This window comes from Anaerolineales bacterium, from assembly GCA_025808555.1.
Lineage (GTDB): Bacteria > Chloroflexota > Anaerolineae > Anaerolineales > UBA11579 > JAMCZK01.
In genome coordinates this window covers 54,986-110,637 of record CP075526.1, presented here as the reverse complement: position 1 = coordinate 110,637, position 55,652 = coordinate 54,986, and the positions used below count along the sequence as shown (strand labels likewise).

Here is a 55,652-nt window from a genome sequence, read left to right as displayed (position 1 = left end):
ATATGCAAGTGATCCATATCAGTGGCGAAGCCAACTGGGACGAAGTCAACGACGCCCAGGCGCAGTTGCCGCCCGCCCAGGCGGCCCGCTATCGTGCGTTCCCGTATTTGCACGAGGACATGGGCGCGGCCTTCGCCGCGGCGGACCTGGCCGTGTGCCGCGCCGGCGCCTCCACCTTTGGCGAGCTGCCGCTGTTCCAGCTGCCGGCTGTGCTCGTGCCGATCCCGTTCAAGCAGCACATCCAGCACGACAACGCCGCCTTGCTATCGCAACGCGGCGCAGCTATGGTGCTGCCCGATGAGCGCATGGGCGCCGAGCTGGCCGCCACTGTGCGCGGCCTGCTGGCCGACAAGCCGCGCCTGGCCGACATGCGCAGCGCCATGGCCGCCTTGGCCATGCCGGATGCGGCCGCCCGCCTGGCCGGCCTGCTGCGCCAGTTGGGCGCAGGGCGGGAGGCCCAGGCGTGATCTCGTTCAGTGCGCTGTTGTGGATGCTCGTCGTCATGTTTGCCATTGTGGGCGGCACGCGCGGCGTCAAGAAGGAAGTGCTGGTCACGATCTCGATCGTGGCGGCCGTATTTGCGATCGTGGTGATCGAACAATATTTCCCGTTCTCCGGCCCGGATGACCTGCAATTCCTGGTGCGCGGCGGCATTGTCACTTTCTGCGCCGTGATCGGTTATCAAGGCCAGCGCATTCAGCAGATCTCAGATGCGCTCATAAAAAGCCACTGGCGCAACAAGATCTTCGGTTTGGTGCTGGGCGCCGCCAACGGCTATTTCCTGGTAACGACCTTGCTCTTTTATCTGAACAAGTACAACTATCCGTTTCCGTTCGTCACCCCCGCCGGCCCCGAGCTGGCCCAGTGGCTCGAGTACAGCATCCCGGTTTGGCTGGTGGGGCAGTGGGCCTATGTGGCTGTGTTGATCGGTATTTTGCTGATCTTGTTGGTGTTCGTATGAGCCAGAGCACGCACTTCATCGGGATCGGCGGCACCGGCTTGTCTGCCATTGCGCGCGTGCTGCTTGAGCGTGGCGAGCACATCAGCGGCTCTGACCGCGAGGCTTCGCCGCTGGGTGAGCTGCTCAGCCAGGCGGGCGTCAAGGTCAGCATCGGCCACGCCGCCGCCAACATCAACGGCGCAACCCGCGTAGTGCGCTCTTCCGCCGTGGGCGAGGACAACGTCGAAGTGCAGGCCGCCCGTGCCAAAGGCATTCCCGTCTACAAGCGCTCCGAGTTCCTGGAGCATTTACTGGCTGATCAGCAGGTGATCGCCGTGGCGGGCTCGCACGGCAAGACCACCACCACCGCCATGCTGGCCTGGCTGCTCACCGCCCTCAATCAGCGGCCCGGCTACATCATCGGCAGCCTGGCCGCCAATCTCGGCGCCAATGCCGCCGCCGGCGGTGGGCGGCTGTTCGTGATCGAGGCCGATGAATACGACTACATGTTCCTCGGCCTGCGCCCGCGCTATGCGCTGGTGACCAATGTCGAGCACGACCATCCGGATATGTTTGCCACTCCTGCGGATTTCCAGGCCGCCTTTGAGCGCTTTGTTGACCGCCTGCAGCCCGACGGCGAGCTGATCGCCTGCGCCGACGATGCAGGCGCAGCTGCCTTGCTGGCCTACGCCGCCGAGCGCGGCCACAAAACCAGCCGCTATGCGCATAGCCACGAAAGGGCGGACTATCGTATGGAAATACTTTCCACCGATGGGGCTGGCTACAACTTTGCAGCCCTGCATGACGGGCAGGAGCTGGCCCGCGTGCAGATGCAGGTGCCTGGCCTGCACAACGCCCTCAACGCGCTCGGCGCGCTGGCCGTAGCCCACAAGCTCGGCCTCAACATGGGCGAGGCTGCCCTGGCCCTGGCTGATTTCCGCGGCACCAGCCGCCGCTTTGAAGTGCGCGGTGATGTGGCTGGCGTCACCGTCGTAGATGACTATGCCCACCATCCCAGCGAGATCCGCACCACGCTGGCCGCCGCCCGCGCCCGCTACGCTGGCCGCCGCATCCTGGCCGTGTGGCAGCCGCACACCTATAGCCGCACGCAGACCTTGGCTGCCGACTACGCCAGCGCCTTCGGCGACGCTGACCGCGTGCTGGTGCTTGACGTATACGCCGCCCGTGAGCAGCGCCCGGCCGATTTTTCGCTGGAGAAGCTCGTAGCACAAATCCCCCGCGCCGCGTTCACTCCCACGTTTGCGCAGACCCAGCAAGCCTTGCTGGCTGAGTTGACTGCCGGCGATGTGCTGGTGGTGATGAGCGCGGGTGACGCCATTCAACTGAGCGCCGATGTGTTCGCCGGCTTGCAAGACAAGGAGAGCAAACATGCTTGAGCAAAAACAGAAGAAGGTCATGCCGTTCATCGTGACCTACGGTGAAGAGTACGACCTGACGAAGCTAAAGGTGGCCCCTGCGCCCAAGCGTCCGGGCAGCCACGTCACCAAGGACGAAGCCACGCGCGAGGTGCTTAACCGCATCGTCACGCGCGTCAAGAAGATCTGATGCACGTGAGCGAGCGTACACTCCCCATTGCCGCACTCCAAGCGGCCTTTGGTGACCGTCTCCGGCTGGACCAGCCGGTGGGGCGGCTTACCTCTGCGCGTATCGGCGGCAACGCCGATGCGCTGGTGGACGTGCGCTCGGCTGACGAGTTGGCCCAAACCGCCCAGGCTCTCTGGCAGCTGGAGTTGCCCTTCGTGATCATGGGCGGCGGCTCCAACATGCTGGTCAGCGATGCGGGCATCCGCCAGGTGGTGGTGCTCAACCAGGCCAACAAGGTGGAGTTCCACGCCGAAGCCGTCTGGGCTGAATCCGGCGCAGGCCTCGGCTCGCTGGCCCGCCAGGCGGCCCGCAAGGGCCTGGGCGGACTGGAGTGGGCCGCCGGCGTGCCTGGCACGCTGGGCGGCGCAGTGGCCGGCAACGCCGGCGCCCACGGCGGCGACATGGCCGGCTGCTTGCAGCTGGCAACAATCTTGCATCGTGAGAAGGGCCGCCAGGACTGGACCCCGGCGGATTTGGGCTTTGCCTACCGCGAGAGTTGGCTGAAGCGCAATCCCGGCCAGGCTATCGTTCTCGGCGCCCAGCTGCGCCTGGTCCAGCGACCCGAAGCTGAAATTCGGGCCGAGATGGACACCTACCAGGCCTACCGCCGGCTGACCCAGCCGCCGGGCGCCAGCATGGGCTCCATGTTCAAGAACCCGCCGGGCGAAAGCGCCGGGCGGCTAATCGAGCAAGCCGGGTTGAAGGGCAAGCGCATTGGCAACGCCCAGATCAGCCCACTGCATGGCAACTTCTTCCTCAATCTGGGGGAGGCGCGTGCAGCCGATGTATACGCACTTATTCAGGAAGCACGCCAGACGGTTCTCAAGACCGCCGGCATCGAGTTGGAGTTGGAAGTGCAGTTAGTGGGCGAGTGGCCCACGCAGGACTGATGAAAAAGATGGCAGAGAACAAGACTCACGTTGCAGTTATTTTCGGCGGCCGCTCTGGCGAGCACGCCGTTTCGCTCATGTCAGCCAAGTTCGTGCTGCAGATGTTGAACCCTGCCCGCTACCAGGTCACCCAGGTCGGCATCACGCGTGACGGAAGTTGGTACGCCGGCGACGGCGTGCTGGCCGCGCTGGAAGCTGAGGACATCAGCGGCCTGAACGCCGCAACGCTGCTGGCTGACCCGACCCGCACGGGCATCAAGGCCATCACCGCTGCCCAGGGTGGTGAGCTACTCACGACGCTGGCGGATGTGGATGTGGTCTTCCCTGTGCTGCATGGCACCTATGGCGAAGACGGCACGCTGCAAGGTCTGCTGGAGATGGCCGGCGTCGCCTACGTTGGCGCCGGCGTGCTTGGCTCCTCCGTGGGTATGGACAAAGCCCTCTTCGCCGATGTGATGAAGGCCAACAACATCCCCGTCGCCGACAGTGTGCTGCTGCTGCGCAGCGAGATCCAGGATGACACCGAAGCCGCCATTGCCAAGGCTGAGGCGGTCAGCAAGTATCCCTTGTTCATCAAGCCGGCCAATCTCGGCTCTTCGGTGGGCGTCAGCAAAGCCAATAATCGCTCTGACCTGATGGAAGCGCTGATGTACGCCGCCCAGTATGACCGCCGCACTGTGGTACAGCGCGGCTACAACGCCCGCGAGATCGAGGTCAGCGTATTGGGCAACGACGCGCCCGAGGCTTCGGTATGCGGCGAGGTGGTGCCCGAGGCCGAGTTCTACAGCTACGAGGCCAAGTACCACGATGACCGCTCCAAGACCTATATCCCGGCTGATATTCCCGCCGTGACCAGTGCCCGCATCCGTGAGCTGGCCGTCAAGGCCTACCAGGCTTGCGATCTGGCGGGGTTGGCCCGCGTGGATTTCTTTCTCGACCGTGACACTGGTGAAGTTGTGCTGAACGAAGTCAATACTCTTCCGGGCTTCACCTCCATCAGCATGTATCCGCAATTGTGGAAGGCCAGCGGTATGGATGGGGAAGCCCTGGTGGACCGTTTGATCGAATTGGCGCTGGAGCGGCGCGCCGAGCGCGCCGCTACCGTGCACGAATACAGGAGAGGCGGCTAAATGGCCACTGGTGAAAGCAGTCTGACCCGCGCTGAGCAAGTGCGCGCCCGCCGTCTGGAGCGCCGCGAGGGCAAGCCCATCGTCAACCGCCTGGCCAGCAGCGCCAGCAAGGCGGCCCGCGCGACGCGCATGCCGCGCATGGTGGCCCGCAACGCCCAGACGGAGCGCCGCCTGCAGCAGTTGGCCGAGCGCAAAGAACGCCGCCCACGCTACATCAAGCTGGCCGAAGCCGGCGCCGAACTGCGCCTGCCGGCTCTGCCCAGCGTGCAGGTGGGTTGGCGCGTGGTCTCCGCCTCGCTGGTGGGTCTGTGCATTTTCATGCTCTACAGTATGTTCGCATCGGGCAGCTTCACCGTAGCGCGGGTCGCCTTGCAGGGCGCCCAGCGCGTGGATGGCAATGCCATCAACAGCGCCCTCGGCATCAGCGGCCAGAGCGTCTTCGCCGTTGAGCCTAAAAAACTCTATACGATCCTGCGTGACCAGTTCCCTGAGCTGGAGCGCGTCTCGATCAGCGTTAGCCTGCCGGGCCGCGTCACTGTCACGGTTAAGGAGCGCGAGCCGCTCATCGTGTGGGAGCAGGCCGGGCTGACCCTATGGCTGGATGCCGCTGGCGTGGCCTTCATTCCGCAGGGCGATGCCGCCGGGCTCATCCGCGTGACCGCCCTGGATGCACCGCCTGCCCTGGCCAGCAACAGCGCCACACAGAGCCACCAGCTCATCCGGCCCGAGATGGTCTTTGCCATCCAGGCCCTGGACCGCATTGCACCGGAAGACGCGCCGCTCATCTATAACCAGGAGCTGGGCTTCGGTTGGACTGACCCCGGCGGCTGGCAGGCCTATTTCGGCCAGGACGGCAAGGATATTGACCAGCGCCTGGCGGTATATCTCAAGATTTTGGACGAATTGCGGGCGCGCCGCCTGTCGCCCACGCTGATCAGCGTGGCCCAACTGCACGCCCCGTACTACAGGATGGACTACTAATGGCCGCACCAATTGTCGTAGGCATTGATATCGGCACCACCAAGATCTGCACCATCGTCGCCCGCGTGGAGCAAGACGGCCGCGTGCGCGTGCTGGGGGTAGGGGTGGAGCCTTCGCAGGGTGTGCGCAAGGGCACGGTGGTGGATATCAATGCCGCTACCCGCGCCATCGGCCACTCGATCGACAAGGCCGAGCGCAGCTCCGGGCTGGAGATCGCATCGGCCCTGGTCAGCCTGGCTGGCGCGCACGTCACTTCCACCAACAACATCGGTGCGGTCGGCATCGCCAACCGCGTCATCAGCCACGACGATGTGGCCCGCGCTCTGGAAGTAGCCCGCGCCGTTGCCATCCCGCACAACCGCGAGGTCATCCACGTCATCCAGCGCGGTTTCATCGTTGACGGGCAGGATGGCATTGCCATCCCGGTCGGCATGCACGGCTTCCGCCTCGAGGCCCAGGTGCACATCATCACCGCCGCCGCTTCGGTGGTGGACAACCTGCGCCAGTGCGTCGCCGAATCCAACGTTGGTGTGAGCCAGTTCGTGCTCAACCCGCTCGCCTCGGCCGAGGCGGTGCTCACCCCCACCGAGCGTGAGATGGGCGTGGTGGTGTGTGACATCGGCGGCGGTACGACCGACATGGCCATCTTCGTCGAAGGCGATGTGCAGCACACCAGCGTGCTGGGGGTTGGTGGCAACCACGTCACCTCTGACATTGCGCATGGCCTGCGTTTGCCCTTCTCGCAAGCCGAAGAGATCAAGCTGCGCTACGGCCACGCGCTGCCGGCCGAGATCGACCCGGCCGAGACCTTCGCGGTCAAGGCCGTCGGCGCAGCCGAAGCGATCGACATTAACCGCCATGAGATGAGCGAGATCATTGAAGCCCGCATGGAAGAGGTCTTCACCCTTTTGCAGGAAGAGATCGGCCGCACCGGTTATGGCGAACTGTTGCCCGCCGGCGTGGTGCTCACCGGTGGCAGCAGCGCCATCAAGGGCCTACCGGAGCTTGCCAGCCGCGTGCTGCGCATGCCCGTGCGCATCGGCCAGCCGGAGAAGCTGACCGGTATTGTAGACAAGCTGCAATCGCCCGCTTACGCCACCAGCGTAGGCTTGCTGAAGTGGGCAGTCTTGATGAATGAGGTCAGCCCTATCACGGCTTCACAGAATGGGCACGGCCCTGATAAGGGCGTTGACTGGAAGGATCTGATTCGCCGTTTCCTGCCTTGATTTACAGGCGAAAAAAAAGCGAACAGTCTATATTTGAATCTTAAGTGTCGCAGCACCGCGCTTGAGAGCAATCACTTAGCTTGGAGGAGCTAGATGGCAAACAACAACCACACTGAAGCACTGGCCCGCATCAAAGTTGTGGGCGTCGGCGGCGGCGGCTGCAATGCCGTCAACCGCATGATTGAGCAGGGCATGCCGGGCATTGAGTTCGTGGCGGTGAACACGGACGCGCAGGCCCTGCAATTCTCCAATGCGCCCACCAAGGTGCGCATTGGCAACAAGCTCACCAAGGGCATGGGCTCCGGCGGTGACCCTGACACCGGGCGCAAGTCCGGCGAAGAGTCTGCCGAAGAGCTGTATGAAGTATTGCGCGGCACCGATATGGTGTTCGTTACCGCCGGCATCGGTGGCGGCACTGGCACCGGCGCCGCGCCCATCGTGGCCCAGGTTGCGCGTGAAGTCGGCGCCCTCACCATTGGCGTGGTCACCAGCCCCTTTGAATTCGAAGGCAAGCGCCGCAAGCAGAACGCTGAAGCTGGCATTGCCCAGCTGAAAGAGCACGTAGACACCCTCATCGTCATCCCCAATGACCGCCTGCTCCAACTGGTGGACAAGCGCGCCGGGCTGAACGATGCCTTCCGCGTGGCCGACGACGTGCTGCGACAGGGTGTGCAAGGCATCTCTGAACTTATCACCGTGCCCGGTCTGATCAACCTTGACTTTGCCGATGTGCGCACTATCATGTCTGAGGGTGGGGCGGCGCTGATGGCCGTTGGCGAGGCCGAGGGCGAGAACCGCGCCCAACTGGCCGCCGAAGCCGCCATCAACAGCCAGCTGCTCGACATCACCATTGACGGGGCCCGTGGCATCCTGTTCAACATCACCGGCGGCCCCAACATGTCGCTGTTCGAGGTCAACACGGCCGCCGCCATCGTCAAGGAAACCGCCCACCCGGATGTGAACCTCATCTTCGGTGCGGTGATCGACGAGAACATGGGCGACAAGGTGCGCATCACCGTCATCGCCACCGGCTTTGACCGCAAGGGCATGCCGCGCCGCATGCTGCGCACGCAGCCCGGCCAGCCCGCCCAGAGCCACGAAGGCCACATCCAGGCTGCCCCTCGCCAGCAAGAGAGCGAAATGGCCGCCAACATCAACCCCAAAGACTTGGATATCCCCACCTTCCTGCGCAACCGCGTAGGTCGGTAGTTGATCTCTATCAGTTAGGTGTAACACCGGGCGTACGATCCGACCCTCCACGGAGCCCGAAAAGACCACGCTGCCTCACCGGGCAGCGTGGTCTTTTGTTAGCTCTATGTGGTTTATCATTTGCTCCACGGAGACGCTATGGTTCGCAAAGTTAAAGGCTACGTTGAACTCTACTGGGCTTGCCCAAGCTGTGGCAATCAGAATGCGGGGGTGCACGCCTACTGTATGTCGTGCGGCAGCCCGCAGCCGCCTCAGGTTGACTTCCACCAGGGTAGCCTCAGCCAGCTCCTTACCGATGCCGAAAAGATTCGCCGCGCCAAAGCCGGCGCGGACATCCATTGCGGGTTTTGCGGTACCCGCAATCCTTCCGGGGCCAAGAACTGTTCCCAGTGCCAGGCAGATCTTGCTGCCGGGGCCAAGCGTGGGTCTGGCAAGGTCCTGGGTGCCTTTAAGCCCACCGTCAAAGGCGCCTATACCCCGCAAGAGTGCCCAAGCTGCGGTGCGCACAATGCCGGCAATCGCCGCGCCTGTGGCAGCTGCGGCGGCAGCCTGGCGCCGGCTCCCCGGCCCGCCAAGGCGCCTACCAAGCCGCAGGCCGCTGGCAAGCTTGGGTCGCGAGCATTCGTCATCGGCGGGCTGGTGCTTCTGACGCTGTGCGCTATCGTGTACTTTCTCTTCCTGCGCACCAGTCAGATCGAAGCCACGGTTATCGGCGCCGAGTGGGAACGTTCAGTCGTGGTGGAGCAGTTCGGCCCGGTGGAGTTGGAAGCCTGGGCTGATGAAGTGCCTAGCGGCGCAACCAACCTGTCCTGTCGTGAGCAGGTCCGCAGCACACAGGCCCAGCCGCCCAACAACGCCACTTACCGTGAAGTGTGTGGCACCGAATACGTGGTGGATACAGGCAGCGGCTCTGGCGAGGTGGTGCAGGACTGCATGTACGAGGTGTATGCAGACTACTGCTCCTATACTGCCGAAGCCTGGGAAGCCTACGACACGGTTGAATTACGCGGCGTGGGCCTGAATCCGCAATGGCCGCAGCCCGCGCTCAACTTCGATCAGCGTCTGGGTGAGCAGGAGGAGACATACACCTGCATATTCCGTTCCGGTGGCGATACCTACAGCTACCAGGCCAATTCGTACAGCCAGTTCCAGCGTTGTGTGATCGGCAGTCACTGGCTGCTGGAGATCAACACCCTTGGGGGTGTTACGTCCATCAGTCCTGCCAATTGACTTCAAGTCAGCTATACGCTCCATCCACGCGTGTCTTAAAGTTTTCCCCAAACGCAGATTTCGTGCCAAAAATGCTTGCGTGCCTATAGGCCGCATGCTAGAATGGCGAACTTTTCCCCCGAAATATAGCGGTACTTTTGTACTGCTCCCCATATATGGGGGCGATACGCGCAGTTCAGTAGTAGAGAGAGGCAAGACCCGCAGCTATGTTGTGCCCGCATTGCAAAGACGCAAACCAGGAAGGCAGCAAGGTGATCGACACCACGCATGACGCGCGGGGTGGCATTCGCCGCCGGCGTGAGTGCAAGAACTGCGGCAAGCGCTACAGCACCTACGAGCGTCCCATTCTCGCTGCGCCGCTCATCATCAAGAGCGATGGCGGACGCGAAGAGTTTGACCGCGAGAAGCTGCTGCGCAGCGTGCAGCTTGCCTGCGTCAAGCTGCCCGTGGCCGCCGCCGAGATCGACCGCCTGGTGGGCGAGATCGAAACCAAGCTCATGCAGATGGAGAAGTCCGAAGTCTCGTCCCGCGTCGTCGGCGATATGGTCCTCGCCGGCTTGAAGGACCTCAGCGAAATTGCCTACATCCGCTTTGCGCTCGTGTATCTGGGCCTGAACGATCTTCAGGCCATCCGCAAAGAAGTAGACAGCCTGATCGCAGCAAGTTGACGCAGCACCACCCGCACCCAGCCGGGGGCGGAGTGTCGCTGCGTCTCCCCGCACTATGGAGGAAGCGATGTTGAAGGAAACAAAATCCACCACCGCCAAGCAGGAGACCCACGGCCTGCTGCCCACGCCGGCCATGCCCAAGGGGCTTGCCAAGGTTCACCTGGGCGATAATGCCATGCAGGTTTTCGAGCGTCGCTATATGCGCCGCGACAAAGAAGGCAAGCCCATCGAGAGCGCCGAGCAGACCTACTGGCGCGTGGCCTACCACGTTGGCAAGGTGGAAAAGGAATGGGGCGGTGATGAAATGCAAACCGCCCGCGCCTTCTACGGCTTATTGGCTGAACAGCGCTTCACTCCCAACTCGCCCACCTTCACCGGCGCTGGGACGCCCATTGGACAGCTGGCCGCCTGCTTCGTGCTGCCCATCAGCGACGACATGGGCCGCGCCTCCTCCGGCATCTTCCAGACCCTGCGTGACGCGGCCCTGATCCAGCAGACCGGCGGCGGCAACGGCTTCGCCTTCAGCCGCCTGCGCCCCAAGAACGCCCACGTCAAGACCTCCGCCGGCCGGGCCACCGGCCCGGTCGGCTTCCTGCGCGTGTATGACCAGGCCTTCGGCGAGATCGCTCAGGGCGGCACCCGCCGCGGCGCCAACATGGCCGTGCTGCGCGTAGACCATCCGGATGTCGAGGAGTTCATCACCAGCAAGACCAGCGAGAACGCCATCACCAACTTCAACATCTCGGTTGGCATCACCGACGCCTTCATGCGCGCCGTGCAGGCTGACGCCGATTGGGATCTACGCTTCCTCGATATCAGCGACCCGCGCAGCAAGGGCTTCGACGGCACGCTGGAGCAGGCCGAATTGGCTGGCCTGCCCATCAAGACCCACAAGACCCTGCGCGCCCGTGAGCTGTTCGACATGATCGTCACCCAGGCTCACCACAATGGCGAACCCGGCCTGCTGTTCCTGGATGCGGCCAACCGCAGCAACCCCGTGCCGCACCTCTATCCGCTCGAGGCCACCAACCCCTGCGGCGAGCAGTGGCTCGGCCCCTACGAGAACTGCTGCCTCGGCTCCATCAACCTGGCCCAGCACTTCGGCCCCGATGGCACGGTGGATTGGGCCAAGCTGCAGGAGAGCACTGAGCTGGCCACCCGCTTCCTCGATGACGTCGTGCAGGAGAATGCTTACGTGCCGCAGGTACCCCAGCTGCGCGAGGCTGCCCTGATGGCGCGCCGCATCGGCCTGGGCGTCATGGCCCTGGCCGACCTGCTGTACCACTGCGGCATCCGCTACGGCTCGTCCGAAGCGCAGGAGTTCTCGGCGCAGATCATGGAGTTCGTGCGCTATCACAGCATGAAGACCAGCATCGAGCTGGCTAAAGAGCGTGGCTCCTTCACCGCCATCGAAGGCAGCATCTACGACAAGAACGATATGACCTGGACCCCGCCCACGCCGCTGGAGCCCTACGTGGGCGACTTCGGCCGCCCGGCGGTGGACTGGGACGCCATCGTCGCCGGCATCAAGGAGCACGGCATCCGCAACGCCTGCCAGACCACCATCGCGCCCACCGGCACCATCGCCACCATCTCCGGCTGCGAAGGCTACGGCTGCGAGCCGGTATTCGCTCTGGCGTACCTGCGCCACGTCAACGACAACGGCAAGGACCTGACGCTCACATACACCAGCCCGCTGTTCCAGCAGGCGCTGGAAGCCTCTGGCTTGAGCGAGGAGGAGCGCGCCACGATCATCGAGCAAGTCGTGGCCCAGGGCACCTGCCAGAACGTGGCCGGCCTGCCCGAGAGCCTGCGCAACACCTTCGTGGTCTCCGGCGACATCAGCGCCGAGGAGCACGTGCGCATGCAGGCCGCCATGCAGGCCTTCGTGGATAACAGCCTCTCCAAGACCGTCAACTTCCCCGCCGAAGCCACCGAAGAGGATGTGGCCACCGCTTACATGTTGGCCTGGGAGCTGGGCGCCAAGGGCATCACCGTCTACGTCACCGGCTCGCGCGACAAGGTTGTGCTTGAGACACATGCGACTGCGAAGTCCAAGGAAGCTGCTCCCGAAGCGAAGCCTATGCCAGTAGGGGAGGCACTGTGGAATGAGAGTCGTAAGCCGCGCCCCGGCGTCATGCACGGGCACACCATGAAGGTCGAGACTCCGTTGGGGGCCGCTTTCGTGACCATCAATGAGAACGGTGAAGATCAGCCCTTCGAAGCCTTCATCAACAGCGCCAAAGCCGGCTCCGAAACCGCCGCCGTCTCCGAGGCCATCGGCCGCCTCGTATCCTACATCCTGCGCCTGTCCTCGCCCGTGGCCCCGCTGCAGCGCCTGCACGAAGTGCGCGCCCAGCTGGCTGGCCTCGGCGGCGACCGCCAGCTCGGCCTCGGGCCCCGCAAGGTGCGCTCGCTGCCGGACGGCGTCTCGCAGGCGATCGGCCAGTACCTGGAAGCGCACGAGAGTGGGGCACAAGCGCACGCTCCCGGCAACGGCAATGGCAACGGGCACGCTCATGCTGCTGACGCTGCTCCGGAGCAGCGAACGGGGCCAAAGGGCGAGCTGTGCCCCGAGTGCGGCCACAGCACCCTCGTGAACGAAGAGGGCTGCAAGAAGTGCCACTCGTGCGGGTTCAGTGAGTGCTAAGTATTAAACTCCAGCTCGCTGTATTCTTTCTTGGGTTGATCAGCTTGGCCTGCCGCTTCGACGCCACGCCCCCCAGCACTCCCACTGCCGAAGCCTTGCGCACGCCCAGCGGCGGAAGCAGCAATTTTGGCGGCAGCTCTGACCCGGCGCCGCCGCTGCAGGCCTGCCCCGTGCTGCCGCCCAACGTGGGCGCCGCCGGCAGCCCGCAGCCGGGTGCCGAAGGCCTGGGCGACCCGTACTATCCGCACCTGGGCAACGGCGGCTACGATGTGGAGCACTACAACGTTGAGCTGCGGGTAGACCTGGCCGCCAGGCACCTGGATGGCCGCGTGCTCATCAATGCCGTCGCTACTCAAACGCTCAACCAGTTCAATCTGGAGTTGGCTGGGTTGGAAGTGCACGCTGTGAGCGTGCAGGGGCAGCCAGCCGAGTATTCGCGTAGCGGTAACGAGCTCAGCATTACTCCGAGGCAATTTCTGCAAGCGGGTGATCCGTTTGATGTGACCGTTGAATACGGCGGCAGCCCAGGTGAGGGCATTGACTTCAGCGGCATGGAAGAGTTCGAGGTGGGCTGGGGCTGGTACCCAGACGGTGACGGCGCATACGTGGCCGCCGAGCCCAGCGGGAATTCCACCTGGATGCCGGTCAACGAGCACCCCTCCGACAAAGCCACCTACAGCTACGCCATCACCGTGGCGGAGCCGTACGTGGCCGCCGCCAACGGCGTGCTGCAGGACACGATCAGCCATGGCGACGGCACGCGCACCTTCGTGTGGACCTCAGCCTACCCGATGGCCAGCTACCTGGCCACGGTGGGCATTGGCCTATTTGATATCGAGACCAGCACGGGGCCAAATGGCCTGCCGATTCGAGACTACTTCGAGCGTGATATTCCGCAAGAAGTGCGCAACGATTTTGCGCGCACCCCGGAAATGCTGGAGCTGTTCAACGAACTCATCGGCCCATACCCGTTTGAAGTGACCGGCGTCATCGTGCACGACATTAATTTCGGCTTTGCCCTCGAAACGCAGACGATGAGTGTGTTCGGCTCAGGGTTCACCGACGAATACGTGGTGGCGCATGAGTTGGCCCACCAGTGGTTTGGCAACAGCGTCGGCCTCAACTGCTGGCAGGATCTGTGGCTGAACGAAGGCTTCGCCACCTACTTGAGCGTGCTGTGGAACGAGCACGCTTACGGCGAGCAAGCGCTGCGCGACGAGATCGACTGGTATTACTGGCAAGTGGCGCAAAGCGGGCCGTTCGCCTCACCGCCCGGGAACCCGGGGCCGGACGACCTGTTCAACTTTGGCGTGTATTACCGCGGGGCGCTGACCCTACATGCGCTGCGCGAGCGAGTCGGCGACGAGGTCTTCTTCCGCATTCTGCAGCGCTATTACGCCGACTTCCGAGACAGCAACGCCACCACGGCGGACTTCGTGGCCATCGCCAGTGGAGTCAGCGGCGAAGACCTGCAAGAATTCTTCGACGCGTGGCTGTATGCGCCGGATGTACCCGATATCCCCGAGATGGGCTTGTTCCTCGAGGATTATCAGTAGCGAACATCACCGGCAGCAAGGATCCCTCGCTGCGCTCGGGATGCACGTGGATTATTCGTCGAAGATGAGCTCGTCGCGGCCGGTGAGCTTGGCTTCGATGGTGCGGATCACGATGTCCAGGTGGGCCGGGTCGTTGACATAATCCAGGTCGTCCGATGAGATGGTGAGCACAGGGCACAGGTCAAAGCTGCTGAGCCATTCGTCGTAGTAGCCATCCAGCAGGCTGAGGTATTCGGCGGTGATGCCGGCTTCCATCTCACGGCCGCGGGCCTGAATGCGGCCCAGCAAGGCAGGCACGGGTGCCTTCAGCATGATGAGCAGATCCGGCTTGGGCAGCGAAGCGATGACCAACTCGTAGACGCGCGAGTACGTCTCCAGATCCTCAGGGCTGAGGTTGCCCAGCGAATGCAAGGCGCGGGCGAAGATGTAATAGTCCTCATAGATGCTGCGATCAAGGATGGCCGAGTTGGGATCACGGTAGGCTTCCAGATGGAGCTGCGAGCGTTGGGCCAGCAGGAAGACCTGCAGATGGAAGGCCCAACTGCGCATATCGGCATAAAATTTGCCAAGGTAGGGATTGGTCTCCACTGTTTCGAAACCTGTGCGCCAACCCAGACGATCGCCCAGCTGAGTCACCAACGAAGTTTTGCCGGCGCCAATGTTGCCGGCTACGAGAACGAGATGTTTTGCAGCCATTTGTGGGGAGTATACATAAAGCAGCGCGGGACGATTTGCAATTCCAGGTGTTAATCTCTAATGGGATAATTGTTATATTGCATAAGGAGTAAGACATGAAACGAGCCACTCTTTCCGTGCTTGTGCTGCTGGCCCTGGCTGCCTGCAGCCCGGCGCCGGCCACGCCGGACGCCAATGCCCTATTTACCAGCGTGGCCAGCACCCTCTCAGCGGTGAACACCGAGACGGCGGCGGCTGTGCCGCCAACCGAGGCGCTGCCGACGGCCACCCCGGAGCCCGAGGCGACTGCCACCTTTACGCCTGAACCCACCCCCACGCAGGAGGAAGGCCGCATCAACCTGGCCACCGGCGCCACTAATGGTGTTGTGACCGGCCGGGTGGAGGCCAACCAGCGGGTCAGCTTTGTGGCCGGCGCGGCCGCCAACCAAGTGATCGTTGCCAATCTGTTCACCCAGGCCGGCAACGCCGTGATGGAGATCAAGGGCGCCGACGGCAGCACGGTGCTGGCCGAAGCGACGCGCTATACCTCGTACCGCACCCTGTTGACCAAGACGCAGGACTACGAGTTCACCGTGGTGGGCGGCGGCAGCGCCCAGGACTTTACGCTGTCGGTGGCGTTCGCCGTGCCGGTGAACTTTGCCAGCGGCAGCAGCAGCGCCAGCTACACTGGGCGCACGGTGGGCGGCAACCCGGTGACTTACACCATTTACGCGCAGACCGGCAAGCAGCTGCAAGTCAACGTGAACACCAACGCCAGTGATGCAGCCCTGACGATCTGGGGCTTTAACACCGGCGAACCGTACGCCCGGGCGCAAAACGGCGTGACCAACTTCAGCCTGAGCTTGCCGCAGACGCAGTACTACATCATCGAGGTAGTGCCGCAGGGCGGGCGCACGGTGGACTACACGCTGACGGTGTCGATCCCGTAAGTACCGTTATCGGGCGCACCGCAGTGCGCCCCCTACTTCGCAATGACGATTCAAAAGAGCGGCCTGCAATTTTGCAGGCCGCTCTTTTTTGTTGCCGGTGTTACGGACTGACGTTAGCGATCACAGTCCACTTGACTGGGTTGCCCTGGGTGATGCGCAGCGAGATGGTGAAGCTGTTGCTGCCGGGCGAGACTAGATGCGACCAGTTGTTGTTGCAGATGGTGTTGTCGTCTGCGCCGGGGGCCGTGATCTCCACGTACTCCGGCATGCTGGTGTCACACTGGAAGGCAATATCCACTTCGGAGCCGCCGGTGAGATCATCCACGCGGATGGTGATGCGATGAGTGGTGTTGGCCGGGACTTCGCCGCTGATGGACTTGTTGTCAGTGTTGTTGGCGGAGAGGACCAGCGAGAAGTCCTGCGTGTTGCCACTATCACCGCCCCCGCCTCCACCGCCGCCGGTGTTGTTGCCACCACCACCCCCGCCGCCCGTGGGGGGCGCTGGGGGCGTTACGATGGGCAGGCCGGCGAGCACGTCACCTTCGATGAAGCTGATAGAGATCCAGCCAGTGGCACTGGCGTAGCGGACCTGCAACCAGGTGCCGGCGGCGTTGATGCCGAGCACATCCACGGTTTGGCCGCCAGGGATGACGGTCATGACGCCATAGGCGGTGGAGTCACCGGAGCGCATGTTGACATCCCGGCTGGTGGTGGCCTGGGGCGTCTCCGGAGTTGGGGTCTCCTGAGCAGCCGGCGTGCTGGTGGCGTTGTTGCCGGCGGCGGCGGTTTGCAGCTCGCTGATCTGCTGGGTCTGGGCAATGCCGGTGGCAATGACCGACTCGGCGCTGGGGCCGCAGGCGGCGAGGGCCAGGGTCAGCACGGCAAGGACCACAATTACTCTCTTGCTCATATGTAACTCCTTATCATATGTAACTCCTTATCATATGTAACTCCTTATAAGGAAAGGAAAGCCATTGATGAGAGAACGGAAACCAGTGCCTGGCGTTACCCTCAGGGAAGCAGATTGCTTCATCCGTTTGCAGCGCAAAGCGCTGCAATACTCCCCGCAATGACAAAGCAGGCCAAGCGGCTTTGGAATATTCAGGAGGGATTGCGAAGGCGTAAATCTCGACAAACTCCGCTCACAAGCAAAGTTATTATTACGCGAATATGGGTGGGGGTTAAAACTTATTACTAACAACTTTTGCAGAAGGCGGATCCATGTAAGCATGGCACCTTTGTACACGCAGTGCGCCTATTTTTGGAAAGCTGGGCAAAAAATCAAGTATTCGGCAGCGGGCGTGGAAGGCATGTTGGATGAGAAATGACGAAGACACAACGAAGACACAACCGTTTCTGACCTCACATTGCGCGCTGGCAGGTGTATTGGCCGGGCTGGCCGGCTTGGCGCCTTTTTACTAATCCACCAGGCGCGAATCATGCCGATCTGGTTCATTGCGCCGCTGGGGATCGTGGTGGCGGCGCTGGCGGGGCTGCTGGTGGCGTGGGCGTTTGAGGAACTGCGCCCCCGCTGCCCAGAACACCTGGCTAGCGGTGCTGGCCTTTGTGGGCCTGCTGACGCTGACCCAACTGGCCTCATTTGCAGTGAGCGCAGTGCAGCACCCGATCATTGACTACTGTGGGGCGGCAACCGCGTGCTGCCGGGCTTTGAGGGCGTGGTGTATTCGCGCTCTGCGGTGGACCTCTTCGTGACCTCGGCTGTGGCAGGGGCGCTGGCGGGCTGGGCCGTATGCGCAGCTCCGCTGCGCATTGGGAGAAGCTACTCGGCTGACGCCGAGCCACGCTTCTCCTGCCGGCAGGCGGCGGTGCGCATGGCGATGGCGGCGTTGGGCTTCGCCATCGGCTCGGGGCACAATACGCCGTTCTTCGCAGGCGTGGCGGCAAGCACGGGTACGCTGTGGGCGCTGATGCTGGGGGCGATCGTGGTGGCGGGAGCCGCTCTTTCCGGCAGCGTCGGACTCGCGGTGCTGGTCTTTGTGCGCCTGTCGCCGCAGGTAGTCTGTACTCGGTGAGTAGCCAGAATTATCAGCATTGTGCGCCATACATGGAGTTCGAATTTGCGAGTGTTACAAAAATCAAGGCTGTCACCACGAGTTTTCTTTTTTTTGCGATTTCAGCTTTAATACCTCCGACTATTTTGTTTTTCGACATTCTTCTCACTTAGTCAAGAAGCATTATTCGGCGATTACGCACATGAACCAATTCTGAGGCCGGGATATCTGATATCCGTAGAAGGTGGCATCCGGGTTATTTCGGAAGTAAGCACCACTCCCTCCTTAGTTTCATCGTATGTCATTACCGCCTGTACTTTTGGATCTGTTTCCCCTTACAATCATGTATTCAGTTTCGTCTAGGAGGCGAACGATGGCGGCAAAAGGCAAAGGCACCAAGGAAGATCCCTGGCAATTGAAGACTCCCCCTGGCACCAGTGCATATACGATGTATAAGGATGACAGTGTTGAGCCACCAGTGATCATCTGTCAGGTGGGTAGCACCAAGCTTGGTTACCTTTGGCGTGGTGTTGCCGATCTGCACGCCATGTTGAAGAAACACGGTGACTGGATAGAGCTTGGCAGCGCGGACGAAAACAAGCCTGCCAAAGAAGGCACAGTTGAAGCCTGGGCACGCTCGACAAAGAATCCTGTCAAAGGTTGGTACGGCACCAAGAAGGGGCTGCGCGGACGCTTTGCGATGTACATGCCACCTCTTCTTGAGGCCCTCGGCATGGTAGAGCTGGAGCATAACCCACGCGGAAACCGAATGCGAGCAAAATAAAAAAAAGGCGCTGCAGAGCAGCGCCTTTTTTTGATCAAAATAGTCACTTCATGCGACTGACCACTGTAGCCTCGGTGGGGGTGGCGGCGCCTATATCTTTGCCTGCATGGCCTTGGTATATCAGCAGCTTGGTGCCTTCTTTGGTGAATTTCTTGTTCACCAAAGCTTGCCCGGTCAGCGTGCCTTCGCTGTCCAGCGAGCAGCTGGTCACCTCGCCGATGCGCTTGCCGTCCGGGTCGGTCACAGGGTCGCCCTGATGAGCGATGCGCACGCCCGGCGGCAGGCGGAAGCGCAGCGCTTCCTGCTTGCGCTCCTGCTCCTGCGCCAGGAAGGCGGCGCGGCCGATGAACCAGGGCTTATAGGTCTTGACGAAGGCGCGGAAGCCGGAATGACCGATCCCCAGATTGAGCGGCCCGGCCAGCTCATGCCCATAGAGGGGCAGGCCAGCTTCGATACGCAACGAATCGCGCGCCGCCAGCCCGCATGGCTTAAGGCCGTGCTTGGCGCCGACGGCCAGCAGTGCGTTCCACAGCGCTACGGCTTGGCTAGGATGCACGAACAGCTCGAACGAGACCGGCTCGCCGGTGTAGCCCGTGCGTGAAAGGATCAGGTCGAAGCCGCCCAGAGTCACCTTCGCTACGCCGAAGCGCCTGAGCTTGCGGATGGTTTGCTTATCGGCATCGCTGCCGCCCAGCGCCAGCAAAACCTTGCGAGACTTGGGGCCTTGCAGGGCCAAGTCTACGCGCTGGTGCTTGCCGCTGCTCGCGGCGCGCAGGTTGCGCAGCCGGGCGCCGCGGCCAAAGGCCAGCGCACCGGGCTGCTGGCGGTCTACGCACACCGCGCCTGTCTGCACCGCGGTGAGCCAAGCCCAGTTCTTGTCATCATTGGCGGCATTGACCACTACCAGATAGTGCTGCTCGGCCATGCGGTAAACGATCAGGTCGTCAAGGACATTGGCGTCAGCATCCATGAAGTGCGTATAGATAGACATGCCGACCGGCAGGCCGGCGATGTCGTTGCCGCACACCGAATCGAGGAAGCTGGCAGCCTGCGGCCCGCTGATGTCGTATACGCCCATATGGGTGACATCGAACAAGCCGGCGGCCGTGCGCACGGCGGCATGCTCCTCGCGTACGGAGCTGTAGCGCAGCGGCATATCCCAGCCTGCAAACGGCACCATCTTTGCGCTCAGTGCCACATGGGTGTCGTAGAGCGCGGTGCGCTTGATGGCCGTTTCGCTGGGTTCATGCCAGTCGAACTTGGGCAGCGCCTTGGCTTTGGAGCTGCCGATGCCGTAGTAGAACGGCTTCTCGGCCGCAGCGGCTTTGCCGGCTGGCGCCGCCACTTTGAACTTGGACTCGCGGACGGCCACGGGGCCGGGCGCCTTGCGTTGCAAATCGGCCGGGTCAACGGTTACATAGCCATCCGAGAGGGCGCGCAACCAGGCCGTGGCCAGCCCGAACTGGGCACGCTTGACGCCCAGCAGGTAGCCACCGTTTGCCAGCGTTTTGATGCTACCGTGCACATCGCCCTTGGGCGTATGGGTGAGGAAGCCAGCGCCTTTGCCAAGCGTCTCAATGTCGCTGGCGATGGCCATGTTCAGCAAGTTCGTAGCCTGCTCGCCGTGCACTTCAATCCCTACCCAGGCGCCTTTAGCCTTGGGCTTGTCATCTATATAGTAGAAGTGCGGATAGCCACTCGAGGCCGATTTGAAGTCAATGCCAGCCTTCTCGGCCAGGGCGCGCACGCGCAGCTTGGCATCCTCCAGCACGGCAAAGTCCACCTTGGCGCGCTGGCTCAGGCTGGTCTCACTGCGGTCGCGGTAGGGCACGCAGGCCAGCAGCACATCGGCGATGATGTCGGCCAGCTGGCGGCTCTCCTTCTCCTTGAAGCCCCGCTGCGTGATCCACGGCGTGCCTAGGCGCAGGCCGGAGGGGTTCATGGCGCCGCGGTCACCCGGGATGGTGTTGCGGTTGACCACAACGCCGGCAATATCCAGAATGCGGGCCGCCATATCGCCCGAAAGGGTCGTGCCATCCGGCCCCACAACGCTTTTGCAGTCCACGTTGGTGAGATGGCTCTGCGTGCCACCGAAGGGAATGCGGAAACCGCGTTTCTGTAGCTGCTCGGTCAGCGCCACTGCGTTCTTCACCACCTGGGCCTGCAATTGCTTGAACTCTTTGCTCTGGGCTATTTTGAAAGTGAGTGCCAGCCCGCCAAACACGTTCACATGCGGGCCGCCTTGCTCGCCGGGGAACACGGCCCGGTCAATCAGCTCGGCGATCTTCTTGTCGGTGGTCATGATGATGGCGCCACGCGGCCCATTGAGCGTCTTGTGGGTGGTCGAGGTCACCACATGGGCGTGCCCAATGGGGGAGGGGTATACGCCGGCTGCCACCAGGCCAGCCACATGAGCAATATCGGTCAACAAGTAGGCGTCCACCCCGTCGGCAATCTGGCGCAGGCGCGCCCAATCGGCCGGCCACGGGTAGGATGAGAAGCCGCCGATGATCATCTTGGGCTTGTGCTCGCGGGCCAGGGCTTCCACCTGGTCATAGTCGATCCGCTCCGTCACCGGGTCTACCGAATAGTGTACGATGTTGAAATACTTGCCGGAGCGGTTGACGGGCGCGCCGTGCGAAAGATGGCCGCCATGGAGCAAGTTCATGCCCATCACCGTGTCGCCTGGCTTCACCAGGGCGTGATATACGGCATTGTTGGCCGGGCCGCCGGAGAGCGCCTGCACGTTGACATAGATCTGGTCGGCGCCCACGCCGTTGGCGGCAAAGGCCTCGGCGCAGCGGCGGCGGGCCAGCGCCTCGATGGCGTCGGCGTACTCCACCCCTTTGTAATAGCGCGGGTCGGAGTTGCGGCGATAGTGCGCCAGCCGCGTTTCGTGGTCCAACAGTTCATCTTCGTCCAACCAGCGGCTGTCTTCGTCGGGGTAGCCCTCGGCATAAATATTGCCGAAAGCGGAGGCCAGCGCCTCGCGCACGGCCAGCGGGGCGGTACTCTCGCTGGCGATAAGAATCAGCTTGCGGCACTGGCGCTCGGCTTCGAGCTGGTTCAGCTCATACACCGCCGGGTCCAGCTGGGCCAGCGTGCCGCGGAACAAGAAGTCTTTAGGGGCAGATTTTGTCTTTTTGGTCGGCATATTCTTTTGTCTATGTGGAGGCTAACAAACGAATTGTATCAGCGCTTGACGAAGGGCTTCCAAGTGCGATAGGCTGTGTATAGAGCGGAGGGCTCATGGTCAGCAGCAAGGCAAAAACCATCGCAGAGTATCTAAAGGAGCTGCCAAAAGAGCGGCGCAAGGCCCTTAGCGCGGTGCGTAAGGTTATCAAGGCCAATCTGCCCAAAGGCTTTGAAGAGGGAATGACCTTCGGAATGATCACCTACTACATCCCGCTCAAGGATTTCCCGGAAACATACAATGGCCAGCCCTTGGGCATCGCCGCCTTGGCGTCTCAGAAGAATTACATGGCGGTTTACCTGAATAATATCTACAGCGAACCTGCCACCACCAAGTGGTTCATGGACCGCTATAAAGCCACTGGCAAGCGAATGGACATTGGCAAATCCTGCGTGCGCTTCAAGAAGCTGGAAGACCTACCGCTGGAGCTGATCGGGGAGACCGTGGCGATGAATTCAAAACAACGGCTGCTCGAAATGTACGTAGATGCTCGTAAATCCTCGGAGCGGGCCAGGAAGTAACGAACTAACCCAGAGCTGTCTTTCGTTTCTACCGTGGCTGTGTATTAACAAAAAGAAAACGCCGGAGCAATCAGGGCTAAGTCTTTGCCTGACCAGTTCGCCTCTGGCCCGGCTCTGCTTGACTTGCCTACCAGCTTCGCCTGTTCTGGTGACCGCACCGGCCACTCTGTCAAACGGCTGCGGCCTTGTTTTCTGGCCGTCTCATTACCGTTAGTGTCGGCGATCTGCTGGAACCTGCTCCGACGTTTCTTTGCTCATAGAATACGCTTGCCCGGCAGGCCTGTCATATGGTGAATGTCCTGTTGAACTGGGGCAAATGACCTAAAGCAATACTTGCAATGCCAGCATACTTACCAGGCCAAGGGTGATCACCGCGCCGGCCGTCGCTGCACTAATGTCCTGCAGCGCATCAGGCACAAGCTCTGCAAACGCCATCCAGATCATGGCGCCTGCGGCCAGCCCCAGGCCAAAGGGGAGGGCAGGGGCAAAAAAGGAAACCAGCAGAAACGCAGGCACTGCCATCAACGGCTGCGGCAGGCTGGAAAAGATGCTCCACAGCATCGCTTTAAGTGGGCTGGCGCCGCGTGGTACCAGCACTAGGCTGATCGCCAGTCCTTCTGGAATATTATGTATGGCGATGGCTAGAGTTATGAACAAGCCCAGGCTTTGTCCGCCCCCATAGGCAACGCCCAGTCCTATGCCTTCGGCAAAGGAGTGCAAGGTCATGATGCCTACGATCAACAGAGCTTTCGTACCGCCCGAGCTTTGAAAAGCGTTGATTGCCTGGCTCTTGCTGGTCTCCAGGCGACGGTTGAGCAACATGATCAGGCCGAGCCCGCTCAAAATCCCTAGGATGAGCAGGCCGGCGCCATAGGCCAAGCCATCATTGATGAGCCCGTGAGACGCACCCAGCATGAGCCCAGCGGCGAGGGCATTAAAAATGCCGAGCCAATGGCGCGGAAAATTGCGAACCAGCATAAAGGGCAAAGCCCCGAGGCCTGTGGCAACCGCGGTCAGCAGGGCAGCAAAAAAGACTTCACTTGTTTGTGGGTTTATGTTCATGGGCAACTGGCCTCTTAAGGATTACTGAGAACTCACCCGAGAGAGCGCCGGATCGTGTAACCAGCTGCCAGCCATCAGTCAAAAGGGACTTGATGTATTCGTACGGGTCAGCGTTTTGTGCCGAGGCAGGCGGCATCAATTCCCCGTCCACCAGCTCAACCTCGCCGTGGGTGATCTTAAGTTCAAGATACTCCCATTTCTCCATAACTGACCCTTACTTGTTGAATTATACAATGAGGCTCAGTGCGGGGCTTGCCGCGGCCCTAAATAAAAACAGCGCCTGTGGCGCTGTTTTGCGTGTGGGCGAGATAGGACTCGAACCTACGACATCCTCCTTGTAAGGGAGGCGCTCTAACCAACTGAGCTACTCGCCCAAGCCAGAAATAATACCCGCTTTTACTTGCAATCCATGTTGCAGAATTGCTTATGCTTGCAAAAAACTTTGTGCTATAGTCTGGCCATGCCCCCCGGCACATACGCAGACCGCATTCGTGAAGCGCGGCCGCGGCTCTCCAAAAGCTTTCAGCGGCTCGCCGATTATATATTAGATTCATACGTACAGGCCGCCTTGCTGACCGCCTCTGAGCTGGCGCATGAGGTGGATGTGGATGCCGCCACCGTGGTGCGCTTTGCCCAAACGCTGAACTATTCCGGCTTCCCGGCCCTGCAGGATGAGATCAGAGCGCGTGTGCTGCAAGACATGCTGTTGCAGCAGAAGGATGAATCCAAGGCTGACAGCTTGCGCGGCCTGACCGACCGTGCTTATAAAGACCTAGCCGATGCGATCGAGCGGGCTCGCCGCCTGCTGGATGCAGCCCCGCTGGAAAGTCTGCTGAGTGCGCTCGGCAAAGCCAAGCGCGTTTTCATTCTGAGTGATGCAGCCGCCGCTCCCAGTGCCGGCGACCTGCTGCACCATTTGCAATCCATTGGGCTGCTGGCGTATAGCCTACCCGTTGAGGATCAGAGACTGGCTGCCGGGTTGGCGCTGGCGAGTGAGGGCGACCTGCTTATCGCGTTGGATGCGCTCAACAGCACGCCGTTGTTGCCGCTGGCAGTGGCGCAAGCCAAGGCCAGCGGCTTGCATACCACCGTGGTGGTGGGCGGCGCCTCGTATGACGCGGCCCGCAAAGCGGACATCGTGCTGGAAGTGCCGCGCCAGGAAGACGGCGACCACGCCGTGAGCTTTGTGATGGCCGCCCTGGTCAACGCGCTGGGCCAGGCCCTGCGCTGGCGCTTTGCCGAGCGTCACAAGGAAGTGCAAGCCAAGACCGATAAACTGCTGCGCCGCCTGGCGCGAGCGAACTAGAGGAGACGGATGCGCATTATTCGATACTTACAAGATGGCACAGCCCGCTATGGTTGGGTGCTGGGTGACAAGGTTGGACCTATTGAGGGTGACCCGTTCAGTGCTTTCCAGCGTGGCGAAGCCACCATGCCGCTGGCCGAGCTTAAGCTGCTAACCCCCGTCGTACCCAGCAAGATCATCTGCGTTGGCCGCAACTATGCCGAGCATGCCAAAGAACTGGGCAATGAAGTGCCGGAAGTGCCGATGCTCTTCCTCAAGCCCCCCTCAGCGCTGATCGCCCACGGCGAAACTGTGCTCCTGCCGCCGCAGACCCAGCAGCCTGAGCACGAAGCGGAGCTGGCGATCGTGATCGGCAAACGCGGCCGCTGGATCGAGCCCGATGCAGTCAATGAATATATTCTGGGCTATACCATTGCCAACGATGTCACCGCGCGTGACCTGCAGAAACGTGACGGCCAGTGGACGCGTGGCAAGGGCTTCGACACCTTCTGTCCCTTTGGCCCCTGGGTTGAAACTGACTTTGACCCCGCCGATGCGGTGGTGACCTGCAGCGTGAATGGGGAACTGCGCCAGATGGGCTCCACCCGCGACATGATCTTCTCGGTGCGCCAGTTGCTGGCCTATATTTCGTCCGTGATGACGCTGGAGCCGGGTGACTTGATTCTCACCGGCACGCCCGCCGGGGTTGGCCCGCTGAAAGACGGCGACGAGCTGGTCACCAGCATTGAGGGCTTGGGCGAACTGCGCAACCCGATTGCCGCTGAGCCAGTGCGCTAGGAGAGCAAACAAACAAAAAAGACGACCCGAAGGGTCGTCTTTTTTTGTTGTGGTTCTTCTGTACTAGAAGCCCTTGACAGCGTTGCCAGCGGCCAGAAGCGCCCAGCCAGCGAAAGCCAGCCAGGTAGCGTAAGGAGCGGCGAAGGCGAGAACGCCGAGCGCGCCCAGCAAAGCAACAACAGCAAGAACGAGTGCAGCCCAGAATACCCATTGCTTGGGAGGAGTGAGTCTCATAATAAATTTTTGCCTCCTTTCCTCAGATCTCTGCTCCAAAGTGAGCAGGTGATTAATGCTACTATAAATAAAAAGACCGGACAAGTTATTGTCCGGTCTTTTTCTAGGAAAAAATTACCCAGTAGAGACTCTACTAGCTCTTGTCTTCAAGCTTGGCGCCACCGGCCACGCGCTTGACGGCATCAATACCGCCTTTGCACTTGGCTGGGGAAGAGTACATCTCGCTGGTGCCGATCACGCGGTTGTTGGCGGCGCGTAGGTTGAAGTAGCTCTGGCCGTTCTTGGCCTTTTTCTCCACATAGTTGGCCATTTTGCCTGCATGCTTCTTCACGGACTTGATGCCGCGCTTGGCGCTGTCTTTGGTGTTGTAGCGTTCGCTGTGCAGGATCGGTTCGCCATTGGTGCTGATGAGGTTAAAGCGGAAGCCGCCTTTGCCCTTCTCGATCACAAACTTTGCTGTTGCCATAAATCTCTCTCCTCCAAACGTGCTTGGATTTCTGCGTGAGCAGCAAATGCTCACAGTTTCGTCATTGTACAACGCGGCCGGGTTTAAATAAAGAGGCATCTGCGCTGTGCGCAGATGCCTCTTGTTGCTAAGCAGGCTTGCAAGCCGCAGCTTGGCCTAGGGCTTGATGATGCGCGGTACAAACCAGAACCCATTGGCCTGGGCGTAGTCTGTGTTGTTCGGCTTGACCGTCAGCACAAAGCGAACCGTCTTGCCCGCCAGGCTGGAGAGATCCACGTTGACATCCTTGGCCAGGCCTTCGAGCTTCTCGTTCCAGGTGCCCAGAACGGTTTCCGTGCCGTTGAGGATGTAGCTGAAGGTGAACTGCAGGTGGCAGTTGGGGTTGTTCTTCAGGCAGCCTACCTGGGTGCGAAAACGGTCGCCAGATTGTACGGTGAACTCAGGATACACGCCGCGGATGAAGCCATTGCTGGCGTGGTTGGGACGCGGCCAGATGGCTGGCTCGTCTTCATTGCGCGTCTCGAGCTCAGGGTTCTGCAGCACGATCACGAAGCCCTGCGTGCCGCTGTTGGCGCCGGGGCAGGGCAGGCTGCCCGCCTCATTGCTGGACCAGCTGGCCGAGCAATAGTTCGCGGCAAAGTCGTAGCGTACGCCGCTGCTCCCCGTGCCCACGCGTATCTGGGCAAAGAACGGTACACCGGCGCTGTTGGCATGGCCATTCACGCCGAATGTGTAGCCGTTGGCTGCCTTGATCACCCAACTGCTCTTAAAGGTGCCGTCGCTGTTGGGGGCGGTCATGGCGATGGAGATATCCACCGTCTCACCTGGCTTCACCTCTTTGGGGATGTCAATGCTGCTGGTGGAGGCCAGGTTGGTACCTGAGGTGTAGACAATGTCAAAGTCTGAGCCCCAAGTGCAGGTGCCGTTGTTGCGGATGCGCCAGGTCTTGGTAAAGCTCTGGCCGCGGCTCATCTGGGTGTTATCCGGCACGGTGATATCGGCCACGAAGTAGGCCTGATAGCAGCCGGTGGCCGGCACCGAGGTGGCCACTACGGTTGTGGGCACCTGGGTGTTGGTAGCAACAGGCTGGAGCGGTGTTTCGGTGGGGGTAGCGGTCACCACGAAGGGCGTTTGAGTTGCGGCCGGGGTATTGGTGGCCGCGGATTGCTGGCCCTGGGCCACCAGGGTGCCTGCCACTTGGGTATACAGGGCGTTGAGATCCAGCGTGGGGGCATGGCTCTCAGGCGAGGGGGCGCGGCAGGCGGCCAGCAATAGGCCAGCCAGCAGCAGCACACCCAGGATGCGTATGCGGGTAATGGTTTTAGTCATAGCGGTTCTCCCTGATTAATGACGCGCTGCAATGATTTTAGCACTTGAAGCGCTTGCAAGCACAACGGAGAATAGGGGCTAAAAGTTCCTTTACGCTGCAGCTAGTCCGCAACGTATGAATTAAAAAAGACCGCCAAAGCGGTCTTTTTTAAGAGTCGGGGCGAGAGGATTCGAACCTCCGACCCCTTGCACCCCATGCAAGTGCGCTACCGGGCTGCGCCACGCCCCGAACAAGGCGAGATTATAGCCTAAAAGCCATCTAATGCCGCAACACTTTCGCTATTTCTTCGTAGACTCTAGTATGCGCAAGCACATGTGGATTCTGGTTGCATTGACATGGGCCGCTCTGGCTTGTCGTATGGCTCAGCCAGCGCAGCCAACCACCACGCCGCTCCCATCCCCAATAATGGAGGCCGCCCAGCCTGGCGGTGACAGGCTGGAACCAGGTGACTATGAACTGACCATCGTGAACGGCGCTGATCGGCGCGAGGTGCTGCTGCACCTGCCGCCGGCGTACGATGACGAGGCGCGGCTGCCGCTGCTGATCGTGCTGCACGGCGGGAGTGGCAGCGGGCAGCAAGTGCGCCGCTCCACTGGGATGGATGCCGACGCGGATCAGTACGGCTTTATCGTTGCGTACCCAAACGGCAGCGGCCGTTTGGGTAGCGTGTTACTCACCTGGAACGCCGGGCATTGCTGCGGCTATGCCATGGAAAGCGCGATGGATGATGTCGGCTTGCTACGCGTGTTGATCAATTCTATGATCGCTCACTACGCCGTAGACCCGGCCCGCGTGTACATCACAGGCATGTCCAACGGTGGCATGATGGCGCACCGTGCTGGCGCAGAGCTGGCTGACCTAGTGGCTGGCATTGCGCCGGTGGCTGCCAGCGTGGGCGGGCAGGGACCGGCTGAGGCAGCATTGTTCACGCCTCCTCAGCCCAGCAGCGCGTTGGCGGTCATCGCTTTCAACGGGATGGCCGACCAGCATGTACTGTATGAGGGCGGGTTGAGCCCGATGGCGGTTGACCCGGGGCGGATTGACCTGTCAGTGGCGGACTCACTGGGTTTCTGGGTTGCGGCCAACGGCTGCAACCCGCTATCCAGCAGTGCTACGCGCTCCCGCGGCAACGTGCTGATCGAGACCTACGCCGATTGTGAGGACGGCACTGCGGTGACGCAAGTGACGATCATTGACGGTTTGCATGCCTGGCCTGGCGGGCGAGATGGCCTGATCGGTGATTCCCCCTCACAAGATGTTTCTGCCAATCAAATGATGCTGGAGTTCTTTCTCCAACATCCTAAGCAATAAAAAAACGGCGCTGTAAGCGCCGTTTTTTTTTTATTGCTGTTTAGAAGATGCCCCAGTCTGCGCCGGCGCCTTCTTCCATGTATGTCAGATCCCAGAGCTCGGTGCCCATCATGATGGTGGTGTCGCGCTGCAGGGCATCCGCGGCCTTTTTGCGGGTCATCTCCAGCAGGGCGGGGGCGTATGGGCAGAACGGCGTGGTCATGATCATGGTGACCTTGCCCTGATTGTCCTCAAGGGCGACGTTGCGCACCAGGCCAAGCTCGATGACGTTGAGGCCGATCTCCGGGTCTACGACTTCACGCAGGGCGGCTTCGACTGCTGGCACCAGGTCTGGGTTGGTGCTTTCGATCTCCCAGATGGCTTGTTTGGCGGGGTCTTGCGAGGCTACTGGACACATATTGGGTGTGGCTCCGTTCCTTACGACGTGATGGCCTGCTTAATGGCGGCCATCGGGATGGTGTAGGTGCAGTGGTTATCTCCGCTGAGCAGGCAGGAGGTGCGCTGCGGGTCAGCGGAAAGGGCTTTGGCAATGAGGGCTTTATCAATGCTGCACACCTCGCCGTGGGTTTGGCCCACATAGAAGTACGGGCAGCTGGTTTCCTTGATGATGAGCTCGTGCTCGGTGCGCTGCACCTGGACGGTGAAGCCTTCCTTGGTGAGCCAGCCCTTGAGCAGCTTGAGGCGCTCATCGAGGCTCATGCGCTCCAGCTCGCCATTGGCGGCCAGATCGTCAGCGGCGGAGGCGCCCATGTTACTGAGCAAGCCGGCGAACTGCTCGGCCGGCAGGGTTTCTTTGAGCTCGTTGAGCAAGCGGTTGGTGAAGCGGATGGTGCGGGCGGGGAAGTGCTCCATGCCGGCTTCGGTGAGATAGTAGACGCGGCGCGGGCGGCCAACGCCGTGCCGCTCTTCTGTGGAGGCCACCAGGCCCTCATTTTCCAGGCGCGCGATGTGGTGGCGCACGGAGATGGGGCTGATCTTGACGGCTTTGGCAAGCTCATTGATCGTGCTGCGCTGGTGGTTTAGCAGGTATTTGAGGACTGCGTTGCGTGTGCTGCCCATGGCTACTGAGGGCAGTATATCATCCGCATTTCGCGCCGTCAATATTTTAGATTTTCCTCATAAAAATAGCGGAGGCTCGCAATGACGAGCCTGCCGGCTCACTGTTTCAGTGCGCACATCGCCTGGCGGATCTCGCCGAGGTGATAGGCGGAGTGGATGATGACGGTGAGGGCGCCGCCGATCGTGTCCTGGTTCCACATGGGGTTATTGGCGAAGAGGCCCTTGATACGCTCGTAGGTGGCGCGCAGTTTGGCCTTGGAGGCTTCCCACTCCTCGGGCGTGACCTTCTCGATGGTGCGCCAGATGTGACCCCAGTCTGGCGGGGTGTCGTCACCCTGCAAGGCGTAGCGCTCGAAGGATTCAATGTAGAAGACGACGTGCTCCACCTGGGCGGCCAGCGAGGCGCATTTGCCGCCGACGGGGATTGAGGCTTCTTCGGCTGAGATGGTGTCGAGGGTGGCGATGAGCGAAGCGTTCTTGTCGAGGTAGATGTTCTGGGTGGTGTTGAAGGTTTCTTCGAGGAGCTGGACAAGCATGTTGCTGACTTCCTGAGGCTGAATTTCGACTGTGGCGCTCATACTTCCTCCGTAAAAATAATAACAATCATCATTGGTGGGTGGGTGATGTTATTGGTTAAAGCTTTTTCCGATGGGGTTAGTGTAGCTAAGTTTTGGTGGGAGTGTGCGATTGGAAGGTTTGTCAAGGTGTTCGGAGAAGGGCTGCCTTTGTAATGACCTAAAGGATTCCTCCTCGCCGCTGCACGGCTCGTTCGGAATGATAAATGAGCTGGTACTGTGCGTCCAAATATTTTAGATTTTCCTCATAAATATTGACCATGCTTTATGAACCTGCTATAATCCCTCAAAATCACCCTGGTTGAACAATGCGGCCCGAATTTGTGGCTGTGTTCACATTTCATGCTTTAGGAGAAATACGGTTCATGTCTCAACTGGATATACGCGATTTGCGCGTCAATGTAGCTGGCAACGAGATCCTTAAAGGCCTCAACCTGACGATCGAGCAGGGCAAGGTGCACGCCCTGATGGGCCCCAACGGCAGTGGCAAGAGCACGCTGGCCTACACGCTGATGGGCCACCCAAACTATGAGGTGACCGGCGGCGAAGTATGGTTCAAGGGGCAGAACATCCTTGAACTGGAGCCGGACCAACGCTCTCATCTGGGCATTTTCCTGGCGTTCCAATACCCGGTGGCGATCCCTGGCGTCAGCGTGGCGAACTTTCTGCGAACGGCGCTGAACTCGCACCGCAAAGCCAAGGACCCCGAGGACAAGGGCATGCCCATCCCCGAGTTTCGCAATTTATTGAAAGCGAAGATGGACCTGCTGAAGATGGACCACAGCTTCGCGGGCCGTTACCTCAACGACGGCTTCTCCGGCGGTGAGAAGAAACGCGCCGAGATCCTGCAGATGGCCGCGCTCGACCCTGAGTTTGCCGTGCTGGACGAGACGGACTCCGGCCTGGATATTGACGCATTGCGCAATGTGGCCGAGGGTGTGCAGGCGCTGCGCGGGCCGAACTTCGGCGCGCTGGTGATCACGCACTACCAGCGCCTGCTGAACTACATCAATCCGGATGTGGTGCATGTGATGTTCAATGGCCGCATTGTGGAAACCGGCGGCCCGGAACTGGCTCTGAAGCTGGAAGCCGAAGGCTATGACTGGGTGCGCGAGGCGCACGAGAACAAGGTTGCGGCGTAATACGCCCTGACCTCTGGCCTCGCTCTCATTGGGAGCGAGGAAGGAAGGAGACAGATGGCACTTAAAGACATTATTGAAAAGCCGAAAGACGATGCCGAGCTGTTGGCTGGCATTGATGAATACAAGTACGGCTTCGTAGATGAAGTTCAGCCGGTCTTCCGCACGCGCAAGGGTTTGGACGAAGAGATCGTTCGCCAGATCAGCGCCAAGAAGGAAGAGCCGGAATGGATGCTTGAGTTCCGCCTGAAGGCGTACAAACACTTCATGCAGCGCCCCATGCCCAAATGGGGCGGCGACCTGGACAAGCTGAACTTGGACGAGATCTACTTCTACAGCAAGCCGGCCGAGGCCGAAGGCAAGAGCTGGGATGATGTGCCCGAGAACATCAAGAAGACCTTTGAGCGTCTGGGCATTCCCGAAGCCGAGCAGAAGTTCTTGGCTGGCGTAGGCGCCCAGTACGAATCAGAGATGGTGTATCACAACATCCAGCAACACCTGGCAGACCAGGGCGTGCTGTTCAAAAGCATTGAGCAGGGCTTGAAGGACCACCCGGATATGTTCCGCGAGTACTTCGGCACCATCATCCCCATCGAGGACAACAAATTCTCCGCGCTCAACTCGGCGGTATGGTCGGGTGGCTCGTTCGTCTACATCCCCAAGGGCGTCAAGGTCGAGATGCCGCTCCAGGCGTACTTCCGTGTCAACCAGGCCGACCAGGGCCAGTTCGAACGCACCCTGATCATCGTGGACGAAGGCGCTGAGGCGCACTATGTGGAAGGCTGCACTGCTCCGGTGTACACCACTGACTCGTTCCACAGTGGTGTGATCGAGATCATTGTCAAGAAGAACGCCCGCTTCCGCTATACGACCATCCAGAACTGGTCGAACAACATGTACAACCTGGTGACCCAACGTGCGCACGTGCACGAGAACGCCACCATGGAATGGGTGGACGCCAACCTGGGCAGCAAGCTGACCATGAAGTACCCCTCGTGCTATTTGCTGGGCGAAGGCGCGCATGGCGAGATCCTCTCGATGGCGTTCGCCAGCGGCCACCAGCACCAGGACACGGGCGGCAAGGTGATCCACTTCGTGCCCAATACCACCAGCAAGATCACGTCGAAATCGATCAGCAAGAGCGGCGGGCGAGCCTCGTACCGCGGCCTGTTGAAAGTGCACCCCGGCGCCGAGGGCTCCAAGTCCAACGTGGTGTGTGACGCGCTGCTGCTGGACGACCAGTCCCGCTCGGACACCTATCCGTACATCGAGATCGACGCGGAGGATGTGACCATCGGCCACGAGGCTTCGGTCTCCAAGGTGGGCGAGGAGCAGCTGTTCTACCTGATGAGCCGCGGCATGACCGAAGAAGAAGCTGCCACCATGGTGGTGTCTGGCTTCATTGAGCCGCTGGTCAAAGAACTGCCGATGGAATATGCCATCGAAATGAACCGCCTGATCCAATTGCAGATGGAAGGCTCGATCGGCTAGCAGCCTCGGGCTGCACCGTTCGAGTTAAGTGAGAAGCAAAGACACTATGGCAAAGAAGAAAACCAGCGCGCGCCCCAAAAAGGCCGTAAGCAAGAAAAAGGCTGCCCCAAAGAAGGTAGCCCCGAAAAAGACTGCTAAGAAGACTGCGGCCAAGAAAGTGGCTGTAAAGAAGGCCAAAGCCGTTGCCAAGCGCAAGCCGGAGGCTGTAGCCAAGAAGAAAGGCGTCGCCAAGAGCAAAGCGGTTGCCAGCAAGCGGGTCGTGACCCGTTCGCCAGAGCGCGAAGTGATCGGCGCAGGCCAGACACCGCGCGTGATCACGCGTGGCGGCGCGGCGGCGGTGCAGACCCCCAGCGGGTTCCCCTTCACAGTGGAGCAGATCCCCAACGGTGTGAAAGAAGCCGCGTTCCTGCACAGCTATCGCAAGAGCGCCTGGGGCCAGTTTGAAAAACTGCCGCTGCCCACCACCAATGATGAGGCTTGGCGCCGCACCGATATTCGCCAACTGAAGCGTGCCGGTCTGCAGATCGCTGACGGGTTGCCCAAGGCGGCGCGTGAGGCGCTGCCCAGCATCCCGGCGCGGCTGCTCAAGCCGCTGGTCGGCAAGGGGCACGGCGGCCAGATCGTGTTCGGCCCGGGCAAGACCACCGTGGAGCTGAGCAAGACGATCGCCAAGCAAGGCGTGGTCTTCACCGACTTTTCCACCGCGGCTGCCAAACACCCTGATCTGCTCAAGAAAGTGCTGGGCAAGGTGGTCAAGCCTGACGAAGGCAAGTTTGCCGCCATGGCCGGCGCACTGGCGGGCCGCGGCGTGCTGCTGTATGTCCCCAAGGGCGTGCAGGTCGACGAGCCGCTGCACTCGCTGTTGTGGGGGCCGGGGGCCGGGCTGGCGTACTTCTCGCACATTTTGGTGTGGGTGGAAGACGGCGCTTCGGTCACTTATGTGCACGAGTCGGCTTCGCCCACCATCAAAGAGCAGAGCATGCACGCCGGCATCGTGGAGCTGCATGTTGGCTCAGGCGCGAACCTGCGCTTCGTGGAGCTGCAATCGTGGGGCGAGCACATGTGGAACTTCACCCATGAGCGCGCCCGCGTGCAGAAGGACGGCAACCTGGATTGGATCTTTGGCGCCCTGGGCAGCCACCTGACCAAGAACTTCTCTGAGATCAACCTGGAGGGTGAGGGCAGCCTGGGCCGCATGTCTGGCTTCTATTTCACAGACGGCGAGCAGCACCTGGACCACGACACACAGCAGAACCACATGGCGGCCCATACCACCAGCGACCTGTTGTTCAAAGGCGCGCTGGAGGAAAAGAGCCGCTCGGTATGGCAGGGCATGATCTATGTGGCGCCCGGCGCCCAGCGCACGGATGGCTACCAGGCCAACCGCAACCTGGTACTCAGCAAGCAGGCGCGGGCGGACAGCATCCCTGGCCTCGAGATCCTGGCTGACGATGTGCGCTGCACCCACGGCGCCACCGTGGGCAAGATCGATCCGGATGAGTACTTTTACCTGATGAGCCGCGGCATTCCGCCGGTAGAGGCGCGCCGCCTGATCGTGAAGGGCTTTTTCGACCCGATCATGGAGCGCATTCCCTTTGAGGGCGTGCGCCAGCGCTTTCAGCAGGCCATTGTTTCGAAGATGAAGTAGTTGTAAGATAGTAGATTGGATGTAGTGCTGGTGAGCGTGACCCAGCGAGAGTGAAAGGCAAGGCTGCTCACTCCTCACAGGTCATCGTTCGCCGGTTTCGGAGGTTAAATGGCAGAACTTCGTTTTACAACCGCCCCTGACCGGGAAGATGTCTATAAGGTAGGCGACCGCGTGGAGGTCTACTGCGACCATGAAGACCCCAAGGGCAACCGCGTGCGCGGCTGGCTGGAGGGTGTGGTGGTGCAGGTGGACCCCAAGATCGTGGCGGTGCAATTCGCCGAGCCGGTGTACCTGACGGATGGCTGGATGGTGCCGGACCACGTGCTGTGGTGCCCGCCCAATTCGCAGCAGATCCGCATGGCGCGCAAGCGCACCCGCAGCAAGCCGCGTGCCGCGGCTCCCAAGCCGCGTAGCGCGGTTTCCAGTCGCGCTAAGGCTAAGGCCAAGACCAAGGTCAAGGTCAAGGCTAAGGCTAAGGCCAAGAGCAAGTAGGGGCGTATGGCAGAGACACACACCATGGACATCAAACGCATCCGTGCTGATTTTCCGGTGCTGGATGTGGAGGTCAAGCCGGGCGTCAAGCTGGTGTACTTGGATTCAGGCGCCACCAGCCAGAAGCCGGTGCAGGTGATCGAGCGTATGAACCAGTATTACCGCGCTGAGAACGCCAATATTCACCGCGGCGTGCACAAGCTGGCCGAGCAGGCCACTGAAGATTATGAAGGGGCGCGCGGCAAGATCGCCAAGTTCATTAATGCGGCCAAGAGCAAAGAGATCATATTCACTCGCAATGCCACCGAGTCGGTGAATTTGGTCGCCCAGACCTGGGGCAAAGCCAATTTGCAAGCTGGTGATGTGGTGGTGCTGACCGAGATGGAGCACCACGCCAACCTGGTGCCGTGGCAGATGCTGGCTGCTGAGCGCGGCATCCGCCTGGAGTTCATCCCGGTGACCGAGGAAGGCGTGCTGGACATGAGCGCGCTGCCCGGCCTGATGGAACTCAAGCCCAAGCTGGTGAGCTTCACTGCCATGAGCAACGTGCTCGGCACCATCACGCCCATCGCTGAGATCGTCAAGGCTGCGCATGCAGCCGGCGCGCTGGCCATGGTGGACGGCGCACAGTCGGTGCCGCACTTGCCTACGGATGTGCGCGCGCTGGACATCGACTTCCTGGTGTTCTCGAGCCACAAGATGCTGGGGCCTACTGGCCTGGGTGTGCTGTACGGCAAGGAAGCCTTGCTCGAAGCGATGCCGCCTTTCATGGGCGGCGGCGACATGATCAAACGCGTCAAGCTGCGCGAGTTCAGTACAGCGGGTGTGCCGCACAAGTTCGAGGCGGGCACCCCGGCGATCGCTGAGGTGATCGGCCTGGGCGCGGCGGTGGATTATTTGAACGAGATCGGCATGGAAGCCATCGCTGCCCATGACCGCGAGCTGACCGCGTATGCACTGGAGCGGCTCGAGGAAGTGCCGGGCGTGTGGATCTTTGGCCCCGGCATTGAGCACAAGAGCTCGAATGCGTCCTTCACGCTGCAAGGCGCCCATCCGCACGACGTCGCCGAGATCCTGAACCGCCACGGCGTAGCCACGCGGGCCGGCCACCACTGCGCCATGCCGGTGCACGAGAAGTTCGGCGTGCCAGCCACGACGCGGGCCAGTTTTTACCTCTACAACACCAAGGAAGAGATCGACACCCTGGTGGAAGCACTCTACAAAGTAAAGGAGATCTTCAAATAAGATGGACGATCTCTATCGTGAACTGATCATTGACCGTTACCAGAACCCGCGCTTCAGCGGCACACTGGACCCGCATACCCACAGCTACGAGGACGACAACCCGGTGTGCGGTGACCATATTCGCATTGACCTGCGCGTGGATGACAACGACGTGGTGACCGAAGCCAAGTTCACCGGCGAAGGTTGCTCCATTTCGCAGGCGTCTGCGGACCTGCTGATGGAGAAGATCACCGGCATGCCGGTGGCGGATGTGCGCACGCTGGCCAAGCAGGACATTCTGGATCTGCTCGGTATCGAGCTAGGCCCGGTGCGCCTCAAGTGCGCGCTGCTCTCGCTTAAGGTGCTCAAGGGCGGCGTGTATGGCCTCGACGAGGTCATGTCGCTCGACGAGTTGGCCGAGTCATAGACGAGGCGCAGCCTAGATGCCTGACGTCGGAACCTTTGTATTCACTTCGCTCGGCCCCAAAGAGGTCGATTTTGTAGCCGTAGCCAGCGAAGAAGAGCTGCCTAACGGCAAGCGCCTCTTCGTGACTGTGGACGAGTACAACCTGGTGGTGTTCAACATCGCCGGGGAGTATTTCGCCATCGCAGACTTGTGCTCGCATGATAACGGGCCGCTGGGCGAGGGCGAGATCGAGGAGTACGAGGTGATCTGCCCGCGCCACGGCGCACGTTTTGACGTGCGCAGCGGGCGGGCCACCGCGCTGCCCGCCGTGGTGGACATTCCCGCCTACCCGACGCGGGTGACGGACGGGCAGGTTGAGGTGGGGCTGCCGCTGTAAGCGGCTAGCTGATTAGCTATAAGCAAAAAGCACCAGGCAACTGGTGCTTTTTTTTTGTTCTTTTATACACGAATTAGGTTCTGTAATCGAAGATTACAGAGTGCGCCCCTGGTGTGCATCCTTAGCCAACAAAGCGGCTGCTATGCAGCCGCTCTTTGTGCCAGCGAAGGATCCTTGCTGAGGTGGTTTTGGAGTCTAGCGATGCGAAAGCAATGTCAACGAGGATCCCTCGCTACGCTCGGGATGCACGATTTCTATTCAACCACCGGCCAGCCGCGCTCGAGGGCGATGGGCTTGAGGAACTCGTCGGGGAAGAAGGCGACTGGGTGGCCGGCCATCTCCAGCAGGCCGACGTCGGTGCTGCCATCGGCATAAGCCCAGCTGGCAGCGAAGTCCACGTCGATCTTCTGGGCGGCCAGGGCGTCGCGGGCCAGGCTGGCCTTATTCTCGTCGATCGAGACCAGGCCGTCCACGCCGCCGGTGTAGCGTCCGTTGCGCAGGGCGGGCTTGGTGCCGACGGCCATGTCCGCGCCGAGCTCGCGGGCGATGCGCTCCACCAGCGGCTGCGGCCCAGCCGAGACCAGCACGACCAGATGACCCTTGGCCTTGTGCTCCATGATCTTGTCCAGCCCCTCAGTGCGCCATAAGCCTTGCATGTATTCGGTGGTCACCCAGTCCCAGGTGGGCTGAGCCTGCTCGGGTGTATCGCCGCGCAGGAACCACATCAGGTGCGCCGCCCACGGCGTGCGGAATGCGCTCTGCGAGAGCAGGCCAACCGAGTGCAGTAGGTAGAGCGGCATATGGTAGGCCCAGTACTGAAGCAGGGTCCAGGTGCGCTTGCCGTTGGTTTTGTAATAGTCAAGCACGCCGCGCCACACGCGTTCGGTGGTCAGTGTGCCATCAACATCAAAGAAGGCAACGGTCGTCATTTGGCTTGCTCCGTATGCATCCTTACCAGCTCGCGGCGCAATAGCTTGCCGACATTGGTGCGGGGAAGTTTCTCGATAAAGGTAAAACCCTTAGGAACCTTGTAAGGTGCGAGGCGCTCTTTGCACCAGGCGCGCAATTCTTCGGCGGTGACGGTTTGGCCCTCGTGCAGCACCAGCCAGGCGTGGATGGCTTCGCCGCTGTCAGCATCTGGCAGGCCGGCGGCGCCCACCTCGCGCACGGCGGGGTGCTGCTGCAGCACTTCCTCGACCTCGCGCGGCCACACCTGGTAGCCGCCCACCTTCACCAGCTCCTTCTTGCGGTCAATGATGTAGAAATAGCCGTCGGCATCCATGCTGGCAATATCGCCGGTGTATAGCCAGCCTTCCTTGAGCACATCCATGGTCTCGGTGGGCAGGTTGTGGTAGCCGCGCATTACTTGCGGGCCGCTGATGACCAGCTCGCCGATCTCGCCCTGTTTGAGTACGGTAACGCCGTCCTGCAGGCTGACGATGCGGCAGTCCACACCCGGCAGCGGCATGCCGATTGAGCCGGTCTTGTTCACGCCGGTGAGCGGATTGCAATGGGTGGCCACGGGCGTCTCGGAGAGGCCGTAACCTTCCAGCAAGTGGCCGCCGGTGAGCGCTTCGAAGCGCTCCTTGGTCTCGCGCAGCAAGGGGGCCGAGCCGGAGATGCAAAAACGGATCGAACTCAGGTCGTACTTGCCGGCCTTCACATCCGGATGATTGTTGATGGCGTTGTACATGGCCGGCACACCGGGGAAGGTGGTGGCCTTGTATTTTTGGATGTTGGCGAGCACATCGCCAACGTTGCGCGGGTCAGGGATCATGACCAGCGAGCCGCCCTTCCACATGCCGTAGAGCATGCCCACCACCATGCCGTAGGCATGGTACATGGGGATGGCCAGCAGCACCATCTCGTTGCCTTGCTCGCCCTCGTGGTTCCAGGCGTCGATCTGGGCGGTGTTGGCCACCAGGCCGCGGTGCACGGCCACCACGCCTTTGGAGCGGCCGGTGGTGCCGCCGCTGTATTGCAGCAGGGCGGTATCGTCGGGCTCTACCGCCACCTGCGGCCGTTGGCTGGGTGTGTGGGCGTCGATCAGGTCCTGCATCCACAGGTCGTTATCGCGCAGCTGCACACGGAAGCCGGCTTTCTTTTCTTTGAGCAGGCCGAAGAGCAGTTTCTTGACGGGCGGCAGGTGTTCCTTGATGTTGGTGGCGATCACCTGGCGGATGCGGGTGCGCGGCTGGACCTCTTTGACCTTCTCATAGTTGTTGGTCATCACGACCATCAACTCCACGCCGGCATCGTTGACCTGGTACTCCAGCTCGCGCGGGGTGTATAGCGGGTCGGTCGCCACCACGACTGCCCCAAGCTTAAGGATGGCGAAGTAGGCAATGACGAATTGCGGCGTGTTGGGGATGAACAGGCCAATGCGCTGTCCCTTGCGCACACCGAGGGCGGCAAGGCCCGCGGCGAAGCGGTCGCTCAGTTCGTCTACTCCTTTATATGAGAGCGTTGCGCCTTGGAAGATTGTGCAGGGCTTATTGGGATAGTCACGCACGGCGCGTTGCAACACATCCACCACGGTGAGGGCGGGAAAATCGAGCGTGTGCGGGACGGCTTGGTCGTAGTGGGCGAGCCAGGGTTTGTTTTGCATGCTGGTACTTTAGACTTCCTCTGCGTGCAGAAAATTATGGATAGCAATATCCACGGCGGCGTCTGCGCCGGGGGCGCTGAGGTCTACCCAGTGGATGGCCGGGTCGGCGGGCTTGAACCAGGCGTACTGGCGGCGCACGAAACTGCGTGTCAGGCGCTTGATCTCGGCCACGGCCTCATCAAGCGGCAGCTCGCCCGCCAAATACTGGGCGAGTTGCGCATAGCCAATAGCGCTAAGGCTAGGCAGTGAAGGCGAATAGCCCGCAGCCAGCAGGCTGCGGACTTCATCCAGCCAGCCGGCGGCCAGCATGGCGTCAATGCGCGCATCAATGCGCGCATGCAGCTCGGCCCGCGGGCGGGTGAGGCCCAGGCGCAGGACGCGATAGGGTGATGGCGCCTGGCCGCGCTGATGGCTGAAGCGCCGCCCGGTGGCGAAGATCACTTCGAGCGCCCTTAGCGTGCGGCGCACATTGCGCGGGTCGATGTTGGTCGCCGCGGCCGGGTCGAGCACGGCCAGGCGGGCATGCAGCGCATCGCCGCCGATCTGCTCAGCCCAGCCTTCCAGCGCGGCGCGCAGCGCCGGCTGTGGCGGCAGGGCCGGTGGCAGCCAGCCAGCCAGGATTGCCTGGATGTACTGGCCGGTGCCGCCGACCAGCAGCGGCAGCTTGCCGCGAACGTGGATGTCTGCAATCGCTGCGCTGGCCTGCTGCTGGAAGACGGCCAGACTGAGCGTCTCGCCCGGCTCGGCAATATCGATCAAGTGGTGTACCACCGCTGAACGCTGTTCAGCGGTGGGTTTGGCCGTGCCAATGTCCATGCCTCGATAGAACAAGCGCGAATCGGCTGAGACGATCTCACCATTCCAGCGTTCGGCGATCACAATGGCGGTCTCGGTCTTGCCCACCGCGGTGGGGCCGAGCACAGCCACCAGAGGTAACCTGGACTCAGCCGTGGACTGCATTTTCGAAGTGAGTGATCTCGATCTCGCCGCCGGGCTGCCGGTACACGGCAATCACATCAATACGCCATTCAGTGTCGGCAGGCTGGGTTTGCATATAGGTTTCAGCGGCGGCGATCAGGTGGCTTTGTTTGGTGAGGGTTACTGAGCCTTCAGGCGGCCCAAACTGGGTACTGCGGCGGGTCTTGACCTCAACAAAGATCAGCCCGCCCTCTTTGCTCATTAGCAGATCGATCTCGCCGTGGGGCGTGCGCAGGTTGTGTGCCAGCAGGGTATAGCCGCGTTCCTGCAGGTAGCTGGCGGCGGCTTGCTCTCCCCAGCGGCCGAGCTGCTGGCGTGGCGTGCGCATGGCTAGGACAGGTATTGGCGCAGCCAGCTCAGCGTGCGCTGCCAGGCATCTGCAGACGCCTCCGCATGATAGACCTCGGGGCGGTCATTGTTGAAGAAGGCGTGCTCTGCGCCGGCATAGGTGTGGATGTGGTGCGGCGTGCCGGTCTTCTCCAGCTCTTTGTCAAAAGCCTGCACCAGGCTTTGCGGGATGCCGGTGTCAAGCTCGCCATAGATGCCGAGGGTGGGGGCGCGCAGCTTGGCGGCGTCGCCTGCTTCCAGCGGGCGGCCGTAGAAGCACACCACCGCGTCGAACGCGCCGCTGTTGGCGGCGGCCGAGAGCGCCAGCGCTCCGCCCATGCACCAGCCGATGATGCCCACCTTCTTGGGCTCGACGCTGGTGAGGCCGCGCAAATAGTCAGCCGCGGCGGTGATCTCAGCGATTGCGCGGTGTCGATCAAGCGCCATCGCCAGCTTGCGGGCCTCGTCAGGTTCGCTGGCAGAAGCGCCGTGATACAGATCGGGAGCCAGCACAACAAAGCCTTCAGCGGCCAGGCGGTCAGCTACATCCTTGATGTGGCCCACCAGGCCCCACCATTCCTGAATCATCACCACGGCCGGGCCGCTGCCGGCAGGCGGCAGGCTGAGGTAGGCCAGGGCGTGCTTATCTTCACCGATCGGGAACATCATCATCTCGCCAGTCATAGCTTGAGTATATCCGAGCCTGGTGGGCGCAAAGCCAGGCGGCCAGAGTAGAATTTCTGCATGCTGCCTGCTGGCTTGTTGCCCAACCGTGAACGACTGAGCGCCGTGATGGCGGTCATTTTGCTGGCTTATGTGGCCGTGCGCTTTGTGCAAGTGCCGCCACTGGTCTTGAATTGGGAGTTCATTGGCGTGCTGTTGCCGATCCGCCTCGGTGTGAACACCTTGCTGGCGGTGCTGGTGGCCGGCCTGACCGCGGCCGGGGCAGACTGGCTACTGCGGGACCATCCCGCCCTGGGCCAGCGCACCACCTACAGCCACTGGCTGCTGCCGGCCATGACGGCCTGGGTGCTGGCCTTGGTGCTGAGTAACCTGCCATTCACCGCCACCTGGTGGCTGGCGTTCCTGGTGTGTGCCTTACTGCTGTTGGCCATTCTGCTGGCGGAGTACAGCAGTGTGTCTGAGGAGGGCCGGCTATATGCGGCGGTCAGCACTGCGCTGAGCATGCTGTCATTGATCCTGTTCCTGATGCTGGCCATCAGCGTGCGCGGGCTGGGTCTGCGTTTGTTCCTGGCGCTGCCTGCGGTGGGGCTAGCTGCCTTTTTAGCCGGCACGCGGCTCAACTTGCTACGTAGCGTTGAGAACTGGCACTCGTTGCAACTGCTGGGGATGACCTTTGTCATCGTGCAACTGGCCGCAGTGCTGCACTACCTGCCGGTGTCTCCGTTGGGGTATGGATTGCTGCTGCTGGGCGCGCTGTTCGGGCTCAATAATTTCATGGCGAACTTGAATGCCGAGCAGGACTGGCGAACAGCGGCACGTGAGCCTGCCGTGGCGCTGGGCGTGTTCCTGATCCTGGCTGTGCTGGTGTAATGCGCCGGCTGCGCATTGCACCTGAGCACATGCGCCAAATGGCAGCACATGTGGCCGCCAGCAGCCCGCTGGAAGCGTGCGGCCTTGTGGCCGCGGGCCTGGTCGCCGCGAGCCTCGGAGGCGCGGGCGACGAAAGCAGTGCGCACGTATTTTTGATCCAGAACGAGCTGGCCAGTTCCACGCACTACAGCATGCAGCCGCGCCAGCAGCTTGACGCCTTCATGGAAATGGAGCGGCAGGGTTGGGAGCTATTGGCCATCTTTCACTCGCACCCCAGCGGGCCGCCAGCCCCTTCGCAGACGGATATCGCCGAAGCGCGTTACCCCGGCGTGGCGCACCTGATCTGGGCGCCAGACGCCCAAGGCGAATGGCGTTGCCGGGCTTTTTTGCTGGATGAGGGGCAGGTAGTCGAGCTTGAGCTGACATAAAAAGACCCATGCGCAGCGTGGGTCTTTTTGTTTAGTCGTCGGTTGCAGAGCCTTCCGGCAGCTTGCCGTAGAGCTGGTAGAACAGCGCAACCATGTTGCGCTGGTGTAGCTGCTCGGCCATACCGGCGATCAGAACACGGCTCTTGCCGCAATCCTCCACGTGCACGGTCTCGAGCACATCCATCGGGTAGCGGCGGCGCGAGGCGCCGCGCACGGCTTTGGTGATCTTGCTCAGATAATCCAGGTTGCCCTTCACCGCCGCGTCAATTTCACCGCGCAGCACAATTTCGCCATGGCCGGGCACCAGGTTCTCGAGGCCCAGCTTGGGCAGCTTTTTGAGCGAGGCGGTGGTGTCCTCGATGTCGCCATCAGCCAACACCGGCAGCGGCATGAAAGTATCGCCGCAGAACAGGATGCGATCTTCCTCCACGAGCACGGCGATGGAGTCGGCGCTGTGTCCGGGGAAGGGGAACAGGCTCAGATTCTTCTTGCCGACCTGCAGGTCCATCTGGCCTTCGTCAAAGGTTACCGAGGGCAGGGCGATCTCCACCTCGCGCAGGGCGGGGTTGTCCTTCTTCTCGGCTTCCAGCGAAGCGCGGCCGCGCGTATTGAGGAATTCGTGGCACTTGGTGTGGCCGATGATGGTGGCCTCGGGGAACAAGCTGTTGCCCCAGCTGTGGTCGGCGTGGTAGTGGGTGTTGATAACGTAACGGACGGGGACGCGCAGGTCACGTTCAATGAAGCGGCGCATCTGGCGGGTCTCTTCGGGGAGGGCCAGGGTATCAATGACGACGGCCATGTCAGGTCCGGTAATGACGCCCGCGGTCACCTGGGCGTAAAGTTCACTTTGAAAGAAATAAACGTTTTCTGCGATGCGCTCGTGTTGCACTGCGGTGCCTCCGGTTTGTGATAGCGGGTGCAAGATAGCACACGGGCAGAGGCAAGTCAAGGAATGTGATGGATTTCACGATTATGCTGGTGTATAATCTCGGCTTAGTTGCATATGTTGCCTGCCGGGAAGAGTAGGCGGCCACCGCTGACAGGAACAAAGGCGAATTGCTGAGAGCCTTTGCAGTAGGAGCGCTGAAGTCGCCCGGCGACAGGGTGCTGAAGAACGAGCTGACACGGCTGCAAGCCGTACGGCTTCACTAGACCAGCTCGGGTGCGCCCGATACAGCGAGAGCAAGCTGCAAAGCAGTTTGCTCATGAGTGCTGCGCTTGCAAGCAAGCGCAGAACTGAGGTGGTACCGCGGAGCGCCTTCCGTCCTCATATTCATGAGGGCGCTTTTGTTTAAGGAGACACATGGCAGCACAGTTACCCAAAACCTACGACTTCAAAGCCACCGAAGAGCGTATCTACGCCTGGTGGGAAGAGCGCGGCTACTTCCAGCCCAGCAATGACCCGCGCAAGCCCAACTTTGACCCCGCCAAGAAGCCGTTCGTCATCAGCATCCCGCCGCCCAATGTGACCGGCGAGCTGCACCTGGGGCACGCCCTGTTTGTGGCGATGGAAGACCTGATGATCCGCTACCACCGCATGAAAGGCGTGCCAGCCCTGTGGGTGCCGGGCACCGATCATGCCGGCATCGCCACGCAACTTAAAGTGGAAGAGTCAATTCTGCGCACGGAAGAAGTGACGCGCGAGGAGCTGGGGCGCGAGGAGTTCCTCAAGCGCACCTGGGCGTGGAAGGAAAAGTACGGCAGCCTGATCACGCAACAGATCCGCCGCTTGGGCGCCTCGTGCGACTGGAGCCGGGAGCGCTTCACGCTGGATGAGGGGCTCTCGGTGGCGGTGCGCGAAGCCTTCGTGCGCCTGTATGAGAAGGGCCTAATCTATCGCGGCCCGCGCCTCATCAACTGGTCGCCTGGCCTGCGCACGGCTGTATCCGACCTCGAAGTGGAGTACAGCGAAGAAGAAGGCACGCTGTACTATTTCAAGTATCGCATCAAAGATAGCGACGAGTTTATTCCGGTGGCCACCACGCGGCCGGAGACGATCTTGGCAGATACCGCCGTGGCTGTGCATCCCGAAGACGAGCGCTATAAGCAGTTCATCGGGGCCACGGCGCTGGTACCCATGCTTGACCGCGAGATCCCGGTAATCGCCGATGAGTATGTGGACCGCGAGTTCGGCACGGGTGCGCTCAAGATCACACCGGGGCACGACCCGAACGACTATGCCATTGGCCAGCGCCACAACCTGCCCGTGCTCTCCGTGCTGGATGAGGCCGCCCATATCAACGAAAAGGGCGGCGCCTACGCTGGGCTGGAGCGCTTTGCGGCGCGCAAAAAGCTGTGGGCCGATATGCAAAAGGCCGGCCTGACCATCAAGACCGAGAAGCGCACCCAACGCGTGCCGCGCTCGCAGCGCGGCGGCGAGATCATCGAGCCGATGATCTCGACCCAATGGTTTGTCACCATCAAGCCGCTGGCCGAAAAAGCGCTGAAGGCGGTGGACGATGGCCGCGTGCAGATCGTGCCGGATCACTTCACCAAGGTGTATCGCAACTGGCTGGAGAATATTCAAGACTGGTGCATCAGCCGCCAACTGTGGTGGGGCCATCGCATCCCCGTGTGGTACGCGCCGGACGGCAGCATGTTCTGCGCCCGCACGGAGGAGGATGCCTACGCCGCGGCCCGCGCCAAGCTGGGCGCGGAAGTGACCCTGACCCAGGATGAAGACGTGCTTGATACCTGGTTCTCGTCCGGCTTGTGGCCGTTCTCCACATTGGGATGGCCGGAGAAGACCGCCGACCTCGAATACTTCTATCCGACGGCGGTGCTCGAAACCGGCTACGACATCCTGTTCTTTTGGGTGGCGCGCATGATCATGATGGGGCTTGAATTCACCGGAGAAACCCCATTCCACACCGTGTACCTGCACGGCCTGGTGCGCGATGAGCAGGGCCGCAAGATGAGCAAGACCCTCGGCAACGTGATCGATCCACTGGAAGTGATGAATGAATATGGCACCGACGCGCTGCGGTTTACCTTGTTGGTGGGCAGCACGCCGGGCCAGGACATCAACCTGAGCCTGGAGAAAGTAGGCGCAAACCGCAACTTTGCCAACAAGCTGTGGAACGCCACCCGCTTTGTGATGGGCGCGCTGGAGACTGCGCCGGCCAGGCAGGAAGCCGAGCTCGACTGGACCTTTGCGGATGGCTGGGTATGGGCGCGCATGAAGCAGGTGATTGCCAACTGCGAGCGCCTGTTTGAAAGCTACCAGTACGGCGAAGCCGGCCGCCAGGTGTACGAGTTCTTCTGGAGCGAGTTTGCCGATTGGTACATTGAGATCGCCAAGCTGCAGTTGCAGCAGGGCGGTGACCGCGCCTACAAGACGGCTGACCTGCTGGCGCGTATTCTGGATATTTGCCTGCGTTTGCTGCACCCCTTCACGCCCTTCGTGACCGAAGAGCTGTGGGGTCACCTACGCGCCGCGGCCGTGGCGCACGGAAGCATTCTGCCCGAGAACGCCGCATTTGGCAGCCGCGAATGGCCGGAGGCGCTGATCGTGGCCCAGTGGCCGCAGCCGCTGCCGGATGTTGGCTGGGAGCCGGGCATCCTGGCCGAGTTTGCCATCTTCCAGGAGGTAGTGCGCAGCATCCGCAACCTGCGGGCTGAGAAGGGCGTGAAGCCCGGCCAGAAGCTGGCCGCCAGCATTGACGCCGGGCCGTACCACGAGATTTTCACGGGTGACCAGGGCGCTCAACGGGCGCTGGCCGCCCTGTCTGGCCTGGATGCTGACCGGCTGCTGGTTGCCAAGGGCGCCGAGCGGCCGGCGGATGCAGTGGCCCTGGTGGCGGGGCCGGTGCAGATCTACCTCTCGCTGGCGGATGCGGTGGACCCGGCCGCCGAGCGCGCCCGCCTGGAGAAGGAACTTGCTGATGCACGCGGGCAGCATGCCCGCGTGGAAGCGCTGCTGGCCAGCGACTTCGGCAGGAAGGCGCCACCGCCGGTGGTTGAGAAGGAGCAGGCGCGCCTAGCCGGCCTTGCCCAGACGATCGAGCGGCTTGAGGAGCAGATCAAGGCGCTGGGATGATCGAGATAGGCGGCCTGTGCAAAGCACAGGCAGCCTCTTTTTTTTGCACACGGGGGCGCAGCATGCTGCGCCCCTACCGCTCTCCGGCCTATTTTAGTTTCTTAAGAATCAGCTTGCCCAGGGGCGAGATCTCGTAGCCCGGGTGGTGGCTGATGGTCAGGCCGAGGTTCTTGAGCTTGCGCACGTTGAGCTTGAGCCATTCCTTCTCTTTGCCCATGCGCTTGGCCAGGTCAGCCGCACGCAGGTGTGGGTGGCGGCTGATGGCATCCAGCACTTCGCGCGTCCAGGGGCCATGGCGGCTGGCAGCATCCAGGCGGGCCAGCTTGCGCAGCAGCCCCGCTGTGTCCTCAGCGCTGAGCTGGCGCTGCGAGAGCAGCGCCAGGCGCGGGTCAGCGGAGTGATAGCGCAGCGTGATCTTGTAGACTGTGCCGGGCCGCTCGGCCAACGCCGCCAGCAACTGCTGGCGGCTGTCGTAGCCGGCGGCTTGCGCCTCGCTGGCGGTGATGCTGGCCGCCACCACCGGCTCGACAGAAACGATCTGGATCAGGCCGACCGCGGTTTTATGCAGGCTGCCGGCCCTGGCAGCCGGTTTGGCCCAGGTGCGGAAGGCCAGCGTGATACGCCCATCTTTGATGCCCTCGAGGGTGGGCTGGGTGAAGAGCATGCTTACTTTTCTTGCTGCTCGTACAGGTAGAAGACCAAATCCTGCGGGCCGGTCTTCTGGCCGGCGTCGTGCAGGGCGCGCAGTATCTGGGCGCGGTGGTCTGTGCCGTGGTTGGCAACGTGCAGCAGCACCTGCCATACGGCCAGTTCGGCGTCTTCGCCCTGCAGCGGCTTGCTGGCCAGGGTCTCTTCGGTGAGGTTGTTGATGTAGCTGCGCATGGCCCCTTCCACCTGGTCCCAATAGGCGCGCAGGGCGGGGCGGTCTTTGCCGGGGTTCTTCTCGTCGATCTCTTCCTCGGGCATCGGCGCACCGAGATCGAGAAACCAGATGTGGTCAACCCGGATCAAGTGAGCGATCTGCGTGCGCAGCGAGCCCATCGAATAGTCCAGCGGCTGGGTCCAAACCTCTTCGGGCAGATCGGCGATATGGCGCTGCCAGATCTTGCGGTTCTCACTGATGTGATAGTCGTACAGGGTGCGGAAGGCTTCAACGTTCACGCTTCTCTCCAAAGTTCTGCTCAAGTATTTTTTCCATCGGCGGGTCGAAGGGCAGCGGAGCTATGCATTCGGGCACATCATTGGCGGCGCTGCTGACGATGGGGGCGACCTGGTGATAGGTCATCTCGTCCGGCGGGTAGGGCTGTAGCAAAGCTTGCAGCCCTTTGGGGTCAGTGGCTTCACCGGGCTGCAGCCAGGCGGCGATGTGCTCAGCGGGCAGGATGACGCCCATGCGGTGATGGATCTGCTTGACCAGCGGGTTGGGCTCGCATGTGATCGTGGCGCAGGTCTTGACCTCGGAGCCGTCCATCGAGTGCCAACTGTCCCATACGCCGGCCAGCGCAAACGGGCGGCGGGTCTTGAGGTACACCCAGTAGGGCACTTTCTCACGCTTGCGCGGGAACTTGACCCATTCGAAGATCCCATCGGCCAGCACGATGCAGCGCTTGTAACGGAACGGGCCGCGGAAAGCGGGCGTGCGGGTGATGCCCTCGGAGCGGGCGTTGATCAGCAGCGAGGTCATCTTGGCGCCGCTGCTGAAGGATGGGATGAGGCCCCAATTGACGAAGTCAACTTTGTGGCTGCCATCGTTGAGCACCACAGCCACAGGCTGAGTAGGGGCGATGTTATAACGCGGGGTGAGCTGATCTGGCACGCTGAGCCAGGGAAAGGTTTCCCGGATGAGGGCGGGGCTGGATGTGAGGGTGAAGCGGCCGGGCATCTTACACCATCTCCGTGGCTACGCCACTCCGATGGTGTTTGGAGTTTGCTGCTGCTTCGCAGCAAGCGCAAACTCCGCGTTGCGGAGTGCTGGGTGAGGACTGGACTTTGTGGTTGTCCTGCGCTCGGGACAAGACGACGGGCCAGATGTTGTTTGTTTTTTGGCTGGGGGTGGGGGGTGCAACTAAAAAGATATCTGGAGCGACGGCCTGGTGTGGTTTTAGAAACCCGCTCAGGATGATACTGGGTGCGAAGGGTGCGGTATCTCTGCCCATGCGATCATTTTAACCGGGGAAGCGCGGGCGGAGTTGGGGCGTAGGCTCGGCCATGTCCATAAGACGCGGTTGGAAGCTGGGCTGGCGGCCATTGAGCAGCACAAAGGGCGCGCTGCGCTTAGGCACGATGCCAAGCTCCTTGAGCTGCTCCAGACTGGTGATGGCATGCAGGCGGCGGGCGCGCAGAATGGCATCTGCACTCTTGGGGCCGATGCCGGGCACCAGGAGCAGCTGCTCACGCGTGGCGGTGTTGACCTCGACCGGCTTGTGCAGCAGGGTCTGCTCGGCCCAGGCGGTTTTGGGGTCTTTGTTGAGCGGGAGGTTGCCGCTTTGGTTGAAGGGCAGCTCCTCCATGGCAAAGCCGTAATCACGCAACAGGAATGAGGCTTGATACAAGCGGTGCTCTCGCCAAGGGTTCTCGGGGCGGTGGTTCTCTAGTGGGGTGTCGATGATGGGCGAAAAAGCTGAGTAGTAGGTGCGCTTGAGTTTGAGCTCGTGATACAGATACTCCGAGGTCGAGACCAGCTCAACATCGGTCTCGTCTGCGCCGCCGACGACGAACTGGGTGACCGAGCTGGCCCACCGCCCGTTCCAGGTGCTGGCGGGCGCCTCGTTGACGCGGATCTCCTGCGCCCACTTGAGCGGGGCGAGCAGCTCCTCGGCAAACTTTTTCATCGGCGCCAGGGTCGCCAGGCGGCGGGTGTTGGCGCCTTCCAGGTTGACCGAGATACGGTCGGCCAGTTGCATGGAGCGGCGCACCTGGTCACGGTCGGCACCGGGCATGATCTTGAGGTGCAGATAGCCGCGGAAGCCGAGCTTGTTGCGTAGGATCTCGGCGGTGTCGATGAGCTTGTCCTGGGTGGTGACACCGCCCTTAATGATGCCGGAACTGAGGAACAGCCCCTCGACCAGGCGCTGACGGTAGGCCTGGTAGGAGACCTGGGCCATTTCGTCTGGCTTGATGGTGATACGCTGCATTTTGCTGCGGCCGGCGCGGAAGGGGCAGTAGTTGCAGTTGCGCTCGCAGGCGGTGGTGAGCATGCTCTTGACCACCTTCATCTTGCGGCCACCGGGCAGGGCTACCTCGCTGATGGGGATGGTGGCCACGGGGCGGGCGGGCAGTTGCCGCCCGCCGACCACGGGGGCGCAGATCTGATCGTTCTCGCTGTCGGATTCGAGGTGCATATCGCGCCCGACGACGCGTATTTTTTGCAGGGTATCCATGTGGGCTATATTCGCACATGTGTTCTAGGATGGCAAGAGTTGTCAAGGTGGGCTCATTTTTTGCGGGAGGTGAGGTGTGTCCCGAGCGAAGCGAGGGACCCTCGTTGACTTGTTTTGGCTAAATGTACAATTGGGAAATGGGGAAAAAGCAGACTTACGTCTACATTGTGGGCAATACTACCGGTGTCCTGTATACAGGGATGACCTCGGACCTGGCAGCTAGACTCCATCAGCACATGACCGGAGAAACAAATGCCTTTTCCAAACGCTATCGCACAACAAGACTTCTGTTTTACGAGGTGTTTGAGCATCCGATTGATGCTATGAAGGCCGAGAAGATAATTAAAGGGTGGCGGCGGAGCAAGAAGCTTGATTTGATCCGAACAATGAATCCGGAGTTCAAAGATCTGAGTAGGGATTGGCTTGACGGTGAGATGAGTGAATAGGGGTCCCTCGCTGCGCTCGGGACGCACGGTGGTGTTTGTTACGCTGGGGTGGTACAACAAAAAAGAGAGCGCACTCTGTGCGCTCTCTTTTTCTGAACAATTGTCATCGGGCTCGTAACCCGAAGGTTCCAGGTTCGAGTCCTAGTGATGCAAGATCTGAGATAGGAACAGCTTGGTGCGGTCTTCCTTGGGCGACTTGAAGATCTGGTCGGGCGTGCCGCTTTCGACGATCTCGCCTTTGTCGAAGAAAAACATGCGGTCGGCCACGGCGCGGGCGAAGCCCATCTCGTGGGTGACCACCAGCATGGTCATGCCAGTCTTGGCCAGCTCGATCATGGCGTCAAGCACTTCTTTGATCATCTCAGGATCCAGGGCACTGGTGGGCTCGTCGAAGAGCATGATCTTGGGCTCCATGGCGAGGGCGCGGGCGATGGCGACGCGCTGCTGCTGGCCGCCGGAGAGCTGGCCGGGGTACTTGTGGGCCTGCTCAGGGATACCGACACGGTTGAGCAGCTCCATGGCTTTGGCCTCGGCGCGGGGCTTATCCCACTTCTTTACCCAGATCGGGGCCAAAGTGATGTTCTGCAGTACGGTGAGATGCGGAAAGAGGTTGAACTGCTGGAAGACCATGCCGGTCTCCTCGCGGATCTTTTCGATGTTGCGCACATCGTGGCTCAGCTCAATGCCGTCCACGACAATGTCGCCCTGTTGGTGCTCTTCGAGATGGTTGATGGTGCGGATGAAGGTGGATTTGCCCGAGCCGGAAGGCCCGAAGATCACGATCACTTCACCCTGCTTCACTTCCATGCTCACACCGCGCAGGGCTTGAAAATCGCCAAACCATTTGTGTACATCCTTGGCGATGATGATAGGGGTTTTGTCAGCGGTCATGGTTCTCCTCACTTATCGTTTACCTACGCCCAGTGAATCTTCCAGGCGGATACTGACGTAGGACATGGCGTAGCTAAACACCCAGTACAGCAGTGAAATGAATGCGTAGACCTCGCGATGGGTGCCCAGGAAGGCGGGCTGGGCCAGCACTGTGCGGGCAATACCCACCAGGTCGAACAGGCCCACGATGGCAACCAGCGCCGTGTCTTTGAACAGGGCGATGAACTGGCCGACCAGGATGGGGATGATGAGGCGCAGCGCCTGAGGCAGGATGATGAGGCCCATCGATTGCGGGTTGCTCAGCCCCAGGGCGTAGGCAGCCTCGTACTGGCCTTTGGGGATGGCTTGCAGGCCGCCGCGCACATTCTCGGCCAGGTAGGCGGCGCTGAACAGCGTAATGCCCACCATGGCGCGAAGCACGCGGTCAATGGTGAGGCCAGCCGGCAGGAACAGCGGCAGCATCAGCTGCGCCATGAACAGGATGGTGATGAGCGGCACGCCGCGCACGATCTCGATGAAGGCGATGCAGAACCAGCGCACAATGCGCAGCTCAGATTGGCGGCCGAGGGCCAGCAGCACACCGATGGGGAAAGAGAACACGATGCCCACGATGGTGAGCATGAAGGTGAGCATCAGCCCGCCCCATAAATTCGTGCCTACCTGAGGCAGCAAGCCGCCTTCGCCGAAGCCGCGCAGCAGCAGGATGAAGATGGGCGGCCACACCACCCAGCCAATTCCCACTACGTTGCGCATAGCCTTGCCCGCACCGCGGGCAAGCCACCAGCCGGCGGCCAACAGCGCCGCCATGCCCAGTAGCCATTGGCGTGAAGGGCCGCTGACCACGAAGGCCAGCGCCAGGAGCACGCCGGTGAGCAGGACCGTGAAGCGGGTGGATGTTTTGCCCTTGCCCCAGATCGAGAGCGAATTGCCGATGAGGAAGGCCAGCAGCAGCATCGAGACCCAGATGCGCCAGACCTCGGCGATGGGGTACTGGCCGAGCAGGATCAGACGCAGGTTGGTCTCGATCACGGTCCAGTCCGCCTCGGTGAAGACCCAAGTGATCAGGCCGCGCAGCGTGACAAAGGTCAGCCAGCCGGCGACAATGGTGAGGATGGCGTTGCCCCAGGAGTTGAACAGGTTCTTGCGTAGCCAGCCCAGTGGGGTGTGGCGCTCAGCCAGAGGTGGCTTGACGGTCGTTTGGGCTGTCATTTAGCGCTCCACCAGACGCACGCGGGCGTTGTACCAGTTCATGAAGATCGAGGTGATTAGGCTAAAAAGCAGATAGGTGAGCATGACCAGCGTGATCATTTCCACGGCGCGGCCGCTCTGGTTCAGGATCGTGTTGGACACGTAGAACAGATCGGGATAGCCCACCGCGATCGCCAGCGAAGAGTTCTTGGTCAGGTTAAGGTATTGGCTGGTGAGCGGGGGGATGATGACTTGCAGCGCTTGCGGGAAGACGACCAAGCGCAGGGTTTGGAAGCTGCTGAGACCGATGGCGCGGGCGGCTTCCACCTGGCCCTTGGACACGGCCTGGATGCCGGCGCGTACTACCTCGCCGATAAAAGCGGCGGTGTACAGCACCAGGCCGGAGGTCAGCGCCATAAACTCCGGCGTGAAGATGCGGCCGCCGCGGATGTTGAGGCCCTGCACGGCGGGCAGGTCCAGGCTGAGCGGGGCCACCGACTGCACAAACCAGCCCGCGGCCGCCACGGCCAGAAAGGCCAGCGGCGCCCAAATGATGGCCAGCGGGGCTTTGCCGGTGCGCTTGCCCTGAAAGTGAAAGGCAACTGTGATGACAAGGGCGAGGGCCAGGCCGCCCAGCAGGAACAGTTTGAAGGCTGGCCAGGTTTCAGTGGGGATACCCCAGGGGATGCCGATGCCGCGGTTGCTGAGGATGATATTGCCGGGCCAGGTGATCGCCTCGCGCACCAGCGGCAGTTTGAGGAACACGGCCAGATACCAGAAGATGAGGAACACCAATAAGGACAAGTTGCGCATCAGCTCCAGGTAGGCGGTGGCCAATGTGCGCACCAGCAGATTGCTGGAGAGGCGCGCCACGCCCAGAATGATGCCGAGGATGGTGGAGAACAGGACGCCCACCGCGCTGACCAGCAGCGTGTTGTACAAACCGGCAAGAAAGGCCTGAATATAAGCGGAGCTGCGCGTGAAGCCGTTCAGGGTTTCGGCCAGGTCAAAGCCGGCCGTGTTTTGCAAAAAGCCAATGCCCAGCGTAGTGCCTTGCTGGCGCAGGCCGTTGATCATGTTTTGGATGAGGATGTAGCCAAAGATCAGCACTGCCGCGCCAAAAACAAGCTGGGCCAGCAGTTTGAGCACCCGCTCGTCTCTCCAGAAGGGCGGGTTGGCATGTGCTCTGGGGGCGTTTGCCATGCATTCCTCCTACTTACAAATACGGGGGCGGGCATGTGCCCGCCCCCGTATCGTGTTCGTGTTACAGGTAAGCCGGTCTAGCGGAAGGGCGGAGCGTAGAGCAGGCCGCCTTCGGTGTAGAGGCTGTTCAGACCGCGGGGGATGTAGGTCGGAGTGTCCGGACCCAGGCTGCGGTTGTAGACCTCTTCGTAGTTACCCACCTGGCTGATGATGTTGTACGCCCAGTCGGAGCTCAGGCCCAGAGCGGCGCCCAACTCGCCCTCGGCGCCCAGCATACGCAGGACTTCGGGGTTGGAGCTGGTCATCATGCTGTCAACATTGGCGGAGGTGACGCCGAACTCCTCAGCGGAGATCATGGCGAACACGGTCCACTGCGCAATGTCGAACCACTGGTCATCACCGTGGCGAACCATGGGGCCCAGGGGCTCCTTGGACATGGTGACATCCAGGATCACGTGAGCATCCGGGTCAGCCAGCACAGTGCGGCGGGAAACCAAGCCGGACTTGTCGGTGGTGACGGCGTCACAGCGGCCCTCGGCGTAAGCGGCGAAGGTGCCATCAGCATCTTCGAACACGGCCGGGGTGTAGCTCACACCGGCGGCGGCGAAGACGTCAGCCAGGTTCAGCTCGGTGGTGGTGCCGGTCTGCACGCAGATCGTGCCACCGTCGAGGCCGGCGATGTCAGTGATGCCGCTGTCTTCGCGGACCATCAGGCCCTGACCATCGTAGAAGGTCGTGGCAGTGAAGTTGCCGCCCAGCTCGGTGTCACGCAGGGTGCTCCAAGTGGTGTTGCGGCTCAGCACGTCAATTTCGCCGGACTGCAGAGCGGTGAAGCGCTCGGCAGCGGTCACGGGGCGGAACTCAACAGCGGTGGCGTCGCCAAAGATGGCGGCAGCCAGGGCGCGGCAGTAGTCCACGTCCACGCCGGAGAAGTTGCCGTCGGCGTCAACGTAACCGAAACCAGGCACCTGCGAGTTCACACCGCAGATCAGGTTGCCGCGAGCTTGCACGGCTTCCAGGGTTACACCGTAGCCAGAGGGGGTGGTGAAGATGATCTCGGCGGGAGCAGCGGTGGGCTGCTCGGCGACCGGGGCTTCACCGGTGGCAGGGGCGGGGCTACCGCCACAGGCGGCGAGGAGCACCGCGGTGGCCAGCAGCAGACCCAAAACAGGGTACAGCTTCTTGGTCATATATCTTTTCTCCTTACAAGATTTGGTATGACTGGCCTGGATAGGCCCATTTAGTAGTACGTCAGTACCTCCGTAGGTATTTCGTATACTAAACGCCAGAATGGAGAATGAGATTATAAGGGGTAAAACGGAAATGAATCAACCCCAAAGATCAGAGTTGGTGACGCGTTTTACGGGCTTTTCGGAGCGAATTTCAGGATTTAAGGCCTGGCAGAGTTGGCAATTGGGCTTGTGAAGCCACATTTTCCAGATTCAGCTTGGGAAGATCTTCGATCTTGCTGAG

Annotated in this window: 57 protein-coding genes and 2 tRNA genes (2 of these 59 running past the window's edge); 32 read left to right on the top strand and 27 right to left on the bottom strand. The window is 61.4% G+C overall.

The genetic code is table 11. From position 1 onward, the window contains the following. The 13 genes from KIT08_00600 to KIT08_00540 all read left to right on the top strand — a co-directional run. Positions 1-467 carry the 3' portion of a UDP-N-acetylglucosamine--N-acetylmuramyl-(pentapeptide) pyrophosphoryl-undecaprenol N-acetylglucosamine transferase gene (locus tag KIT08_00600; protein ID UYN89755.1) on the top strand. The gene continues 646 nt to the left of window position 1, outside the view, so the window shows 467 of its 1,113 coding nt (coding positions 647-1,113); its start codon lies off the left edge, out of view; the stop codon is at positions 465-467. Then, positions 464-961 carry a CvpA family protein gene (locus KIT08_00595; GenBank protein ID UYN89754.1) on the top strand — a complete coding sequence of 166 codons (498 nt, stop codon included), beginning with the start codon at positions 464-466 and terminating at the stop codon, positions 959-961. The genes KIT08_00600 and KIT08_00595 overlap by 4 nt, the downstream gene beginning before the upstream one ends. Continuing rightward, positions 958-2,337, top strand: a complete 1,380-nt coding sequence (gene murC / locus KIT08_00590) for a UDP-N-acetylmuramate--L-alanine ligase (GenBank protein ID UYN89753.1) — start codon at positions 958-960, stop codon at positions 2,335-2,337. The genes KIT08_00595 and murC overlap by 4 nt, the downstream gene beginning before the upstream one ends. Continuing rightward, a complete protein-coding gene (locus KIT08_00585; protein ID UYN89752.1) occupies positions 2,330-2,506 on the top strand; it encodes a hypothetical protein in 177 nt (58 codons plus the stop codon). Before murC ends, KIT08_00585 begins: the two co-directional genes overlap by 8 nt. A gap of 5 nt (positions 2,507-2,511) precedes the next feature. Next, positions 2,512-3,435, top strand: coding sequence for a UDP-N-acetylmuramate dehydrogenase (murB, locus tag KIT08_00580; protein UYN89751.1), 924 nt, complete (start codon positions 2,512-2,514; stop codon positions 3,433-3,435). A gap of 8 nt (positions 3,436-3,443) precedes the next feature. Beyond that, positions 3,444-4,565, top strand: coding sequence for a D-alanine--D-alanine ligase (locus tag KIT08_00575; protein UYN90768.1), 1,122 nt, complete (start codon positions 3,444-3,446; stop codon positions 4,563-4,565). Beyond that, entirely contained in the window at positions 4,566-5,546 is a 981-nt protein-coding gene (locus tag KIT08_00570; protein UYN89750.1) for an FtsQ-type POTRA domain-containing protein, read from the top strand. Further along, complete coding sequence (gene ftsA, locus KIT08_00565; protein ID UYN89749.1) at positions 5,546-6,772, top strand: cell division protein FtsA; 1,227 nt, start codon at positions 5,546-5,548, stop codon at positions 6,770-6,772. The genes KIT08_00570 and ftsA overlap by 1 nt, the downstream gene beginning before the upstream one ends. A 93-nt stretch (positions 6,773-6,865) precedes the next feature. Beyond that, positions 6,866-7,981: a cell division protein FtsZ gene (gene ftsZ / locus KIT08_00560; GenBank protein ID UYN89748.1), complete on the top strand. Its 1,116-nt coding sequence runs from the start codon at positions 6,866-6,868 to the stop codon at positions 7,979-7,981. Between the two features lie 138 nt (positions 7,982-8,119). After that, positions 8,120-9,211 (top strand): zinc ribbon domain-containing protein, encoded by a 1,092-nt coding sequence (locus KIT08_00555; GenBank protein UYN89747.1) that lies wholly within the window; start codon positions 8,120-8,122, stop codon positions 9,209-9,211. A 206-nt stretch (positions 9,212-9,417) separates the two neighbouring features. Then, positions 9,418-9,879: a transcriptional regulator NrdR gene (gene nrdR / locus KIT08_00550; GenBank protein ID UYN89746.1), complete on the top strand. Its 462-nt coding sequence runs from the start codon at positions 9,418-9,420 to the stop codon at positions 9,877-9,879. A gap of 67 nt (positions 9,880-9,946) precedes the next feature. Next, positions 9,947-12,529, top strand: a complete 2,583-nt coding sequence (locus KIT08_00545) for an adenosylcobalamin-dependent ribonucleoside-diphosphate reductase (GenBank protein UYN89745.1) — start codon at positions 9,947-9,949, stop codon at positions 12,527-12,529. Positions 12,530-12,564: 35 nt separating this feature from the next. Continuing rightward, complete coding sequence (locus KIT08_00540; GenBank protein ID UYN89744.1) at positions 12,565-14,085, top strand: M1 family metallopeptidase; 1,521 nt, start codon at positions 12,565-12,567, stop codon at positions 14,083-14,085. Positions 14,086-14,136: 51 nt separating this feature from the next. Here KIT08_00540 and KIT08_00535 read toward each other — a convergent pair whose 3' ends face one another. After that, a complete protein-coding gene (locus KIT08_00535; protein ID UYN89743.1) occupies positions 14,137-14,781 on the bottom strand; it encodes a deoxynucleoside kinase in 645 nt (214 codons plus the stop codon). 95 nt (positions 14,782-14,876) lie between these two features. On the opposite strand from KIT08_00535, the gene KIT08_00530 reads away from it, so the two are divergent. Next, positions 14,877-15,710 carry a hypothetical protein gene (locus KIT08_00530; protein UYN89742.1) on the top strand — a complete coding sequence of 278 codons (834 nt, stop codon included), beginning with the start codon at positions 14,877-14,879 and terminating at the stop codon, positions 15,708-15,710. Positions 15,711-15,810: 100 nt separating this feature from the next. On the opposite strand, the gene KIT08_00525 is transcribed toward KIT08_00530, so the two are convergent. Beyond that, a complete protein-coding gene (locus KIT08_00525; GenBank protein UYN89741.1) occupies positions 15,811-16,620 on the bottom strand; it encodes an SH3 domain-containing protein in 810 nt (269 codons plus the stop codon). Between the two features lie 529 nt (positions 16,621-17,149). Between KIT08_00525 and KIT08_00520 the strand changes: the two genes are divergently transcribed. The 3 genes from KIT08_00520 to KIT08_00510 all read left to right on the top strand — a co-directional run bounded on the left by KIT08_00520 (position 17,150) and on the right by KIT08_00510 (position 18,506). Beyond that, complete coding sequence (locus tag KIT08_00520) at positions 17,150-17,344, top strand: hypothetical protein (GenBank protein ID UYN89740.1); 195 nt, start codon at positions 17,150-17,152, stop codon at positions 17,342-17,344. 21 nt (positions 17,345-17,365) lie between these two features. Next, entirely contained in the window at positions 17,366-17,743 is a 378-nt protein-coding gene (locus KIT08_00515) for a hypothetical protein (GenBank protein ID UYN89739.1), read from the top strand. A 352-nt stretch (positions 17,744-18,095) separates the two neighbouring features. Further along, on the top strand, positions 18,096-18,506 hold the full coding sequence (locus KIT08_00510; GenBank protein UYN89738.1) for a hypothetical protein: 411 nt from the start codon (positions 18,096-18,098) through the stop codon (positions 18,504-18,506). 43 nt (positions 18,507-18,549) lie between these two features. Here the strand turns inward: KIT08_00510 and gcvT are convergent, their stop codons facing one another. After that, entirely contained in the window at positions 18,550-21,660 is a 3,111-nt protein-coding gene (gcvT, locus tag KIT08_00505; GenBank protein UYN89737.1) for a glycine cleavage system aminomethyltransferase GcvT, read from the bottom strand. A gap of 95 nt (positions 21,661-21,755) precedes the next feature. Between gcvT and KIT08_00500 the strand changes: the two genes are divergently transcribed. Next, positions 21,756-22,220, top strand: coding sequence for a DUF1801 domain-containing protein (locus KIT08_00500; protein UYN89736.1), 465 nt, complete (start codon positions 21,756-21,758; stop codon positions 22,218-22,220). 321 nt (positions 22,221-22,541) lie between these two features. Here KIT08_00500 and KIT08_00495 read toward each other — a convergent pair whose 3' ends face one another. Both KIT08_00495 and KIT08_00490 read right to left on the bottom strand, forming a co-directional pair. Then, positions 22,542-23,198: a ZIP family metal transporter gene (locus KIT08_00495; GenBank protein UYN89735.1), complete on the bottom strand. Its 657-nt coding sequence runs from the start codon at positions 23,196-23,198 to the stop codon at positions 22,542-22,544. 384 nt (positions 23,199-23,582) lie between these two features. Next, a tRNA-Val gene (locus tag KIT08_00490) sits at positions 23,583-23,656 on the bottom strand. An 86-nt stretch (positions 23,657-23,742) separates the two neighbouring features. Between KIT08_00490 and KIT08_00485 the strand changes: the two genes are divergently transcribed. Further along, the gene (locus KIT08_00485; GenBank protein UYN89734.1) at positions 23,743-24,588 is read left to right on the top strand and encodes a MurR/RpiR family transcriptional regulator; all 846 of its coding nucleotides are present in this window, start codon (positions 23,743-23,745) and stop codon (positions 24,586-24,588) included. Positions 24,589-24,597: 9 nt separating this feature from the next. After that, on the top strand, positions 24,598-25,365 hold the full coding sequence (locus KIT08_00480) for a fumarylacetoacetate hydrolase family protein (protein UYN89733.1): 768 nt from the start codon (positions 24,598-24,600) through the stop codon (positions 25,363-25,365). A gap of 63 nt (positions 25,366-25,428) precedes the next feature. On the opposite strand, the gene KIT08_00475 is transcribed toward KIT08_00480, so the two are convergent. The 4 genes from KIT08_00475 to KIT08_00460 form a co-directional block, all read right to left on the bottom strand. After that, entirely contained in the window at positions 25,429-25,599 is a 171-nt protein-coding gene (locus KIT08_00475; protein ID UYN89732.1) for a hypothetical protein, read from the bottom strand. Positions 25,600-25,732: 133 nt separating this feature from the next. Beyond that, the gene (locus KIT08_00470; protein UYN89731.1) at positions 25,733-26,065 is read right to left on the bottom strand and encodes a YegP family protein; all 333 of its coding nucleotides are present in this window, start codon (positions 26,063-26,065) and stop codon (positions 25,733-25,735) included. Between the two features lie 156 nt (positions 26,066-26,221). Continuing rightward, positions 26,222-27,394 (bottom strand): hypothetical protein, encoded by a 1,173-nt coding sequence (locus KIT08_00465; GenBank protein UYN89730.1) that lies wholly within the window; start codon positions 27,392-27,394, stop codon positions 26,222-26,224. Positions 27,395-27,549: 155 nt separating this feature from the next. Next, positions 27,550-27,623, bottom strand: a tRNA-Pro gene (locus KIT08_00460). A gap of 129 nt (positions 27,624-27,752) precedes the next feature. Between KIT08_00460 and KIT08_00455 the strand changes: the two genes are divergently transcribed. Beyond that, a complete protein-coding gene (locus KIT08_00455; protein ID UYN89729.1) occupies positions 27,753-28,706 on the top strand; it encodes a hypothetical protein in 954 nt (317 codons plus the stop codon). A gap of 40 nt (positions 28,707-28,746) precedes the next feature. On the opposite strand, the gene KIT08_00450 is transcribed toward KIT08_00455, so the two are convergent. The 3 genes from KIT08_00450 to KIT08_00440 all read right to left on the bottom strand — a co-directional run bounded on the left by KIT08_00450 (position 28,747) and on the right by KIT08_00440 (position 30,343). Next, the gene (locus tag KIT08_00450) at positions 28,747-29,103 is read right to left on the bottom strand and encodes an iron-sulfur cluster assembly protein (GenBank protein ID UYN89728.1); all 357 of its coding nucleotides are present in this window, start codon (positions 29,101-29,103) and stop codon (positions 28,747-28,749) included. A gap of 20 nt (positions 29,104-29,123) precedes the next feature. Further along, positions 29,124-29,765 carry a winged helix-turn-helix transcriptional regulator gene (locus tag KIT08_00445; GenBank protein UYN89727.1) on the bottom strand — a complete coding sequence of 214 codons (642 nt, stop codon included), beginning with the start codon at positions 29,763-29,765 and terminating at the stop codon, positions 29,124-29,126. A gap of 98 nt (positions 29,766-29,863) precedes the next feature. Further along, on the bottom strand, positions 29,864-30,343 hold the full coding sequence (locus KIT08_00440; GenBank protein ID UYN89726.1) for a DinB family protein: 480 nt from the start codon (positions 30,341-30,343) through the stop codon (positions 29,864-29,866). Positions 30,344-30,705: 362 nt separating this feature from the next. Here KIT08_00440 and sufC point away from each other — a divergent pair, with 362 nt between their 5' ends. The 7 genes from sufC (at position 30,706) to KIT08_00405 (ending at position 37,137) form a co-directional block, all read left to right on the top strand. Further along, on the top strand, positions 30,706-31,482 hold the full coding sequence (gene sufC / locus KIT08_00435; protein UYN89725.1) for a Fe-S cluster assembly ATPase SufC: 777 nt from the start codon (positions 30,706-30,708) through the stop codon (positions 31,480-31,482). Between the two features lie 54 nt (positions 31,483-31,536). Continuing rightward, complete coding sequence (sufB, locus tag KIT08_00430) at positions 31,537-32,970, top strand: Fe-S cluster assembly protein SufB (GenBank protein ID UYN89724.1); 1,434 nt, start codon at positions 31,537-31,539, stop codon at positions 32,968-32,970. Between the two features lie 46 nt (positions 32,971-33,016). Continuing rightward, complete coding sequence (gene sufD, locus KIT08_00425; protein UYN89723.1) at positions 33,017-34,618, top strand: Fe-S cluster assembly protein SufD; 1,602 nt, start codon at positions 33,017-33,019, stop codon at positions 34,616-34,618. A 108-nt stretch (positions 34,619-34,726) separates the two neighbouring features. After that, positions 34,727-35,110 carry a hypothetical protein gene (locus tag KIT08_00420; protein UYN89722.1) on the top strand — a complete coding sequence of 128 codons (384 nt, stop codon included), beginning with the start codon at positions 34,727-34,729 and terminating at the stop codon, positions 35,108-35,110. 6 nt (positions 35,111-35,116) lie between these two features. After that, the gene (locus tag KIT08_00415) at positions 35,117-36,355 is read left to right on the top strand and encodes a cysteine desulfurase (protein UYN89721.1); all 1,239 of its coding nucleotides are present in this window, start codon (positions 35,117-35,119) and stop codon (positions 36,353-36,355) included. 1 nt (position 36,356) lies between these two features. Beyond that, complete coding sequence (locus KIT08_00410) at positions 36,357-36,761, top strand: SUF system NifU family Fe-S cluster assembly protein (protein ID UYN89720.1); 405 nt, start codon at positions 36,357-36,359, stop codon at positions 36,759-36,761. Positions 36,762-36,777: 16 nt separating this feature from the next. Further along, on the top strand, positions 36,778-37,137 hold the full coding sequence (locus KIT08_00405) for a non-heme iron oxygenase ferredoxin subunit (protein UYN89719.1): 360 nt from the start codon (positions 36,778-36,780) through the stop codon (positions 37,135-37,137). A gap of 254 nt (positions 37,138-37,391) precedes the next feature. Here KIT08_00405 and KIT08_00400 read toward each other — a convergent pair whose 3' ends face one another. The 5 genes from KIT08_00400 to KIT08_00380 are packed head-to-tail and all read right to left on the bottom strand — an operon-like array spanning position 37,392 to position 41,734. Next, positions 37,392-38,066 carry an HAD-IB family hydrolase gene (locus tag KIT08_00400; GenBank protein UYN89718.1) on the bottom strand — a complete coding sequence of 225 codons (675 nt, stop codon included), beginning with the start codon at positions 38,064-38,066 and terminating at the stop codon, positions 37,392-37,394. After that, positions 38,063-39,745 (bottom strand): long-chain fatty acid--CoA ligase, encoded by a 1,683-nt coding sequence (locus KIT08_00395; protein UYN89717.1) that lies wholly within the window; start codon positions 39,743-39,745, stop codon positions 38,063-38,065. Before KIT08_00395 ends, KIT08_00400 begins: the two co-directional genes overlap by 4 nt. Before the next feature lie 9 nt (positions 39,746-39,754). Next, positions 39,755-40,705: a tRNA (adenosine(37)-N6)-dimethylallyltransferase MiaA gene (gene miaA, locus KIT08_00390; GenBank protein UYN89716.1), complete on the bottom strand. Its 951-nt coding sequence runs from the start codon at positions 40,703-40,705 to the stop codon at positions 39,755-39,757. Continuing rightward, positions 40,689-41,051: a YraN family protein gene (locus tag KIT08_00385; protein ID UYN89715.1), complete on the bottom strand. Its 363-nt coding sequence runs from the start codon at positions 41,049-41,051 to the stop codon at positions 40,689-40,691. The genes miaA and KIT08_00385 overlap by 17 nt, the downstream gene beginning before the upstream one ends. A gap of 2 nt (positions 41,052-41,053) precedes the next feature. Beyond that, on the bottom strand, positions 41,054-41,734 hold the full coding sequence (locus KIT08_00380; GenBank protein UYN89714.1) for a dienelactone hydrolase family protein: 681 nt from the start codon (positions 41,732-41,734) through the stop codon (positions 41,054-41,056). 60 nt (positions 41,735-41,794) lie between these two features. On the opposite strand from KIT08_00380, the gene KIT08_00375 reads away from it, so the two are divergent. Together KIT08_00375 and KIT08_00370 are read left to right on the top strand one after the other, a co-directional pair. Continuing rightward, positions 41,795-42,604, top strand: coding sequence for a hypothetical protein (locus tag KIT08_00375; protein UYN89713.1), 810 nt, complete (start codon positions 41,795-41,797; stop codon positions 42,602-42,604). Further along, positions 42,604-43,032 (top strand): M67 family metallopeptidase, encoded by a 429-nt coding sequence (locus tag KIT08_00370; GenBank protein ID UYN89712.1) that lies wholly within the window; start codon positions 42,604-42,606, stop codon positions 43,030-43,032. Before KIT08_00375 ends, KIT08_00370 begins: the two co-directional genes overlap by 1 nt. A gap of 31 nt (positions 43,033-43,063) precedes the next feature. On the opposite strand, the gene KIT08_00365 is transcribed toward KIT08_00370, so the two are convergent. Beyond that, the gene (locus KIT08_00365; protein ID UYN89711.1) at positions 43,064-43,921 is read right to left on the bottom strand and encodes an MBL fold metallo-hydrolase; all 858 of its coding nucleotides are present in this window, start codon (positions 43,919-43,921) and stop codon (positions 43,064-43,066) included. 414 nt (positions 43,922-44,335) lie between these two features. On the opposite strand from KIT08_00365, the gene KIT08_00360 reads away from it, so the two are divergent. Next, positions 44,336-47,071 carry a valine--tRNA ligase gene (locus KIT08_00360; protein UYN89710.1) on the top strand — a complete coding sequence of 912 codons (2,736 nt, stop codon included), beginning with the start codon at positions 44,336-44,338 and terminating at the stop codon, positions 47,069-47,071. 88 nt (positions 47,072-47,159) lie between these two features. On the opposite strand, the gene KIT08_00355 is transcribed toward KIT08_00360, so the two are convergent. From KIT08_00355 to KIT08_00340, 4 genes are all read right to left on the bottom strand, one after another. Then, entirely contained in the window at positions 47,160-47,735 is a 576-nt protein-coding gene (locus tag KIT08_00355; GenBank protein UYN89709.1) for an ASCH domain-containing protein, read from the bottom strand. Between the two features lie 2 nt (positions 47,736-47,737). Next, on the bottom strand, positions 47,738-48,232 hold the full coding sequence (locus tag KIT08_00350) for a DinB family protein (GenBank protein UYN89708.1): 495 nt from the start codon (positions 48,230-48,232) through the stop codon (positions 47,738-47,740). Continuing rightward, on the bottom strand, positions 48,222-48,953 hold the full coding sequence (locus tag KIT08_00345) for an SOS response-associated peptidase (protein UYN89707.1): 732 nt from the start codon (positions 48,951-48,953) through the stop codon (positions 48,222-48,224). Before KIT08_00345 ends, KIT08_00350 begins: the two co-directional genes overlap by 11 nt. A 283-nt stretch (positions 48,954-49,236) precedes the next feature. Next, positions 49,237-50,451 carry a helix-hairpin-helix domain-containing protein gene (locus tag KIT08_00340; GenBank protein UYN89706.1) on the bottom strand — a complete coding sequence of 405 codons (1,215 nt, stop codon included), beginning with the start codon at positions 50,449-50,451 and terminating at the stop codon, positions 49,237-49,239. A 137-nt stretch (positions 50,452-50,588) separates the two neighbouring features. Between KIT08_00340 and KIT08_00335 the strand changes: the two genes are divergently transcribed. Further along, the gene (locus KIT08_00335; GenBank protein UYN89705.1) at positions 50,589-50,897 is read left to right on the top strand and encodes a GIY-YIG nuclease family protein; all 309 of its coding nucleotides are present in this window, start codon (positions 50,589-50,591) and stop codon (positions 50,895-50,897) included. Between the two features lie 141 nt (positions 50,898-51,038). Here the strand turns inward: KIT08_00335 and KIT08_00330 are convergent, their stop codons facing one another. The 5 genes from KIT08_00330 to scpB all read right to left on the bottom strand — a co-directional run. After that, a complete protein-coding gene (locus KIT08_00330) occupies positions 51,039-51,788 on the bottom strand; it encodes an amino acid ABC transporter ATP-binding protein (protein UYN89704.1) in 750 nt (249 codons plus the stop codon). Between the two features lie 12 nt (positions 51,789-51,800). After that, positions 51,801-52,997 (bottom strand): amino acid ABC transporter permease, encoded by a 1,197-nt coding sequence (locus tag KIT08_00325; protein ID UYN89703.1) that lies wholly within the window; start codon positions 52,995-52,997, stop codon positions 51,801-51,803. Beyond that, positions 52,998-54,179 (bottom strand): ABC transporter permease subunit, encoded by a 1,182-nt coding sequence (locus KIT08_00320; protein UYN89702.1) that lies wholly within the window; start codon positions 54,177-54,179, stop codon positions 52,998-53,000. 77 nt (positions 54,180-54,256) lie between these two features. Continuing rightward, a complete protein-coding gene (locus tag KIT08_00315; GenBank protein ID UYN89701.1) occupies positions 54,257-55,369 on the bottom strand; it encodes an amino acid ABC transporter substrate-binding protein in 1,113 nt (370 codons plus the stop codon). A 193-nt stretch (positions 55,370-55,562) separates the two neighbouring features. Further along, positions 55,563-55,652, bottom strand: partial view of an SMC-Scp complex subunit ScpB gene (gene scpB, locus KIT08_00310; GenBank protein UYN89700.1) — the 3' portion only. Its footprint extends 498 nt past the window's final position; the window shows 90 of its 588 coding nt (coding positions 499-588); its start codon lies off the right edge, out of view; the stop codon is at positions 55,563-55,565.

What these genes read in the sequence shown, in the direction of transcription:
- KIT08_00520 (UYN89740.1), top strand. Translation starts at nt 17,150, where the DNA reads ATGCCGATCTGGTTCATTGCGCCGCTGGGGATCGTGGTGGCGGCGCTG.
- KIT08_00545 (UYN89745.1), top strand. Translation starts at nt 9,947, where the DNA reads ATGTTGAAGGAAACAAAATCCACCACCGCCAAGCAGGAGACCCACGGC.
- sufC (UYN89725.1), top strand. Translation starts at nt 30,706, where the DNA reads ATGTCTCAACTGGATATACGCGATTTGCGCGTCAATGTAGCTGGCAAC.
- ftsZ (UYN89748.1), top strand. Translation starts at nt 6,866, where the DNA reads ATGGCAAACAACAACCACACTGAAGCACTGGCCCGCATCAAAGTTGTG.
- sufB (UYN89724.1), top strand. Translation starts at nt 31,537, where the DNA reads ATGGCACTTAAAGACATTATTGAAAAGCCGAAAGACGATGCCGAGCTG.
- KIT08_00480 (UYN89733.1), top strand. Translation starts at nt 24,598, where the DNA reads ATGCGCATTATTCGATACTTACAAGATGGCACAGCCCGCTATGGTTGG.
- KIT08_00485 (UYN89734.1), top strand. Translation starts at nt 23,743, where the DNA reads ATGCCCCCCGGCACATACGCAGACCGCATTCGTGAAGCGCGGCCGCGG.
- KIT08_00380 (UYN89714.1), bottom strand. Translation starts at nt 41,734, where the DNA reads ATGACTGGCGAGATGATGATGTTCCCGATCGGTGAAGATAAGCACGCC.
- KIT08_00455 (UYN89729.1), top strand. Translation starts at nt 27,753, where the DNA reads ATGGCTCAGCCAGCGCAGCCAACCACCACGCCGCTCCCATCCCCAATA.
- KIT08_00375 (UYN89713.1), top strand. Translation starts at nt 41,795, where the DNA reads ATGCTGCCTGCTGGCTTGTTGCCCAACCGTGAACGACTGAGCGCCGTG.
- miaA (UYN89716.1), bottom strand. Translation starts at nt 40,705, where the DNA reads ATGCAGTCCACGGCTGAGTCCAGGTTACCTCTGGTGGCTGTGCTCGGC.
- KIT08_00450 (UYN89728.1), bottom strand. Translation starts at nt 29,103, where the DNA reads ATGTGTCCAGTAGCCTCGCAAGACCCCGCCAAACAAGCCATCTGGGAG.
- KIT08_00510 (UYN89738.1), top strand. Translation starts at nt 18,096, where the DNA reads ATGGCGGCAAAAGGCAAAGGCACCAAGGAAGATCCCTGGCAATTGAAG.
- gcvT (UYN89737.1), bottom strand. Translation starts at nt 21,660, where the DNA reads ATGCCGACCAAAAAGACAAAATCTGCCCCTAAAGACTTCTTGTTCCGC.
- KIT08_00345 (UYN89707.1), bottom strand. Translation starts at nt 48,953, where the DNA reads ATGCCCGGCCGCTTCACCCTCACATCCAGCCCCGCCCTCATCCGGGAA.
- KIT08_00570 (UYN89750.1), top strand. Translation starts at nt 4,566, where the DNA reads ATGGCCACTGGTGAAAGCAGTCTGACCCGCGCTGAGCAAGTGCGCGCC.
- KIT08_00440 (UYN89726.1), bottom strand. Translation starts at nt 30,343, where the DNA reads ATGAGCGCCACAGTCGAAATTCAGCCTCAGGAAGTCAGCAACATGCTT.
- KIT08_00405 (UYN89719.1), top strand. Translation starts at nt 36,778, where the DNA reads ATGCCTGACGTCGGAACCTTTGTATTCACTTCGCTCGGCCCCAAAGAG.
- KIT08_00340 (UYN89706.1), bottom strand. Translation starts at nt 50,451, where the DNA reads ATGGATACCCTGCAAAAAATACGCGTCGTCGGGCGCGATATGCACCTC.
- KIT08_00360 (UYN89710.1), top strand. Translation starts at nt 44,336, where the DNA reads ATGGCAGCACAGTTACCCAAAACCTACGACTTCAAAGCCACCGAAGAG.
- KIT08_00315 (UYN89701.1), bottom strand. Translation starts at nt 55,369, where the DNA reads ATGACCAAGAAGCTGTACCCTGTTTTGGGTCTGCTGCTGGCCACCGCG.
- KIT08_00420 (UYN89722.1), top strand. Translation starts at nt 34,727, where the DNA reads ATGGCAGAACTTCGTTTTACAACCGCCCCTGACCGGGAAGATGTCTAT.
- KIT08_00395 (UYN89717.1), bottom strand. Translation starts at nt 39,745, where the DNA reads ATGCAAAACAAACCCTGGCTCGCCCACTACGACCAAGCCGTCCCGCAC.
- KIT08_00415 (UYN89721.1), top strand. Translation starts at nt 35,117, where the DNA reads ATGGCAGAGACACACACCATGGACATCAAACGCATCCGTGCTGATTTT.
- KIT08_00575 (UYN90768.1), top strand. Translation starts at nt 3,444, where the DNA reads ATGGCAGAGAACAAGACTCACGTTGCAGTTATTTTCGGCGGCCGCTCT.
- KIT08_00320 (UYN89702.1), bottom strand. Translation starts at nt 54,179, where the DNA reads ATGGCAAACGCCCCCAGAGCACATGCCAACCCGCCCTTCTGGAGAGAC.
- KIT08_00410 (UYN89720.1), top strand. Translation starts at nt 36,357, where the DNA reads ATGGACGATCTCTATCGTGAACTGATCATTGACCGTTACCAGAACCCG.
- KIT08_00555 (UYN89747.1), top strand. Translation starts at nt 8,120, where the DNA reads ATGGTTCGCAAAGTTAAAGGCTACGTTGAACTCTACTGGGCTTGCCCA.
- KIT08_00500 (UYN89736.1), top strand. Translation starts at nt 21,756, where the DNA reads ATGGTCAGCAGCAAGGCAAAAACCATCGCAGAGTATCTAAAGGAGCTG.
- KIT08_00335 (UYN89705.1), top strand. Translation starts at nt 50,589, where the DNA reads ATGGGGAAAAAGCAGACTTACGTCTACATTGTGGGCAATACTACCGGT.
- nrdR (UYN89746.1), top strand. Translation starts at nt 9,418, where the DNA reads ATGTTGTGCCCGCATTGCAAAGACGCAAACCAGGAAGGCAGCAAGGTG.
- KIT08_00445 (UYN89727.1), bottom strand. Translation starts at nt 29,765, where the DNA reads ATGGGCAGCACACGCAACGCAGTCCTCAAATACCTGCTAAACCACCAG.
- KIT08_00470 (UYN89731.1), bottom strand. Translation starts at nt 26,065, where the DNA reads ATGGCAACAGCAAAGTTTGTGATCGAGAAGGGCAAAGGCGGCTTCCGC.
- KIT08_00530 (UYN89742.1), top strand. Translation starts at nt 14,877, where the DNA reads ATGAAACGAGCCACTCTTTCCGTGCTTGTGCTGCTGGCCCTGGCTGCC.
- KIT08_00495 (UYN89735.1), bottom strand. Translation starts at nt 23,198, where the DNA reads ATGCTGGTTCGCAATTTTCCGCGCCATTGGCTCGGCATTTTTAATGCC.
- KIT08_00385 (UYN89715.1), bottom strand. Translation starts at nt 41,051, where the DNA reads ATGCGCACGCCACGCCAGCAGCTCGGCCGCTGGGGAGAGCAAGCCGCC.
- KIT08_00585 (UYN89752.1), top strand. Translation starts at nt 2,330, where the DNA reads ATGCTTGAGCAAAAACAGAAGAAGGTCATGCCGTTCATCGTGACCTAC.
- ftsA (UYN89749.1), top strand. Translation starts at nt 5,546, where the DNA reads ATGGCCGCACCAATTGTCGTAGGCATTGATATCGGCACCACCAAGATC.
- KIT08_00400 (UYN89718.1), bottom strand. Translation starts at nt 38,066, where the DNA reads ATGACGACCGTTGCCTTCTTTGATGTTGATGGCACACTGACCACCGAA.
- KIT08_00475 (UYN89732.1), bottom strand. Translation starts at nt 25,599, where the DNA reads ATGAGACTCACTCCTCCCAAGCAATGGGTATTCTGGGCTGCACTCGTT.
- KIT08_00355 (UYN89709.1), bottom strand. Translation starts at nt 47,735, where the DNA reads ATGCTCTTCACCCAGCCCACCCTCGAGGGCATCAAAGATGGGCGTATC.
- KIT08_00330 (UYN89704.1), bottom strand. Translation starts at nt 51,788, where the DNA reads ATGACCGCTGACAAAACCCCTATCATCATCGCCAAGGATGTACACAAA.
- KIT08_00370 (UYN89712.1), top strand. Translation starts at nt 42,604, where the DNA reads ATGCGCCGGCTGCGCATTGCACCTGAGCACATGCGCCAAATGGCAGCA.
- KIT08_00535 (UYN89743.1), bottom strand. Translation starts at nt 14,781, where the DNA reads ATGGCTGCAAAACATCTCGTTCTCGTAGCCGGCAACATTGGCGCCGGC.
- murC (UYN89753.1), top strand. Translation starts at nt 958, where the DNA reads ATGAGCCAGAGCACGCACTTCATCGGGATCGGCGGCACCGGCTTGTCT.
- KIT08_00325 (UYN89703.1), bottom strand. Translation starts at nt 52,997, where the DNA reads ATGACAGCCCAAACGACCGTCAAGCCACCTCTGGCTGAGCGCCACACC.
- KIT08_00525 (UYN89741.1), bottom strand. Translation starts at nt 16,620, where the DNA reads ATGAGCAAGAGAGTAATTGTGGTCCTTGCCGTGCTGACCCTGGCCCTC.
- KIT08_00465 (UYN89730.1), bottom strand. Translation starts at nt 27,394, where the DNA reads ATGACTAAAACCATTACCCGCATACGCATCCTGGGTGTGCTGCTGCTG.
- sufD (UYN89723.1), top strand. Translation starts at nt 33,017, where the DNA reads ATGGCAAAGAAGAAAACCAGCGCGCGCCCCAAAAAGGCCGTAAGCAAG.